This window comes from Candidatus Eremiobacterota bacterium, assembly GCA_031082125.1.
Taxonomy (GTDB): Bacteria; Vulcanimicrobiota; CADAWZ01; order CADAWZ01; family Ess09-12; genus Ess09-12.
Genome location: JAVHLM010000020.1, coordinates 57672 through 115342 on the forward strand (window position 1 = coordinate 57672; position 57671 = coordinate 115342).

Annotated in this window: 48 protein-coding genes and 1 tRNA gene (2 of these 49 cut by a window edge); 25 read left to right on the top strand and 24 right to left on the bottom strand. The window is 55.4% G+C overall.

Going from position 1 to position 57671, the window contains the following annotated elements; translation table 11 throughout:
• The 3 genes from RDV48_20250 to RDV48_20260 all read left to right on the top strand — a co-directional run.
• Nucleotides 1–2: a 2-nt sliver of a PQQ-binding-like beta-propeller repeat protein gene (locus RDV48_20250; GenBank protein MDQ7825145.1), read on the top strand. The gene continues 1426 nt to the left of window position 1, outside the view; a 2-nt sliver of its 1428-nt coding sequence is all that appears in the window; its start codon lies beyond the left edge, outside the window; the stop codon is cut by the window's left edge — 2 of its three bases fall inside, at nucleotides 1–2.
• Nucleotides 3–114: 112 nt separating this feature from the next.
• Nucleotides 115–342, top strand: coding sequence for a hypothetical protein (locus tag RDV48_20255; protein ID MDQ7825146.1), 228 nt, complete (start codon nucleotides 115–117; stop codon nucleotides 340–342).
• Nucleotides 311–868, top strand: a complete 558-nt coding sequence (locus RDV48_20260; protein ID MDQ7825147.1) for a nucleotidyl transferase AbiEii/AbiGii toxin family protein — start codon at nucleotides 311–313, stop codon at nucleotides 866–868. The genes RDV48_20255 and RDV48_20260 overlap by 32 nt, the downstream gene beginning before the upstream one ends.
• A gap of 51 nt (nucleotides 869–919) precedes the next feature.
• On the opposite strand, the gene RDV48_20265 is transcribed toward RDV48_20260, so the two are convergent.
• Nucleotides 920–1084: a hypothetical protein gene (locus RDV48_20265; protein ID MDQ7825148.1), complete on the bottom strand. Its 165-nt coding sequence runs from the start codon at nucleotides 1082–1084 to the stop codon at nucleotides 920–922.
• A gap of 82 nt (nucleotides 1085–1166) precedes the next feature.
• On the opposite strand from RDV48_20265, the gene RDV48_20270 reads away from it, so the two are divergent.
• On the top strand, nucleotides 1167–1379 hold the full coding sequence (locus RDV48_20270; GenBank protein ID MDQ7825149.1) for a hypothetical protein: 213 nt from the start codon (nucleotides 1167–1169) through the stop codon (nucleotides 1377–1379).
• Here the strand turns inward: RDV48_20270 and RDV48_20275 are convergent.
• The 5 genes from RDV48_20275 to RDV48_20295 all read right to left on the bottom strand — a co-directional run bounded on the left by RDV48_20275 (nucleotide 1341) and on the right by RDV48_20295 (nucleotide 5029).
• Nucleotides 1341–1616, bottom strand: a complete 276-nt coding sequence (locus tag RDV48_20275; protein MDQ7825150.1) for a hypothetical protein — start codon at nucleotides 1614–1616, stop codon at nucleotides 1341–1343. The genes RDV48_20270 and RDV48_20275 overlap by 39 nt on opposite strands.
• A 144-nt stretch (nucleotides 1617–1760) precedes the next feature.
• Nucleotides 1761–2138: an ankyrin repeat domain-containing protein gene (locus RDV48_20280; protein MDQ7825151.1), complete on the bottom strand. Its 378-nt coding sequence runs from the start codon at nucleotides 2136–2138 to the stop codon at nucleotides 1761–1763.
• 392 nt (nucleotides 2139–2530) lie between these two features.
• Entirely contained in the window at nucleotides 2531–3073 is a 543-nt protein-coding gene (locus tag RDV48_20285; protein ID MDQ7825152.1) for a carboxymuconolactone decarboxylase, read from the bottom strand.
• A 16-nt stretch (nucleotides 3074–3089) separates the two neighbouring features.
• Nucleotides 3090–4805, bottom strand: a complete 1716-nt coding sequence (locus RDV48_20290) for a thiamine pyrophosphate-binding protein (protein MDQ7825153.1) — start codon at nucleotides 4803–4805, stop codon at nucleotides 3090–3092.
• Nucleotides 4781–5029: a hypothetical protein gene (locus tag RDV48_20295; GenBank protein ID MDQ7825154.1), complete on the bottom strand. Its 249-nt coding sequence runs from the start codon at nucleotides 5027–5029 to the stop codon at nucleotides 4781–4783. Before RDV48_20295 ends, RDV48_20290 begins: the two co-directional genes overlap by 25 nt.
• 336 nt (nucleotides 5030–5365) lie before the next feature.
• Between RDV48_20295 and RDV48_20300 the strand changes: the two genes are divergently transcribed.
• Nucleotides 5366–7732 (top strand): HNH endonuclease signature motif containing protein, encoded by a 2367-nt coding sequence (locus RDV48_20300; GenBank protein ID MDQ7825155.1) that lies wholly within the window; start codon nucleotides 5366–5368, stop codon nucleotides 7730–7732.
• A gap of 85 nt (nucleotides 7733–7817) precedes the next feature.
• Here the strand turns inward: RDV48_20300 and RDV48_20305 are convergent, their stop codons facing one another.
• The gene (locus RDV48_20305; GenBank protein MDQ7825156.1) at nucleotides 7818–9206 is read right to left on the bottom strand and encodes a DNA-binding protein; all 1389 of its coding nucleotides are present in this window, start codon (nucleotides 9204–9206) and stop codon (nucleotides 7818–7820) included.
• A 186-nt stretch (nucleotides 9207–9392) separates the two neighbouring features.
• Between RDV48_20305 and RDV48_20310 the strand changes: the two genes are divergently transcribed.
• Complete coding sequence (locus RDV48_20310; GenBank protein MDQ7825157.1) at nucleotides 9393–9887, top strand: GNAT family N-acetyltransferase; 495 nt, start codon at nucleotides 9393–9395, stop codon at nucleotides 9885–9887.
• A gap of 79 nt (nucleotides 9888–9966) precedes the next feature.
• Nucleotides 9967–10314, top strand: coding sequence for an STAS domain-containing protein (locus RDV48_20315; GenBank protein ID MDQ7825158.1), 348 nt, complete (start codon nucleotides 9967–9969; stop codon nucleotides 10312–10314).
• Between the two features lie 103 nt (nucleotides 10315–10417).
• On the opposite strand, the gene alsS is transcribed toward RDV48_20315, so the two are convergent.
• Together alsS and RDV48_20325 are read right to left on the bottom strand one after the other, a co-directional pair.
• Entirely contained in the window at nucleotides 10418–12076 is a 1659-nt protein-coding gene (gene alsS / locus RDV48_20320; protein MDQ7825159.1) for an acetolactate synthase AlsS, read from the bottom strand.
• A 35-nt stretch (nucleotides 12077–12111) separates the two neighbouring features.
• The gene (locus tag RDV48_20325; protein ID MDQ7825160.1) at nucleotides 12112–12948 is read right to left on the bottom strand and encodes a hypothetical protein; all 837 of its coding nucleotides are present in this window, start codon (nucleotides 12946–12948) and stop codon (nucleotides 12112–12114) included.
• Nucleotides 12949–13177: 229 nt separating this feature from the next.
• On the opposite strand from RDV48_20325, the gene RDV48_20330 reads away from it, so the two are divergent.
• Nucleotides 13178–14437 (top strand): DEAD/DEAH box helicase, encoded by a 1260-nt coding sequence (locus RDV48_20330; protein MDQ7825161.1) that lies wholly within the window; start codon nucleotides 13178–13180, stop codon nucleotides 14435–14437.
• A 35-nt stretch (nucleotides 14438–14472) separates the two neighbouring features.
• On the opposite strand, the gene RDV48_20335 is transcribed toward RDV48_20330, so the two are convergent.
• Nucleotides 14473–16320, bottom strand: a complete 1848-nt coding sequence (locus RDV48_20335) for a hypothetical protein (GenBank protein ID MDQ7825162.1) — start codon at nucleotides 16318–16320, stop codon at nucleotides 14473–14475.
• Between the two features lie 126 nt (nucleotides 16321–16446).
• Between RDV48_20335 and RDV48_20340 the strand changes: the two genes are divergently transcribed.
• Genes RDV48_20340 through RDV48_20350 form a run of 3 tightly spaced genes read left to right on the top strand, consistent with a single transcriptional unit; the run spans nucleotide 16447 to nucleotide 18047 of the window.
• Entirely contained in the window at nucleotides 16447–17211 is a 765-nt protein-coding gene (locus RDV48_20340; protein ID MDQ7825163.1) for a flavodoxin family protein, read from the top strand.
• Nucleotides 17212–17262: 51 nt separating this feature from the next.
• Nucleotides 17263–17607: a hypothetical protein gene (locus tag RDV48_20345; GenBank protein ID MDQ7825164.1), complete on the top strand. Its 345-nt coding sequence runs from the start codon at nucleotides 17263–17265 to the stop codon at nucleotides 17605–17607.
• A 38-nt stretch (nucleotides 17608–17645) separates the two neighbouring features.
• Nucleotides 17646–18047, top strand: coding sequence for a hypothetical protein (locus RDV48_20350; protein MDQ7825165.1), 402 nt, complete (start codon nucleotides 17646–17648; stop codon nucleotides 18045–18047).
• A 45-nt stretch (nucleotides 18048–18092) separates the two neighbouring features.
• Here RDV48_20350 and RDV48_20355 read toward each other — a convergent pair whose 3' ends face one another.
• On the bottom strand, nucleotides 18093–18989 hold the full coding sequence (locus RDV48_20355; GenBank protein MDQ7825166.1) for a zinc ribbon domain-containing protein: 897 nt from the start codon (nucleotides 18987–18989) through the stop codon (nucleotides 18093–18095).
• Between the two features lie 22 nt (nucleotides 18990–19011).
• The gene (locus tag RDV48_20360) at nucleotides 19012–21732 is read right to left on the bottom strand and encodes a hypothetical protein (protein MDQ7825167.1); all 2721 of its coding nucleotides are present in this window, start codon (nucleotides 21730–21732) and stop codon (nucleotides 19012–19014) included.
• A gap of 129 nt (nucleotides 21733–21861) precedes the next feature.
• On the opposite strand from RDV48_20360, the gene RDV48_20365 reads away from it, so the two are divergent.
• The 3 genes from RDV48_20365 (at nucleotide 21862) to RDV48_20375 (ending at nucleotide 25400) form a co-directional block, all read left to right on the top strand.
• On the top strand, nucleotides 21862–22239 hold the full coding sequence (locus tag RDV48_20365; GenBank protein MDQ7825168.1) for a hypothetical protein: 378 nt from the start codon (nucleotides 21862–21864) through the stop codon (nucleotides 22237–22239).
• Between the two features lie 144 nt (nucleotides 22240–22383).
• Nucleotides 22384–23802 (top strand): PP2C family protein-serine/threonine phosphatase, encoded by a 1419-nt coding sequence (locus RDV48_20370; GenBank protein ID MDQ7825169.1) that lies wholly within the window; start codon nucleotides 22384–22386, stop codon nucleotides 23800–23802.
• Nucleotides 23803–24251: 449 nt separating this feature from the next.
• Entirely contained in the window at nucleotides 24252–25400 is a 1149-nt protein-coding gene (locus tag RDV48_20375; protein ID MDQ7825170.1) for a C2 family cysteine protease, read from the top strand.
• A 478-nt stretch (nucleotides 25401–25878) separates the two neighbouring features.
• Here RDV48_20375 and RDV48_20380 read toward each other — a convergent pair whose 3' ends face one another.
• Nucleotides 25879–27042 (bottom strand): hypothetical protein, encoded by a 1164-nt coding sequence (locus RDV48_20380; protein ID MDQ7825171.1) that lies wholly within the window; start codon nucleotides 27040–27042, stop codon nucleotides 25879–25881.
• 146 nt (nucleotides 27043–27188) lie between these two features.
• On the opposite strand from RDV48_20380, the gene RDV48_20385 reads away from it, so the two are divergent.
• Both RDV48_20385 and RDV48_20390 read left to right on the top strand, forming a co-directional pair.
• Nucleotides 27189–27626, top strand: coding sequence for an ankyrin repeat domain-containing protein (locus RDV48_20385; protein ID MDQ7825172.1), 438 nt, complete (start codon nucleotides 27189–27191; stop codon nucleotides 27624–27626).
• Nucleotides 27623–28063, top strand: coding sequence for a hypothetical protein (locus RDV48_20390; GenBank protein ID MDQ7825173.1), 441 nt, complete (start codon nucleotides 27623–27625; stop codon nucleotides 28061–28063). Before RDV48_20385 ends, RDV48_20390 begins: the two co-directional genes overlap by 4 nt.
• Nucleotides 28064–28329: 266 nt before the next feature.
• Here the strand turns inward: RDV48_20390 and RDV48_20395 are convergent.
• Both RDV48_20395 and RDV48_20400 read right to left on the bottom strand, forming a co-directional pair.
• Nucleotides 28330–28405, bottom strand: a tRNA-OTHER gene (locus tag RDV48_20395).
• 105 nt (nucleotides 28406–28510) lie between these two features.
• Nucleotides 28511–30646, bottom strand: a complete 2136-nt coding sequence (locus RDV48_20400; GenBank protein MDQ7825174.1) for a M14 family zinc carboxypeptidase — start codon at nucleotides 30644–30646, stop codon at nucleotides 28511–28513.
• Nucleotides 30647–30827: 181 nt separating this feature from the next.
• Here RDV48_20400 and RDV48_20405 point away from each other — a divergent pair, with 181 nt between their 5' ends.
• The 4 genes from RDV48_20405 (at nucleotide 30828) to RDV48_20420 (ending at nucleotide 34176) form a co-directional block, all read left to right on the top strand.
• The gene (locus RDV48_20405; protein ID MDQ7825175.1) at nucleotides 30828–31793 is read left to right on the top strand and encodes a formylglycine-generating enzyme family protein; all 966 of its coding nucleotides are present in this window, start codon (nucleotides 30828–30830) and stop codon (nucleotides 31791–31793) included.
• 70 nt (nucleotides 31794–31863) lie between these two features.
• Nucleotides 31864–32118 (top strand): ribbon-helix-helix protein, CopG family, encoded by a 255-nt coding sequence (locus RDV48_20410; protein MDQ7825176.1) that lies wholly within the window; start codon nucleotides 31864–31866, stop codon nucleotides 32116–32118.
• On the top strand, nucleotides 32112–32468 hold the full coding sequence (locus RDV48_20415; protein ID MDQ7825177.1) for a type II toxin-antitoxin system PemK/MazF family toxin: 357 nt from the start codon (nucleotides 32112–32114) through the stop codon (nucleotides 32466–32468). Before RDV48_20410 ends, RDV48_20415 begins: the two co-directional genes overlap by 7 nt.
• A gap of 13 nt (nucleotides 32469–32481) precedes the next feature.
• Complete coding sequence (locus tag RDV48_20420) at nucleotides 32482–34176, top strand: serine/threonine-protein kinase (GenBank protein ID MDQ7825178.1); 1695 nt, start codon at nucleotides 32482–32484, stop codon at nucleotides 34174–34176.
• Between the two features lie 178 nt (nucleotides 34177–34354).
• Here RDV48_20420 and RDV48_20425 read toward each other — a convergent pair whose 3' ends face one another.
• From RDV48_20425 to RDV48_20445, 5 genes are all read right to left on the bottom strand, one after another.
• A complete protein-coding gene (locus RDV48_20425; protein ID MDQ7825179.1) occupies nucleotides 34355–37696 on the bottom strand; it encodes a hypothetical protein in 3342 nt (1113 codons plus the stop codon).
• The gene (locus RDV48_20430; GenBank protein MDQ7825180.1) at nucleotides 37697–40129 is read right to left on the bottom strand and encodes a beta-galactosidase; all 2433 of its coding nucleotides are present in this window, start codon (nucleotides 40127–40129) and stop codon (nucleotides 37697–37699) included.
• A 35-nt stretch (nucleotides 40130–40164) separates the two neighbouring features.
• Nucleotides 40165–42249 carry an MFS transporter gene (locus RDV48_20435; GenBank protein ID MDQ7825181.1) on the bottom strand — a complete coding sequence of 695 codons (2085 nt, stop codon included), beginning with the start codon at nucleotides 42247–42249 and terminating at the stop codon, nucleotides 40165–40167.
• 348 nt (nucleotides 42250–42597) lie between these two features.
• Nucleotides 42598–42813 (bottom strand): hypothetical protein, encoded by a 216-nt coding sequence (locus RDV48_20440; protein MDQ7825182.1) that lies wholly within the window; start codon nucleotides 42811–42813, stop codon nucleotides 42598–42600.
• Between the two features lie 4 nt (nucleotides 42814–42817).
• Nucleotides 42818–43288, bottom strand: coding sequence for a nucleotidyl transferase AbiEii/AbiGii toxin family protein (locus RDV48_20445; GenBank protein ID MDQ7825183.1), 471 nt, complete (start codon nucleotides 43286–43288; stop codon nucleotides 42818–42820).
• Between the two features lie 220 nt (nucleotides 43289–43508).
• On the opposite strand from RDV48_20445, the gene RDV48_20450 reads away from it, so the two are divergent.
• From RDV48_20450 to RDV48_20460, 3 genes are all read left to right on the top strand, one after another.
• On the top strand, nucleotides 43509–44813 hold the full coding sequence (locus RDV48_20450; protein ID MDQ7825184.1) for a GAF domain-containing sensor histidine kinase: 1305 nt from the start codon (nucleotides 43509–43511) through the stop codon (nucleotides 44811–44813).
• Nucleotides 44814–44816: 3 nt separating this feature from the next.
• The gene (locus RDV48_20455; protein MDQ7825185.1) at nucleotides 44817–47363 is read left to right on the top strand and encodes a response regulator; all 2547 of its coding nucleotides are present in this window, start codon (nucleotides 44817–44819) and stop codon (nucleotides 47361–47363) included.
• Nucleotides 47364–47476: 113 nt separating this feature from the next.
• Complete coding sequence (locus RDV48_20460; protein ID MDQ7825186.1) at nucleotides 47477–49660, top strand: S8 family serine peptidase; 2184 nt, start codon at nucleotides 47477–47479, stop codon at nucleotides 49658–49660.
• 19 nt (nucleotides 49661–49679) lie between these two features.
• Here the strand turns inward: RDV48_20460 and RDV48_20465 are convergent, their stop codons facing one another.
• From RDV48_20465 to RDV48_20475, 3 genes are all read right to left on the bottom strand, one after another.
• Complete coding sequence (locus RDV48_20465; protein MDQ7825187.1) at nucleotides 49680–50387, bottom strand: hypothetical protein; 708 nt, start codon at nucleotides 50385–50387, stop codon at nucleotides 49680–49682.
• Nucleotides 50388–50490: 103 nt separating this feature from the next.
• Nucleotides 50491–52056, bottom strand: coding sequence for a protein kinase (locus RDV48_20470; GenBank protein ID MDQ7825188.1), 1566 nt, complete (start codon nucleotides 52054–52056; stop codon nucleotides 50491–50493).
• Between the two features lie 314 nt (nucleotides 52057–52370).
• Nucleotides 52371–53219 carry a PilZ domain-containing protein gene (locus RDV48_20475; GenBank protein MDQ7825189.1) on the bottom strand — a complete coding sequence of 283 codons (849 nt, stop codon included), beginning with the start codon at nucleotides 53217–53219 and terminating at the stop codon, nucleotides 52371–52373.
• Between the two features lie 421 nt (nucleotides 53220–53640).
• Between RDV48_20475 and RDV48_20480 the strand changes: the two genes are divergently transcribed.
• Both RDV48_20480 and RDV48_20485 read left to right on the top strand, forming a co-directional pair.
• Nucleotides 53641–55323 (top strand): hypothetical protein, encoded by a 1683-nt coding sequence (locus RDV48_20480; GenBank protein ID MDQ7825190.1) that lies wholly within the window; start codon nucleotides 53641–53643, stop codon nucleotides 55321–55323.
• Entirely contained in the window at nucleotides 55301–55705 is a 405-nt protein-coding gene (locus RDV48_20485; protein ID MDQ7825191.1) for a prepilin-type N-terminal cleavage/methylation domain-containing protein, read from the top strand. The genes RDV48_20480 and RDV48_20485 overlap by 23 nt, the downstream gene beginning before the upstream one ends.
• A 109-nt stretch (nucleotides 55706–55814) precedes the next feature.
• On the opposite strand, the gene RDV48_20490 is transcribed toward RDV48_20485, so the two are convergent.
• Nucleotides 55815–57671 carry the 3' portion of an ankyrin repeat domain-containing protein gene (locus tag RDV48_20490; GenBank protein ID MDQ7825192.1) on the bottom strand. The gene runs 141 nt beyond the window's last position, so the window shows 1857 of its 1998 coding nt (coding positions 142–1998); its start codon lies off the right edge, out of view; its stop codon occupies nucleotides 55815–55817.

Here is a 57671-nt window from a genome sequence, read left to right on the forward strand (position 1 = left end):
GATTCACATGCATGGGCTCTCCTGTTTTTTTGATTGACTCCGAGGGCATCTTCCTGATATACTCACCTGAGAGGGCCCGATCAGAGGTCCTTTTCCAGGCTGCAGGGGGTATCCATGGGAGACCGGGAAAAAATCGAAGGCAATTTCCAGGAATGGAGCGAGCTTATGGACCTGGGCTTTGAAATGGCCCTCGCAGGCATGGGCCGCCATGGAACTGCTCACGATCCCCTGGATGGCTATAAAAGACGCTGGGCGCGCTGGCAGGAGGATCATCTCAAGGCCGGCATAAGCTACCTGGAGGTAATAACAGGTGCAGCGGGGAATAAGCACGATTCTGACTGACAGCCTGAAGGCAGCTCTCGAGGTGCTGAACGGAAACAGGATACCCTATGCCCTTATGGGAGGGATGGCGCTCCAGGTATGGGGCCGCCCCAGAAGCACCAGGGACATCGATATTTCCGTGGGACTCGACGACCTCACTCCAGAAGAGTTTATCTCCCTTGTCGGCAGGTCGGGCTTTTCCTTCAGAGATTCAAGGACGCTTGGAGAGTCCATGCTGATCCGTTTCGAGCGGCGGGACGGACCGACGGGAATAGACGTTGAGATTGATTTCTTCACTGCCGGCACCGAGTACCAGAGAAGGGCCATAGAGCGTGCCATTGCCATAGAACTGAGGGGAATGCCGATTAAAGTTGTCGCCCCGGAGGACCTTATCATCCAGAAGCTTGCGGCAGGAAGAGTAATTGATGAGTATGATGCCCGGGAGCTGGCAAAGGATCAGTCGGGAACCCTTGACTGGGCTTATTTGAATGACTGCGGCGCCCTGCTGGGGATTGAGGACAAGATTTCTGCCCTTTGCCCAGCCTGAGGACTGGGGATACCAGGAGGATTTCTCCCTGATCCCGGTTATCCTGCAGCTCTAGCCTGCGAATGCTTCCGTAACAGCCCTCGCTATCAAAAGTCCCATGGTTGCCAGGCATCCCGCGGCAGAGGCCATGACAGAGAGCGCGCTCGATGCACTGATGCAGGGATCAAGGGTGCCTGCTGTCGTCTGCTGAAGCGCCCCCTCCCGCGTTCTTTGCATAGTATCTGCCAAAAAAAAGGGAAAAGTCATGGCGGCGACTAAATATCAGCCGCCGAATAAATCGAATGCAAGGATAACTACCATGAAGCTGACAAAAGCGACAGAAGGTCATTTCAATACCCATACCAAAGAATTCCACAAGGAAGAGCCCAAGGAGAGCTGCAATTTCCCCTATATCGAAGATGAGGTCATCCTGAGCTGGAAAGAGGCGAAAGAGCTGGGCGGCGATCCATGCGGCCACTGCTTCCCCGATGAATCAAAGAAGAATGACACCGGGAAGAAGAAAGCGAAATAGCAGCACGAGGTGGTACCGATCTGGGAAACGCGATGCATCGGGCTGGGTTATCACGGGGTCACCTATGGTCAGATCGCGGCTCTCAAGCAGCATCGGGGCGAACTTCGGCACCGCGGCGCCAATTTTAAAGACCGCTCCCGGCACAAGCCATTCCTGAATCTGCTTTTTTGGGGGCAGCACGCTGTTGAGCATGCGGATCTGAGAGTTGTAGCAATTGTTTCGGACCGTATCGTACATATCCTCACCATGGTCATTGAAAGATTCATGGAGGGCGTTCTTTACAAGCTGCTCTTTCTATTTCTGCGTCATGTTCAGGCGGTAGCGGACGATCTTATGGCCCTCGCCAATGCACCGTTTCTGCATCGAGTCATTCCATGTGCCCTATTCTTTCGCTCCCTTTGACTTGAGGTACTCCGCCAGCTCCGTCTTCCCGCTTTCAAGCGCGATCTTGAGGGGCGTCTTCCCGTCGGCAGTCTTTACGTTGAGATCCGCGCCCCGCTCGACGAGAAGCTTGACGACGGGGGTGTGACCCTGGACTGCCGCGATATGGAGGAGGGTCCTGCCGTCTTCTCCCGGTTTATTGAGAAGCTGCGGCTTTTTATCAAGGGCGCTCGTGACTTTTGCCACGTCGCCGGAGGCAGCGCCCTCGGCAAGGCTCTTTCTCTCTACTTCTATGATAAAGATATTATCGTAAATCCATACCATCATGATAATAAGCAGGATGGCAATAACCGAGGCGGCGATATGCTTTTTCTTCATCGAGGGTTCCTCCTGTAAGCTGCTGAGAATCTTCTTATACCTGATTTATCATTCCTGCCCCTTTATCCTGCCGTGAAAGCATGGCTTTTCAATGAGCGCTGGGAGAAATAATTCCCTCGCAGAATTTCACCTGAGTTATGGGAGGTGGGGGGTATGACCTCCATGTGTCACTGTATCCTGGTATATTGGGGGAAGAAACTGGCTGGCACAAGCGTGAATTAAGACTTAAGAGGCCAGGGGCCATTCTCCTCTTCAGCAAACGTTTGATTCTGTCCCTACGGGTGTAGCGGAACACAGACAGAATCTGTTTGCCGGGAGAATGCCCCTGGCCTCACGATGCAGTGTAAAGCCCGGCAGCAAAATCCGGAGGTGGCCCTGGCTTCTCACACGATTTACCGGGGCATCTCGACATCAAATCCCTGGTTTATTGCTGAGAACATCTGGTAAAAGCCCGAGAGCACCACAAGCTCGACAAATCCCAGGATGCCGCAGCTTCTGATTGCCCGCCCCTGTACTTCATCGGGTATGCTCTTCCAGGCGAGTGTCTCCTTGAGCACCTGGGACGCCGTCTGATAGGGCTCAGGAAGATGCGGGGAGGCAGCGGCGAGGCCCTCTTTCTTCAGCAAATCGGTGACCTCCCGGGGGACACCGGCAGCCAGGGCATGCTCTACATGGTCTGTCCACTCAAAATCCGCCCCCGTTTCCTTTGCCACAGCAAGCACTGCAAACTGGTACACTTCCCGGGACAGGTGTCCTTCAAACTTCAGATAATACCCAAGCTCCTCAACCTTCTGACAAAGCACGGGGTGGTTCATCAGGGCGGCATAGGGCCCCCCGAAGGGAGCGCCCCTCTCTTTTCTCCGGGTGACCATGGCCTCATAAATCGACCTGTCATGGCCATCAAGATTATCAGGGCTGAAAGGCAGTCTTGCCATAAGATAATCCTCCCTGCTATTCGTGATAGGACCAGGCCGCAGAAGCCGCAGACCAGTCTTTTACCGGCGTCTCACAGCGCTTGTCCGCTTTCACATCGATAACGGTCGGTCCCTTGCTCTGCATGGCCCTTTCAAAAGCCGCCGGAAGCTCATCGGGGAGGGAAACTGTGATGCCCTGAGCGCCCAGGCTTCTTGAGAATCCAGCCCAGTCAATGTCTGGCAGGGTGGTGAGCTCATCGGGAACGGGTCCTTTCTGATGAACCCGCAGCCAGACATTGCCCAGCGCGGCGTTGTTGATCACCAGATAGACTATCGGCAGTTGATAACGGGCTGCTGTCGCTATCTCAATACCATGCATATGCATGCAGCCGTCTCCTGTAATGACGGCAACCTTCCTGCCTGGCTGTGCGCACTGAACACCGACAGCGGCGGGGATTGCCCAGCCCATGGGCCCCAGGTTGGTTGCGGAAATATAGGTCAGCGGCTGATAGGAGCGCCAGTAGTGCCCCGCAAAAGCACGATGGGCGCCGGAGTCGATGAGGACAATCCCGTCACGGGGGAGCGCTTTTCTCAACTCGCTGATGGCGCGGGCCGGGTGAATTGGAACTGAACCGCTTTCACAGTTTTCGGGATCCTGGAAGCGTGGCTGCGCCTTGATGCCGGCAAGCCATGTTTCTCTTTTTCCCCGCGACAGCTCAAGCGATTCGCCGATCTGACCGGTCCGGCTTTCCAGCCAGTGAAGGTATGTTCCGACATCGCCTAAAACAGTGCTTCCCGTCAGATGGGTACCCATGGCAAAGGTGCTGAGATTGACGCAGATTGATCTTTCAGGGGACAGCTTCAGTGACCATTTCATGGAGTCACGCTCATTGAGACCCGATCCGAGCACTATAAGCAGATCGGGTGGAGTATCAAGAAGAGCCATCCTGGAATGGTGCGTTCCTGCATAGCCGAATACCCCGAGAGACAAGGGGTGATCCTCGGGAAAGACCCCCTTGGCACGAAGGGTGGTGGCAACGGGAACAGACCATTTTTCGGCAAACTTTATCAGAGCCGGGGAGCTTCCGGAGTGCTCCACCCCGGCACCGGCAAGAATGGCAATTCTCACTGGTCCATCCCCTTTTCCCTTGAAATGGCTGAGTGTCTCTTCCGCGGCATCCAATGACAGCACACCGGCATGTTCAAGCTCCCTGTTCAGCGGCTGATAGGCTGCCGTGACATCGGCCGTCTGGCTGTCCTGAGGGAGCGAGAGATGCACAGGCCCTGCGGGCTCGGTGCGCATATGGATTATTGCGTGGCGCATCAGGTGCGGCAGGTTTCTGGGATTATCGACAGAGCTCGAGTAACGGGTGACCGGCTTCAAAATGGCGACGTCATCGAGTGTCTGGCTGCTCGCATCCTGGAACATGCCAAGGCCTTCAATTTCTGTGGCGGCTTCCCCACTGATCAATAAAAGCGGAGATCCATCTGTCTGTGCCGTGGTTACGGCAGTGACGGTATTTGCCGCGCCGGGGCCTCCGATGCAGAGAGCGGCTCCGAATTTACCGCTGGCGCGCGCATAACCATCTGCCATGTAGGTAGCGCCGCCTTCCTGGGCGGCCACAATCGGCCTGAGCGCCGCCTGCCGGCCAAGAGCGCCCAGGAAGGGATCTACCAGCCCTCCCGGCACCATGAACAGATGATCAATTCCCTCGCTGACAAGGCAATTCAGCACAAAATCGGCACCTTGCATAAAATCCTCCTCTTTCCCGCCCGGAGCAGACAGGATGCCTCTGACAGGCAGGTCTCACAGAGCACCCTGACTCCGGCGGGAAGCCCTCCCTCATAATCGGCGATGGATTTCGTGACAAGTATTTCCCCAGGGCCCGCCCCGAAGAGAGAGGCAAGCGCCTCCACCATTTCGACCCTGGTGAAGATCCTGTCAAAAAAAGATCCTGCCAGAACATAGTCTGCCATATTTTCTCACCAAGGAACAAAGATCCTTCAGAGCCCTGATTGACCTCCCGCGGGGATGCATGCAAGCAAGAAGGGCCACCAGATATGGGCCGGGCAGAAATATTTTTTTTTCAGCCGAGAAAACGCTGTCGGGCTTACTGCTCGTTCCGGATGGCCGCAGCAGGGCAAAACATGCCAGTGGTGATGACTTAAGAGCCTTCAGGGTCATTTTTGACCTTTTTGTCCCTTTTCAGCCCGCCAGAGGCTCTCTGGTAACAGCCTCAAAACCTCTTCATTACTGGCTTTTTGAGGGATGCTCTCTTTGCTTTTTTTCACCTGATATGTTACAATGAATATATGGATACATTTGAGCTCTCCACCACTCACTCAATTTTTCTTCCTGATGAAGAGGAGCTTCTTCACCTCGGTAATTCTATTTCTTCGAAGGACTGCGAGGATCTTCTTCTGCTTCCCGAGCCTTATGAGCTCCCCGCCGAGGCCCGCGACAGGGCGGAGCGCCTTGTGAAGATAAGCAGGGATGGCCTTCTCCCCGAGGCCGAGAAGCTCACGGATAATCTCACCCTGGGACCTGCCCTCATCGACAGGGATGAGCGGGCCTCCCTGATAGACTTCACCCTCTGCAAGGCCATCCGCGGCCGCCTCGCCCTTGACCTGGTCCTTGGCGGCCTTCTTGTGAATCTCAAGATGAAAGGAGTTGATCATTTAGGCTACCGCTCCATAGCAACCTTTGCTGCGGAGCACCTCTCGATGTCAGGGCGCACTGCGTCGGAGCTGATGCACAATTATATGCTTCTCGAGAGTCTTCCCCTCACCAGGGAGGCTTACCTTCAGGGCAAGGTGGCCAAGAGCGCCCTGAGGCACCTTTCGAGGGTCATCACCCCCGAGAGCGAGGCGTCGTGGATAAAGGAGACGGCGCATCTTTCAATGAGCGCCCTGGAGCGTAAGGTGGGGGAGGTGTGCGCGGGAAAGGATCCCGCGGCTCAGGCTTTTCCGGCAGAGGACGCCCAGGCACCAGACGGCGGCGAAAATGAAGGAGTGATGATGTATTTCCGCGTGTCGCCCACCCTTGCCCTCACCTGGGACTTCGCCCTCTCCCTCTTCCGTGATAAGGAGCACTATGACGGTCCTGTCGCAGGCTTCGTCGAGGCCATCCTCGCCAACTGGGCGGCCTCTGGAAAATTCGCCTGTGGTCCTGCAGCCCTTGATGAGAAGGGAAGCCTCCCGGTATTTTACAAGAGTCGTGAGGCAGGGAAGGATTCTCGTCCCGGCACAGAGTCCGTCACGGGCCCGGCACAGGCAGAGGCTTTTCCTGGAGATACAGGGAGCACCGCCCCGGAGGCAGAGATCTCGCCGTGGGAGATGCCGTGGGATATATTCTTTCCTTCGTGGCTTGAGGAGACCCGGCGGGGCGGGAAGCCCGGCAGCGGTTCTGTCAGGGCCGTCGCGGAGAGGCTCATCAGGGCCGCTTCGATGCGCCAGAGACTTGAAGTCGCTATCGGGATGCTGCTGCGGGCGATGCACTCCAGGCAGCTTTTCACCAACTTTGGCTTTGAATCAATCGAGGAGTATGCGCAAACACGGTGCGGCCTCTCAAGGACCCAGGCCCGCCAGTTCATCACGGTCGCCAATGGCTTCCGCCGCCATTCGCTCACCGAGAAGGCCTTTAAAAACGGCACCATCACCAGGGAGCAGGCAAGGCTCATCCTTCCCCTGGTAAACGGGAAAAATGAAGAAGCCTGGATAGAATATGCCGCGTCTGTCCCCACAGCGGACCTCCGGGAAGAAGCAGAGCGCATCGCCAGGATCATCGAGTACGACAGCTTCGCGGCGGTGAACTATACCCTCCTCCCGGGCTTCCGCTATATCAGTGATGAGCGCTCTCATGAGCTTCCCTTCGAGGTAAGGGACGCCATCAGGACCGGGTCGTGGTACGGCGGCCCCTCGCAGCCCCCGGTGTGGCCCCTCTCCGAGGATGACGAAGAGCTCATGGAAGCCCGCGACAGGCGCTTTGACGAGCCCTGGAAGCATTTCAGCGATGTTGATGAGATGCTTGCCGCCGAAGCGACAATAAAAGTTGAAAAAAATTCCGCGCTGTGTGCAAGTCTGAAAGAGGCCCGGGATATCTGCACCATCCCTTCAGGCGCCAATCCCGAGGAGACATTTCTCGTGGATATCATCCAGGGAGGCAGTCCGTCGCCTTCAGGGAGGGGCACCATGACCATCAGGTTTTCTCTCCCGGAAGAGCTCTTCGAGATCTGGAGCACCGCCGCCCGGGCTTTTCTGCATCTCACCGCACAGGCAGAGGCTGCCGGGGTGGAAGATACCGCGATCCCCCCCGTTGAAACATTCCTTGCCGCCCTGCTGGCAGACTATCTCGCCACTGAAGGGCATTTCCAAAAGGCTGCCCATCACCACAGGATCCTCAAGCGAGACCGGTTCCGCTGCCAGTCCCCCGGCTGCCGCTGCCGCAGAAACTTGCACGTTCACCACCTCATCAGGCGCTCCCAGGGCGGCACCGACGACCCCTGGAACCTTATCACCCTCTGCGAGGCCTGCCACCTCCACCTGATCCATGGCCTCAGGACTCTCACCATCAGGGGAAGAGCCCCCTTCGAGCTCACCGTCACCTTCGGAGCATCCTCTGAGAGCGAGCCCTTCCTGGTCTATGACAAGGGCGTGAAGACTTCCAGAAAGCACCTGTAAGCAACCCAATTGCCTCCGAAAATGCTCTGCCGGGAGCATATCTCTGCGGACGACTGAATTGTCATTCCGATGTTTCCGTTCAGCTCTATTTCTCAAGGAAGCGGAGCTCAGGGCAGCCGCTTCTCGTGTCCATGATCCTGGTGAACTCCACACCGTCAAGCGATCCGATTATGATCTCCGCTGTCGTGTAAACCCGGGAGCCTTCCATAAGATGGCCTCCCACGGTTCTTCCCTGGCTGTCCGAGAGGGAGATGTGAAGGTGGCTTCCGCCTGATGAGGATATGGTTCCCCCCAGGGAGACTATCTCGAATCTCCCCTCGAGCTTCGAAGGCTTCTCCATGCCGGCATACCGGATCGAAGCGGCGGTGAGGCTCCCGCAGCAGGTGGCCACGAAGCCCGAGATGATGCTCCGCTCCTTTGCAAATTTTTCGATCTCCTGGTAAAGGTCGCAGCCCGGGGCGAGCCTGAGGCCGTAAAAACGGGCAGATTTTGCTCCGGTGCGCTCACTCGCCGCTGGAATATTCTTGATGGCTGCATTTTTTGCACGCTCTTCAAGCATCTGCTCATGGGCATCGTCATTTGCTTTCCTTGCGGCCAGGAAAATGGGATCGCTCTCGCGCTCACGATGCCAGGGGCTCCCGTAGAAGTCTTTCAGGATGGTGCCGAAAAGGCTCACTGTCGCCTTGACGTCAGGATCGTCCCGGTGCTCGGGCTTGAGAGAGAAGTTGGGCTCGGCGCACTGGTAGCGCTTCACGAAGGGAATATCTGAGTCGACCATCGGGATCTTCCGTGACGAGGCTCTCCACTCCAGGAAATCCTTGATGGCGATGTCGGGGTATCCGTAGCGGATTCCGCTTGAAATGTCTTGTATATCGTCAATCTTGAGCCCCTGCTCTTGCGCCCTTTTAAAGACCTGGGCGTTCCAGCTTTTTAAAGCCTCCCATCCCGATGAGGCCTCAAAGGGGGTGTAAACGCTGAAGCCTGTGAGGCGCGAAATGCGCTCGAAGCCGTGCAGGCTCTCGATGCCCACCATCATGCAGCTGCAACCGGGAAGAGGAATGCCTTTCCCGATCCTCAGTCCCCGGGGAGCGAGCATGGTGTTGAGGGACTGGAGAACCTTGTCGTCGCCGGGACGGGGATAGGCCACGAAGAACTCGGTGAAGCCTCGCGCCCCCGCGAGAGTGAGGACTATGTTGGCCTCGACGAAATAAGAGCCGAGGCGGGGGCCAAGGCGGTTATAGATCTCCGCCACAATCTTCGAAGTCTCACGGCCCGAGAGGGGGGCCGGAGGGGAGGGAGACGAGTATGGCTGGGACTGTGACGCGGATGGTGTGGCCCGGGAAGATGACGGGGACGGCGTGGCTTGAGAAGATGACGGGGATTCTGCGGCAGTGCAGGGATAAGAGGCAAGCCGGAAGGCGGCCAGCAGAATTGCTGCAAGGACCGTACAGAAGGATGTCGTTGCTTTGCTCATCAGATTACTCCTTTTCCTGGGGGTTGCTTTTCATTCATGGGAAGGCACTCCGGTTCCAGGGGCCTGGAGGCAGTTGTCCCGGGGGATGAGCACCTGCCCTTTGCCTCACTCATTTATTATCCCCTCCTGCCTTTGCCAGAATGTTGCCATATCATTGCCGGGATGTTACCATGTGGAAGATTGGGAGTGATCGGGAAGAAGGATTTAGAGGGGAAGTGTGTAAAACTCCATGAAAGCCACCTCTACGAAATCGAGAAAATGATAGTATACAGCGATTCTCTCAAAGGCGTGACTGCTGACAGGCTTCAGGGTTTTTTTCATGGCTGGCCCACCAGGCCTTCTCCTGAAAACCACCTTGAGATTCTGAGGCACAGTGATTTCGTCGTATCTGCCGTTGACAACAAAACAGGGAATATCGTCGGCTTTATCACCGCAATTTCGGACGGCATCCTGTGCGCTTACGTGCCGCTGCTTGAAGTGCTGCCCCACTATCAGAGAAAGGGCATCGGCTCCAGGCTCGTCAAGCTCATGCTTGAGAAACTCAAGCATTTATACATGATTGACATAATATGCGACAAGAATGTCAGGCCGTTTTATCAAAAACTCGGGATGACTGAAGCAGGCGGCATGATAAAGAGAAATTACGAGAACCTGTCGGGCATTCCGCTGAAGCCGTTGTGAATTACCGCCTATAAGCCCCGAGGTGATTGCCGAGGTCCGGGAGGGGGCTGTCCCTATTTTTTTTACGGAGCGATATGTTATGGAAATCAAAGAGAGCAGAACGGGGGAAATCCTGGTCCTCGACATTACAGGGAAACTTGATGCCATCAGCTCTGAGGCCCTCAACAAAGAGCTTGCCGTGGTGATAGAGAAAGACAGGAACCTGATAATAAACTGCAAGGGCATCGATTATATAAGCAGCTCGGGAATCCGGTCGCTCCTGCTGGCCGCAAAACATCTCAAGGAGAAGGGGCACTTCGCCCTCTGCGAGCTCAGCGAGAGCGTCAAGGAAGTCTTTGAAATAGCGGGGCTCATGAAGGTGTTCCCCATATATTCACAGCTCAGCGAAGCCGTTGAGGATTTCTCCCGGCATGCCGGCTCCCGTTGAAAACCGCGCAGAATTTACCATGGTGCCGTCGTGCCTGAAGTTGCCTCGAGGGTGCAGTGTATTCCCTGGATTGGCGCCTGCGTGGCCGGTTCTCTGACAAGCCCTAATGCCCGATGTTCTGATCGGTCGCTTTGAAAAGCTCGGGGTTATCGGAATAATCGATGGGCACCTCCACAATGACCGGGCCGGTCATCTCGAGGGCCCTGGTCAGGACATCCTTGAATTCGTCACTGTGATTGATGCGGAATCCATGGGCGCCAAAGCTTTCGGCGAATTTCACGATGTCCACGTGACCGAACCGCACGGCGCTCTCACGGCCATACTTCATCATCTGCTGCTCCATCACCATATCGTAGGAGCCGTCGCACCATACGAAGTGCACGAAGCTCATTTTTTCCCGCACCGCTGTCTCCAGCTCCATGGCTGAAAAGAGGAAGCCTCCGTCACCGGAGATGGAGATCACCTTTTTCCCCGGGCGGGCAAGGCATGTCCCCATGGCCCATGGCAGCCCCACACCCAGGGTCTGCTGCCCGTTGCTGAAGAGCAGGTGGCGCGGCGCATAGGACCGGAAATATCGTGCAATCCAGATATAGTGCGAGCCTATGTCGCTTATTACCGTGACCTCGTCATCGAGGGTCTTTCTCAGATCATGGATAAAGCGCAGGGGGTGCACCAAGGTGCCGCTGCGGTGAGCGCCCGATTCAAACTTTTCATCGAGCTTCCGCTGCAGATCGTTTATGAAGGGGATATCATGAAGACTTTTGCGCCTCACAAGCAGCGGGGCCAGCGCGGAAAGATTCCCGGCGATGTCGCCGGCCAGCTCAATCTGCGGCAGATAGGCGGTGTGAATGCTCGCCCCGTAGTAATCAATATGGATGATCTTTTTCGCTCTGGCGGCGTTCCATACCTCGGGATCGTACTCGATGGGATCATAGCCGACAGTTATCACCACGTCTGCCGCGTCGAGGAGCGCATCGCCGGGCTGGTTCCTGAACAGGCCCACGCGCCCGATGAAGCAGTCTTCACGCTCACGGGAAAGGGCGCCGGCCGCCTGATAGGTGCCTATGGTGGCAAGGGGGGCCTGTCCCAGCAGCTTCCTTATTGCGAGGGCATTTTTCAGCCTGCTTGCCTCGAGCCCCAGGAAAAGCAGGGGCTTCTTCGCGTCATTGATCATCCGGGCGGCACGCTCCAGAAGGGAATCGGGAGCCTTGCCCAGCTCCAGGGAGGGAATCGGCTCATGGGGCGCCATATCGGTCTTCTCCTGCAGCACATCCTGCGGAAGGCTTATGAAAACGGCCCCGGAGCGGGGTTTGTTCGCGATGCGGAATGCGTTCTCGACAATCTCGGGGACGTTCTCCGCCATGATCACCTCCATCCCCAGCTTGGTGACGGCCTGCATCAATCTGAGATTGTCCACATTCTGGTGCGTCTCCCTGAGTTTTGTGCTCCTGGGCACGCTTCCTCCCAGTGCAATGACAGGATCGCCTTCAGTGGTCGCCGTCAACAGCCCCGTTGCCAGGTTGGAGACTCCGGGCCCTGACGTCACCACCACCACGCCGGGCTCACCGGTGATCCGGCCGTAGGCAGAAGCCATGAAGGCCGCGTTCTGCTCATGACGGCAGACGATTACTTTAATGGGAGAGTCCAGAAGGGAATCAAAAAGGAGATCAATCTTCGCTCCCGGAATGCCGAAAATATATTTCACCCCATGCCTGACAAGGCACTCTACAACCAGCTGAGACGCTGTTTTCATTTCACCCATGGGCCACCTCCCTGTGGTCAGTGTGCGGCAGATGCTTATTTATTCTCGTAGTCGTCCAGTCCGCTCACCGTATAAATATCGGCCCTGACCGAGCGGATGGCGGTCCCCCCGGTGAACAGGTGGAGCACCCTGTCGGCCTTCTCAGGTCCTGTCTCTTCGATTTTTTCCACCCTCCTCTTCAGGGTCAGTGCATGGGTATGGCTGCTCAATGCAGTGTCTGCGTCAAAGGGGTTTTTATACAGGACCACTTCGAGCTGCGCATTGATCTCACCGAAGCGCGCTTCTCGATAATCGGTGAATGCGCCGATGATAAATGCCGGCACCTCATTGGATCTTATCTCCGGGAAAGGGTAATAGTCCTCTTTATGCTCAAAAATGGCTTTCCCGTCTATGGGAGGCTTCCCGATGACCGTTCCATGCACCTCGGCAAATTCCGCCACGCCGACAAACACGGCGGGATGCCTGAGCCTCCCGTACAACGCGTCAAAAAAGTCCATAAGGGCAAGCGGAGAATCACCCGCCTGATAATTCACCCTGTGGCTGGGCTCCACTGCGTGGGGAACAAGAAACATGCCTCCGGTCACGAATTCAGGACCGCTTATTGTACGGTTATAATCAGGTGAAGAGCTGTCCGTTGAGTTCGCATAACAGATCCCGTTCACCATCAGAGCTTCACCGAGTGAATATATGTCCCTTGGCGAGGCCAGCTCAAATCCGTAGTGGTAATCAGCGGCTCTGAATTTTCTGCTGAGAAGCGCTTCGGGTATTCGCGCCGCAATGACATCAGCCACTGAGCCGATATGACCGAGCCTCGCTGCTCCGCTTCCCAATGATTCCACTGCTGAATCTGGAATATGTATCATCTTTTCCATACCTCCTCCTGATGGGTATTCCCTATGCAGGGCTCTCTCCCTCTTTCCTTGACACAACCCTCAATAGGGTGTATGATGAGAAACGTACTAGAGATGAAACATTGTCAGAGAACTTATACTCAAGAGCAAAACCCCGATTGAACTTCTCTCCTGATTTCGTTCTCACTGCCGGGTTCCTCCTCACGTACATATCAGGATTAGTAGCTTGACACTACAAAAAGAGGTAAAAATGCCATTTGAACGTTTAAGTATTATCGCCCCGCTCCGGCGGGCACTGACCAGGGAAGGCTACACCGAGCCCACGCCCATACAGGCCAAGGCCATACCGCACCTGCTGAAAGGCCGGGACCTTATGGGCATCGCCCAGACGGGCACCGGAAAGACCGCTGCGTTCGTACTGCCCATATTGCAGAGAATGTCTGAAGAGACCAAGGCTCCAGCTCCAGGATATCCGCGGGTGCTTGTGCTGGCGCCCACCAGGGAGCTTGCGGCGCAGATCGGGGAAAGCTTTGCCACTTACGGCCAGTTCCTTCGATTCAGGCATGTGGTGATATTCGGCGGCCTCAACCAGGGTCCCCAGGTAAGGGAGCTCTCACGGGGCATAGACATTCTCGTCGCCACCCCCGGCCGGCTTCTCGATCTTATGAACCAGGGATACGTGCATTTGAAGGCCGTGGAGTATTTTGTCATTGATGAGGCCGACAGAATGCTTGACATGGGCTTTATCAACGATGTGCGCAGGATCGTTTCCGCCCTGCCGGGGAAACGCCATTCACTTTTTTTCTCGGCTACCATGTCACCCCAGGTAGGTGAGCTGGCAGATACAATGCTGAAAGACCCGGTGCATGCCGAGGCGGCTCCCCAGGCAACGACAGTGGAGCTTGTGAAGCAGTCCGTGTTCTTCGTGGATCAGGCAAATAAAGAGCATCTGCTGGTGGAGCTTATTAAGCAGCATCATATGACATGCGCCCTGATCTTCACCCGCACAAAGCATCGTGCGAACAAGGTCGCGCTGATGCTCAACAAGAATAATATCCAGGCAGACGCCATCCACGGCAACAAGTCGCAGACCCAGCGGACCAGGACCCTGCAGAATTTCAAGTCCGGCATATCAAGGGTTCTGGTGGCGACGGATATTGCGGCGCGTGGCCTCGACATCGAGAGCATTTCCCACGTCATCAATTATGATATGCCCGTCGAATCCGAGAGCTATGTTCACCGCATCGGCCGCACCGCCAGGGCGGGAGCAGAGGGGAACGCGTATTCCTTCTGCGCGGCAGACGAGCGCTCTTTTCTTCATGAGATTGAGAGGCTGATACGGATGAAGATAGAGGTCGCCACGCATCGGTACCATTCAGAGCAGGCAAGGAACGCAGTCGGAGCGGCAGCAAGGCCTGCCCCGAAGCAGGCGAGGAACGCATTCGGAGCGGCAAGGCCTGTCCCGAAGCTGGCAAGAGCCACGGAGAGAAGCTTCAAGCCGCACTGGTGAAAACAGGCCTGGAGCAATGCCCCTGGCCTCAAAGCTTACCAGTTAGCCGTGAAACCATCTTCTTCTTCCAGGATTGAGAACCCGTATGGAGGTATGGTGAGCTTCCCGTAAGTAACAGGCTCTCCGCTGAAACTCTTGAGCACCACCAGAGGCTTCCCTTGATCGCTGACAAATGTGCGCTTTTCTACAAGAGGCTGGAGCACAAGGGCATCAATATTGCAATATGACTCAGAGCTTTGAGAGATGCGCCTCACGGTGAGCTCATGGCTTCCCGCCGCGAAGGCTGCCGGCTTCATCGGCACCCAGGCGAGGCATCCGGAAAGCGGGGGCTTCAGGTGCACCGCAGCATTGCCGTCAATCGAGCACCATACCCCGGCATCATCGGTTGAGCTCATTACCAGAGAGGGAATAACCAGGGTTTCATCTGCAGTGGTGAAAGGAATCACAAGGGTCCCCCTTCCCTCGATTCTCATCACGGCATTTTTCGAGGGAATCCCCCTGTCTATCGATGAGGATTCCCGCACTCTCACCGTCCCTTCCGTTCCCCTCCCCCCTTCCGCCTCCCACAGGGCGAACGACGATTTTCTCTTCTCCCTGTATGCCAGGTATTTCGCCGCTTCCCTGCATTCCCCGATGGCCATGAGCGCAAGGAGCCCTGATACGGTGGCCTCGGCTCCGGAGTTCCTGTTGAGCTTCGGCCCGTCCACCCCGTCATAGACCCTTCCCGTCGAAGCATCATAGACAGCAGATCGTGCGCTGTTGTTTCCCATGAGCCACGAGGCCATGAGCCCTGCCATCACTGCATAATGCGGCTTTCCTGTCGCATGGTGGAGCTCCACGAGGCCTCCCGTGAGGACCTCGCAGCCATAGGGCTGCGAGGGAGAAGGAAGGGGAGCCGGCCCCAGGCCGAAGATAATGCCCTCCGAGGCGAGAAGATGAATCACAAGATTATTGGCTTCACGCTCTGCAGCGGCAATCCACTCCGGGTGCCCCGCCAGTCGCCCCGAGCGGGCAAGAGCCATCATCTGCCGCGAGCCCCACGCATGCCACACCGTGGGAGAAGGAAGCCATGAGGGAAAGGAGCAGTAAAGCGGTGACGAGGGATCGTTGCCCTGGGCAGCGAGTATCCCTTCTGCAAGCTTCTCCATGAGGCTTTTTATCACCGGATCACCGTCGGCCTCATAAAGAAAAGAGAGACTGTAAAGGGCAAGCGAAGTCTGATCGGTCCCTTCACCGATAAGCCAGCGCGGGTGCTTCCAGGGTCCGTCGTTTTCAAAAGTGCCGTAACGGGCAAGGGGGCTCCTCTCCCCTTTAAGATATTCAACGGTCCTGAGGCAGTGCCTCCTGAGCTTCGCGGCATAAGATGCGTCAATGGAGCGGAAATGCCAGTACCCCTCGGCAAGGGCCCAGAAGCCCCTGATGGTCCAGAAGTCAAGGGATGCCCTGCTGGTGGGGCCTTCCCTGTTGATGGTGCCGTCAGGAAAGATGAAGTTGATAAAGAGCCCCCCGGGAGTCTGCATGGACATCACGAACTCAAGGGCTTCCCTGGCCCGCGAAAGCGAGAGGCTATCGCCTTTCTGCTTATAATGCCTGAGGTACACTATGGCAGCGCGGGCCACATCGTCAACACAGCTCACTCCCTCATCTGGATCGGTGACATGCTCATAAGGCTCCGAGGGATTCCTGCCCGGTTTTGAATAAATTACCCATACGCGGCGCCGCGTCCCATCCTTTAAAGCAACAATGGTGCTGAGACTTTCAAGATGACTCAGGTTGATCGCCGGGGGATTCCCGCTCTCAAAAGCTTCTGCCCCCGGCGGAAAGCCGGCAATCATCAGAAATAAGACTGCCGCGGCAATAAGCCTGTTTCTCACTGTGCCCATAGATTCCTCACCTTATGACCTGTTTCTCCCTCTCAGCGGTGGAAGCCTCTTTTTGAAGGATTTCGGCCATAGACAATGTAACCTCTCTCATTGCAGATGTCCGAGATTCTCCAGGAGGAAAGAGCCATGAAAATACTTGGTATCAATGGAAGCCATCGCCCGAATGGCGCTACAATGAACCTCACCAGGAAAGCGCTCGAAGGGGCACATTCCGCAGGCGCTGAAACGGAGCTGGTAATGCTCTCGGAGCTTGAGATCAGGTACTGCACAAACTGCCTGAAATGCTACAGTGACATAGAATCTGACATTGCGCCCTGCAGCATCGATGATGGCGTGGGGAAGGTTCTTGAGAAGATACGGGATGCCGACGGGATCATACTCTCTTCACCGGTTCACAACGGATTTGTCACCGGCCTCATGACGACTTTCATGGAGCGCATCGCCTGGAGGCTCTGCCGTCCCACCGGTGAGATCCTGGGGCTTCGTGGTATCCCGGCTCCCAGGCTCACTGAAAAAACCCGCGCTGTGGCAACCATAGTGAGCGCCGGCTGCATGCCGACAAAGCTGAGAAAATTCTGCGACACGGGGACTCCCTGGCTGAAGGAGCAGGGCGCGATCTGCTTTAACGGCGAATGCGTAGCCGATATGTATGCAGGGGTCGTGCTTGACAGGGAACTGGAAAAAGATGAGTGGGCAAGGATCTATTTCATAAGAAAGCTTTCTGAAAAACAGCTCCAGGAAGCCTTCGGGATTGGAGTGAAGATGGTAGATGCGATAAAGAACCACAGGATCAGGCCAGCCAATCTTTCCGGCATGGTAGGAATATTTTCCGACACGGCAGCCAGAGTGCTCAGCAAGATCATCAATCCCTACGAGATCAAAAAAAGCTAGCGAGCCGGAATCTCAATTCTCATCAAGCAAAGAAAAAGGAGACATACCACAATGAAAAGCGCATTCGTTGCCGCTGTAATAGTCCTGTTTACCCTTTTCATCCCGCCGGCTTCAGCTGAAAAGGCCGGCCAGGTTGCACGCCAGCCCGCCGGGGAGGGCCTGTACGCCCAGAGAGCACCCGGATCGGCAGAATCGAGAGGTTTTCTGGTGACTGCCAGTTTCTCAGAAGCTATCGCTGGCCCTGTCATGGATTATCTGAAAGCTAATGGTATAAAAGCCTCTGCAACAGCACTGCCGAACAAGCGCGGCTATAAAAAAATCCAGATTTCCCATATTTCAAGGACAGGGCAGAGGCCGAGGCCTATGCAGGTAAGATTGAAAAGGATCTTGCGGTAAAATTTCAGGTCGAGGAGACATCCAATGATTATCTTATCGTGGAAGGAAAAAGAATCGGTCCAATCTCAATCGGCCTTGAGGAGAAAGCTGTCATCGCGATCCTCGGGAAGCCTTCGTCGCGCAAGGGATATGAAGGCGGCACCTCCGTTCTGGTCTTTCCCAAAGAAGGGTTTCTGGTGGCGATGACTCCCATGAGAGAAAAACCTTCAATGAAAGCGACTGACATAAGCACGACCAATTCTGCATACAAGACAGGAAAAGGAATTCATGTAGGCAGCACCGCGGCGGAGGTCACCAGGGCTTATGGCACACCGAGAGTCAGCTCCTACGAGGGCAAGACCTCCTATGCGTTTCTTGACAACAACAACTATCTGGTCATTACGTTCGAATTATCGGGAGACAAGGTTTCCAAAATAATGGTGAGCTACCTGGAAATGTGATCGGATTCGGAGCCATTCTGCTCTCCTGATGAAATCATTACGCATTCAAGTCGCCTGGCCATGCGGTAGTTGCTGACATTTTGCACCGCACCCGACACAGAATTTATCGCCTTCCTTGAGGCGGGCGCCGCACTTCGCGCAGACGGGTGGAGCCGGAGCCGCAGGAGGGGGCGCCGGATGCGCGGGTGCCTCGTATTTTGTACCGCAGGTTACACAGAATTTGTGGCCTTGCTTGAGGCGGGCGCCGCACTTCGCGCAGGCAGGACGGGATGGCGCCGCAGGAGGGGGCGGCGGAGGCGCATGTGCCTCGTATTTTGTACCGCAGGTTACGCAGAATTTGTGGCCTTCCTTGAGGCGTGCGCCGCACTTCGCGCAGGCAGGCCGGGATGGAGACGGAGGCGGCGGAGGTGAAGAGGGACCTGTTTCAATAGGCTCTGCCTTAGATCCTTCAGGCAGCCAATGGAGGGGAGCGGCAGTCCAGGGAAAGCCCGCAGGCGCATCCTTAAGGCCGGCACTCTGGGACCAGGCCCTGTTCGTAATGAGAAGTGACGGATTTTCGGCGCTCTCTTCAGGATAAATCAGGAATGCTTTTTCCACCTCTCCACCCTGGGTCAATGAGCCGCTGTAAAAATTTCCTTCAGCATCGCGGTAAAAAACCATTTCATGACCTGAGGTATCCACAAGCTTCACCAGTGAGCCAGAAGGAAAGCTCATAGAAAAGGCTTTCCACGAGCCGCCCGGTTCTGTGCCCGCTTTTCCATTGATGAGCAATGACGGCACGGCAAGGGCTTTGAAAAGAACAGTGTTTTCGATCCAGCCTGACGATCCCGAAATGCTTCCCAGGGCAGAATATAATGCAGAGAGCGGTTCGCCGTCGGCAGCTGACAGGGCGATCTCTCTCCAGGGATTCATTGGCTCAGGCTCAGAAGCATTACCCACCATGGCCGCTCCTTCTTATTGTTGTTCACCATGCGACAGGATTGCCCACGGTTGGGACAGCGGTGTTATTTTCAACAAGGTATCTCACTCCCTCCCCGCTCCAATGGATGTGATGGCGATCATAATCTCCCGCGTCATTCAGCACACGGGCTTCTCTATAAACCCCTATCAACAGGCTTGCAGCAGTAGTTTCTCCTATCGCATTCGCGTTTGCGCCAAGTAAAGTAATCCACCTCAAGCAATCCATGGCTGTCATCCAACCTTTTGCAAGAGCCACGGCATAAACCGCATTGGTCAACAATGCCAATGACACATGGACTACCGAGACATAGGCGACCTCGCTTGCCATAGTGTCAAGGCCGTCAATATTCCTGTAAGCCGGTGACGACCAGTGCTGGCTCCACCAGGGATCTATGAATCGCGGCTCCCCCGTCGCCGAAGTACCTGAAAGGTACAGACCGGTAAAATGATGAGTCATGATAATCAAAAATATCACTGAATATTCCTGGAATTCTATGCCGTTCATTGAAAAGCAGGCGTCTACATCAAGCTGCCTCCATCCTGCTCCTCCAGCAGTATCAGGGCCGAAGCGCCTCGTGGCCATGAAGTTACGCAGCCTTGTTGCATAATCAGAACAGATATAATCGTTAAACAGCGAATTATTGAAAGAATGAACAATGTTCACGAAAGGCCCTCTCAGCATGGGAGGAAGAAGCGGCACCATCCCTTCAAAAGCCGGATTATCAAGGTTGATTTGAGCCCGGCGGTCATAGATATCGGCAACCAGCGCCCTTGCATTGGCGCCGACATCTATGGTGAGATCAAGTGCCTCACTGACAGAAGCCTCACTATTATACCGGTCTGCGGATAAAGGCCTGGAAATCCCGCAGATCACCCTGAATCGGGCATCATTGACATTCTGCCAGTTCATCCCTGAGTAGCGGAGCGTCCAGACCTGTGTAAGCCCCCTTTCGTCGGTAAGGTATTCCTCCGGCCCTTCTCTCGCCAGTTGTCCACTCCCCTGGCTCTCCACCCTGAGACGGACATGGACTCCCCTGAGTGCCTGCCTCATCGAAGAAGAGAGCGCAACGAACGCTGATGCCTCCGAGGTGCCGGGCCGGCGGCCCGGGTATATCCACAGTTTCAGATAATGAAAGAGCGGATGGACTTCTATGTTATTGCACACCACAAGCCTTCCCTGGCCGCCCTCACCCTCGGCGGGGCGGACTCTCGCCAGCGCATGAATGTTCAGTATGTGGCCTGCATTCACCTCCGTATAAAGCATTGGCTCCCTTGCCCTTATGCTCACTCTGCGGCATCCCTTATTCTTCCTGTCGGCATTGAATGCCTTGTCATCTGCATCTTCTTCAACCAGGTAACGGATGAACCCGATGGATGTGGTCGCCTCAAGCAGATGGGGGCCGATCCCGCGTCCATCCAGGCTGATATCGACAAACTCCGCCTCCTTGATCACCTGCTCTCTCGGCGGACGGGCATCACCCCTGACGCGCACGTAGAGTATGGCTCTTGCTTTATCCTCGCCATTCGCTATGAACTCATTCTTGTTGATCATTACTGCGTCTATCTGTCTTGACGGCATTTGTTCGGGCTCAAACATGGCGGCTATCTCCAGGACCGGCGGCAGCACCTCTATCTCAGCCTTTGCCGTGCTCGCTCCCTCCCGCGCTTCTATGGTGAGGGTGACCGGGTCGGTGAATGCGCCGACCATGGAGACAAAGCACTGTATCGTTCCCGTCCCGGTGAGCGGGGTAACCTGTATCCCCTTGCAGCCGGCGGGCAGAGTGATGGTTATGGCTGCACCAGGCGCAGGAAGCGGAGCAGTGCTGCCTGCTGCCACTTTCCAGGCAGAGGCGTCGAAGGGCGCGGGGTGCCCGGCGGAAAAATCGATTTTCTGGGTGCTGAGCTTCAGAATATAGCGGAGCACGTCGCCAGGTTTCGCTTTTTTCCCTGATTTCACTGCTGCTGCAATAATCGCGAGAGTCGCGGCAACTAAAGCGACGGTAAGCGCAAAGCCGCCGGCAGTTCCGGAATCATCGGGCGGTGGTCTGGTGTAGGGAGGATGTGCCGTCATGGGAAAGGGAGCAGTCGCAGCGGGAACAGGCGGCTCCACGACCGTCGTCCATTCAGGAGCATCAGTCGATATGCCATAGATGGCCAGGACGTCGTAACCGTATGAAGAGCGGTGATCACTCAGCGGAGTGAGATCATAAAGAGATTTCTGGTAATTTGTCGTGTCATAGTCGTTGGGAGATCTGAAGAGGTAAAGCATGAAACACACCTTATACCCGGAAGGCACATCAAGGGCGAGGGAAAATGATCCGGCTTGAGACGGGGCAGCAATGAAATATGACTTTGCCAGTCCTTTCTGCTCCAATCCAGGCAGATCAGAGGTGGGGCCCCAGGGACTGTCCTTATTGATGCAAGCGAGATACACTTCAAGATATTCCGCTAATTCGGAAGAAGCATTGGCATCACTGACCCGTCCTGAGAAAGTGACCCTCTCCCCCTTTGTCTTGTATTTAATCTCGTAATCGCGGATATATACGTTGCCGGAGCCTTCCCTGTCGGGGATTTCCCTGTCCTGCGGCGCGGAGAGCGAGAGGCCCGTGATGGAATACTCCACACTCATGCCTCCCGGCCTGTTTTCAAAAGTCTCGGAATAGACCCTGCAGGTGAGAAACGCAGCAAAAAACAAGATCAAAAACAGGGAAAATCTTTTTCTCATAGCTCTTTCTTCTCTAAGGACGGCTCCCATCTCCTTTATTATCCAAATCCGCTCCCCTCTCAAAGGATTTTCCCCTGACCTCGCGAAGTAGCCTCACCTCATCTGCGAGGTACAGAGGGAGGAGGGCCCATGACAGAACCTGTCAATTTCTGCCCCGGCTGCGGCGAAAAACGCAGGAAAGGCGCGGCTTTCTGTGCAGAATGCGGCACCTCATTCGAGGAGAGGGCTTCTGCTGAAGCGGCGGTCACGCAGGCAACAGTGCCGCAGGCAGCGGCTCCTCAGGCAGCGGCCCATCAAGGGCAGGCGCCCCTGGCAAAATCTCCGCCGCGCACCGGAGCAGGAATATGGTTCTTCATCGGCTGCCTGTCTCTTGCACTCACTCAGTTACCAAAAGCCACCGATATGGATATGATGAACGGCGGCTATGCCCTCATCGTCTTTGCAGGCTTTCTGACCTTTGTCTCATTTCTCGCCGCACTCGTCTGCCACAGCCGCAGCCGCTCTTAAAAGTCAATACATTATCAGGCTCTATTATGCAGCACGTTGTGTGCCGGGCATTTTCTTTTTCCCCTGATACGCCGAAAGGATAATTGTGCGATAAGGAGAAGTTTCCTTGACTCTCAGCGCTTTTGGAGGTTGTCAATTTCTTCCATGCTTGATAAGCAAACCGTAGAAAGACGCTTTATCAAAGAAATAAACTCTTCCATGGAAAAGGCCGGGCTTTATTCATCCATCCTGGCCTTCTCCAGTGTCATGATAATTTTTCTTTTGAATTTTCTTTACCCTTCAATGAACCTCTGGCTCCCCGGTATCTTTGTCCTGCTTGCAGGAGGCCATGCGTTGATGATATTCATGATAGCCAGAAAATGGGGATTTCAAAAGAAGACGGTATATGTGATATTCTTCCCGATGCTTCTGCTGCTCACTGCTTATTTTGTCGTGTCATACTGGTGTTTTCCCGAGGAGGCCCCGAGGTACCTTTCAGGCCCCTTTTCCTTTTCATACTTCATCCTCATCATTTTCACCGGTTTTGTGCTTGAGCCGAAGCTCTCATATTATATCGGCATCCTTTCCGCAGCCGCGTATTTTCTTGTGTACCTGCTGATGAGAGACCAGATGGTGACTTCTCTTTCAGCAGCCCCCTCGTCACTGTCCTCCTTCGCCACTCCCATGGTGTTCATATTCAAAAGTATCTTCATGATCTTCGCAGCCTATCTTGTCGGCACGATGTCCCATATCTTCAAGCGGCTGATATTTGAAGTTCTTGAAGAAGAGAGAAAGAAGAATATCGTGGCCCTGGAACTGGCAGAAACCACAGCGGCAAAAGCCAGAATTGAAAATGAGCTGAAAGTGGCTCACGACATACAGATGAGCATAATGCCGAAGAATTTCACCCCCCTGCTCGACGGCCATGGCTTCGATGTGTATGCCCTCATCAAGCCTGCCAGAGAGGTGGGAGGAGACTTTTACACCTTTTTATTTATCGATGATGATAACTTCCTGTTCACTATCGGCGATGTCGCGGGGAAAGGCATCCCGGCAGCCCTTCTGATGAGCAAAACGGTTACCCTCATCAGGACGCTGGCTCTTGAAAAACTCAGTACCGATGAGATTTTAAGGAAAGCTAACGAAGAGCTGTGCATCGATAATGACTCATGCATGTTTGTTACCGTGTTCTGCTCCATATTGAATAAAAAAACCGGTGAAATGACCTTTACCAACGGGGGACATAACATGCCGGTGATTATCCGCAAAGACGGCGGGTTGAGCCTTCTGGATGATGCCCGCTGCACCTGCCTGGGATTGGAGCAGGATGCCCGGTATGAAAAATCCACATTGATTCTGCAGCCCGATGAGTGCATCTGCCTTTATACTGATGGCGTCACCGAAGCTTTAGACAAGGACAGTGAATTGTTTTCCACGAAAAGACTCATTGAGCTCCTGGAAAAGCACAGGAGCCTTCCTGCGAAAGAGATGGCGCAGAAGATTTTCTCATCGGTTGAGACCTATTCCCATGGCGTGGACCAGTCCGACGACATTGCGGTTCAGATTCTAAGATTCTATAAGTAGATTGAGTGCCGCTCCCTGACCTGTGGCGTATTCTCCTCAGTCATGCTCATCACGTCCAGGTCGGATTCATCGGCCGCAGAAAAGGGGACAGTTGAGCATTATTTCTTGTTTCCCATGTAGGTCCTCCGGGTGGGGGCAACGCGCGTGCGTGCAGGTTCGGAGGACCATATCGTGACTTTTTTCTTTTCCCTTTCAATCTGCCTTCTCTGATATCATTATAACGCTTTCCCTTCATGCGCTCTGTACTGCGTGGCACAGAGAGAAAAAGAACGCTTTATCTCCATAGATGGTATCTGAATCTCTGACATGGGCTTTACTGCGAGTAATGCAGGGATTTCCGGAAATATTCTTGACAAAAGGACAATCCAGAAAATATAATGATATTGCAGGGAATGACAGATGGTCACCAGTTGCCGGGATAGAGACCTGGCAACAACAGGAGAAATGGAATGGATCTTTTCTCTCCTTTGTCATGTTCGGGCGCTCAACTCCTTCGCGATTTCCATGGCGAGATGCAGAACCAGCAGGGGGCGCCGGAATTGCCACGTGCTTCAACGGACTCAGCGCCTGCCGGGCAGCTCCCAAACTGCGGGTCGTCATTTCTTCATTCTTTTTACCTTACCACGCTGGCAGCCATCGACCGTATCCGTTTTCCGGGAGTTTTTCCCGATCTCACGCAACTTGCCCGGGAACAAAAGCCCCCTGAGCCACCGCTTGAAAAATCCCATGATTCTGACGATATGGAAAAGAGTTTCCAGGAACTCTACAGGCGCGATCAGGAGGAGTTCAAGAGAAAAATCGCCACACCCGGTGAACAACCTGAACTGGCCCGGGACGACAACGATCAGCCTCATCAGGCCAGATACCGAAGAATCAGGAATGCGACACCTTTTGTGCAAGGCACCTCCGACACCGGGGCTATCGCACCTGATGATGTGAAACAGGGAAAACTAGGTGACTGCTGGCTCCTTGCCTCCCTTGCCGCACTGGCCAGTGCAAGGCCTGATATCGTTGAGAAGGCGATTATCGACCACGGAGATGGTTCATATACGGTCTCCCTGCCTGGCCTGGAGCATGATATGGGGAAGGGACTGGAAGTGAAAGTCGATTCCCTCTTCCCCGGAGGGGAGGGCCCTGAAGGACGGCCGCTCTACGCCGGTGCCGGCGACAGTGAAGGTGGCAAAAACGAAATCTGGCCCATGCTCATAGAAAAAGCCTTCGCAAAAGCAAAAATCATGAATTACCAGTATATTGACGGAGATAACCCTGCCATCGCACTGACTTCCCTCACCGGCAAGGAGACCAGGACCATTAAAGTGAATGACGAAGGCGTCGATGCTTTTGAAGAGATGAAAAGAGGCATTGAAAACAGGTCCCCCATGGTTCTGGGAACGAGAAGATCGACAGGGGAACCGGAAGACGGCAGGCTCTTTCTGAATGCCGGCCTTAATGACTGCCACGCCCATGCGGTCATTGGCACCTCCATGGAGGATGGTAAAAAGATGGTTCACCTTTACGATCCCCATGGGAGGGAAATAAAAGTTGAATGGGACAGCGTAAAAAACCTGTTCCAATCCCTCGTCATCCTTTCTGAGTGATGCCTGCCGCCTGTCTCCACTCCCGCATACATTGTCGCAGCCTCCCTGTCTCTATGATGTCATACGGTATGCTCCGGATTATAGCTCACTAATGTAACCATATGGTGATCTCTTTATCAGGGCTATTTATGGATAGAATGCACACCTGCCTTACCTTCAGAAAATCATTGAAAGCGTGACGAGTATTTTATCGATGTGGTTCTCGGGCTCAGGCGCTCATTTTGAGACAATTCCCAAAGGCCCAGATGTTCAGGATTCTCTTTATTATACTCACAGAGCATTACTGACGGCATTCAGGGGGATCCGCTTCCCATACTTTTCTGATGAGCGCAGCCCAGCTCCTGCGACAGGCTCTTGAGGAAAGCAGAGGCTGCAGTGTATTTTACTCTTGGCCAGATAGCTCTGCCTCCATTAAAAACCGAAGCCCCCGGTCCCCGGGGGCCTGTTCCGTCAAAGAGCCTCGTCAAGAGGAAGCCCTCTAAAACTTCACGCCCAGTTTCACGACGGGCTTGAACTTGAAGGCCTCGTCCTGGTCGCCCTCTATCTGGGGGCCCGCCTTGAGCGACGCATTGACGGTATGACCGAACATCCTGATGGGGAACTTCTTGGAGACTCCCGCATACACCTCGTAAGAGGCGCCGAACTCTCCCGAGGCCGTCGCGTAGCCCACCTGCTCCTTGGCCTCGACTGACCAGTCATAGCTCATTCCCCAGGCCTTCGCATCCTTTCCCGAGAGTTCCTGGCGGAACGTGGCCGTGAGGGCCGTGTTGTTCTCGGCGAAATCATGAGTTGCCCCGGCTGCGGCGTCAAGGCGCAGGTGCCTTCCGCTGCCGAGATCCTTGTCCCAGCGGCGGAAGGCGAGCACATCGGCCGAGAGTGTCCTCTCTCTCTCGGTAGTCCATGAAGTCTCGCCATCCTTCGCCTGACGCTCCCCTGAAAGGGTATCCACCTCGTGAGCCCGGAAGCCCCCGCGCACTCCCTGGCTTACCGTCCAATCGCCCCTCTGCTCTGTTCTGGAGAGCTCTGTCCTGAGCAGATCGACTTTTGTCTCGAGGCCGAGGGACGCCTTTCCACCGAGCTTTCCATCTTCGAACTCGGGTTTCACCTTCGGCTTCACGCGGACCCGGTAATCCATATAGTCAACCTTGAGCTTGTACGATCCAACTTCTCTTTCATAGTTGGCGCTTTTCACCCTTCTGAGCGAATCGTCGGCGCTCTCGAAGACTCTTTTCAGCATTCCCGGCCTGGCTTCTTTCTTCCCGCTGAGGAGGGCGCTGGCATCAATTCCTATGCGGCCTTCCTCGGAAGGGGCATCACCTGCTTCCAGGGCTTTCTCATCGGCCCCGGCTGCCGGTGTGGCGGCCTTTTCTTCGGGGGCCACCCTGGGCATTATGTCCCTCTCGAGGAGGGGGAGGCCGCCGGGATTCCTGAGGGAATCGATGTGCTGAAGGGTCCTGTTGTAGAAGGAAGCAAGGTCCCTTACGCCGTTGCCTGTGATTTCGCCTTTCTGCACCGAGGGGGTTTCATTTCCCGGGAAGGCGCAGCTCTCTTTGCTGTCTGCGGTCTGGCGCCCGGCGGTATCTACGGCAACCGGCACCTGTTGAGTGACATACGCTTCGTTGCTGCTCAGTGCACTTATCATCGGGCTCTCCCCCTTAGCATATGTTATCACTATAAAATGATAACATATTTTTGTGTTGATTATAATATACCAGATTGTGACAGTAATGTCAAGACTTCAATGCAAGGTCATACTCATCAAGGTCCCGGGGACGGAAATCCAGGGGAATCACCCTTCCTGTCCATCGAAGAGACTTCAAAAACAATGAGGTATCTGTAAAAAATAGAACTTTTCAAGAGGAGAGAGGAGCCGACGCCGACATCGCTGACAGTGAAGGGAGGACCGCCCTGCTTCATGCGGTAAAGCTCCATGATATGAAGCTTGTTGAGCTTCTCCTGGAATACCGCGCCGATCCCAATATCTGCTCATCTGAAAAGGAAACGCCTCTCATCGAGGCGGTTGAAGCCGGGAATGCCGTCATGATTCTCGCGCTCCTCTCCGGAGGGGCCGAGGTGAATGGCAAGGGCCTTAATCAGTGGACGCCCCTTTTCAAGGCCGTGATGAATCACAATATGGAACTCGTGGAGCTTCTCATCTCCAGGGGAGCCTTGGTGAATGCCCGTTCCATTGAAGAGACAGCCCGCTCCATAAGGCGGCCAGGTTGAACAGCCGCCCTCTTCTTCAGTTGCTTCTGCGAAACGGTGCTGAGCGGGATGCCAAGAACCTGAAGGGTGAGACTCCCCTTGACATGGCCCGGGAGTTCAGGGCGCTCGGCACAATAGAGCTGCTTGGGGGGAGCGCCGCGGTGAAGGAAGTAAAAGGCGCTCAGTTCAAGGAAAAGATGGATGATTTTCTGTGGTGGCTCCGTATTCCCTCAGAGTTGTTCAAGACGATGGCCCGGCCCCCCTCTGATGAGCCCTGGGAAGCTTCGAGCGAGGGGAGGGTACCCCTCACCCTTGGAGAAAGGGCACAGAGACTCGATGAGGCCATTCAGTCTGAGGTGGACTGCCTCGCCCGCTATGTTGACATGGGAGCCATCAACTCCCGCGATGCCGAGATTGACGGCGGCAGGTGGCGCGATCTCTACGAAGGGTGGCGGTGATGCGAACTCTCATCTTCATCGCATCTTCACATCGAATTCACGGTTTTTTCAAATTTGTTCTGTATAATATGGTTATGACACGACAGAAAAGAAAAGAGGCGATAACAGTGATACAGAGAGTATTCAGGGGTGGAACAGCCAGAATAAGCGTCTGCTTCCGGTGTATTTCGGGCCAGGTGGCTTTTATAGTGAACATGCCTCTCTGAAGATGCTTTTCCCCCCCATCCGTGCGGGCAAGGAAAGGGAGGTTCCGGTACATGAAAAATGGGAAGGAGCGGGTTCGAACCACCATGGAGCATAGCTCGCTGGATTTACAGTCCAGTGCGATTAACCACTTCTTCCTGCCGCACTTTTTAACGAGCCTCGCCAGAAAAGCAGGATCGATCCTGAACCCGAGGCTCTCAGCTTTGCGGACATCACGCAAGGCTCTGTGGTGAGCCTGTCAGCCTATCGCCGGGGCCTTGCGTAGACCCTCACAGGATTGCCGTAAAGCCCTCCTCCCAGGTCCCCGGGGTCCGCAATTCTGATTCTCTCATGGATTCCCATTTTGCTTGAGAACAGGCCGTCTTCATCCTGAATGACCGCATGATAGCACAGGGGACCCTGGTAATTCGCATAATCGGGCCCCCAGGCTCCCCTCCTTATCTCGTAGTCTTTGCCGTCTGAGGGGGTAAACCCGTATAAAACGACCTTCTCAATCCCTTCCCGGAGGGAATAGTCCAGGGTGTCAAGGGGCTTGAACCCATGCGCTCCATAAAACTCGTCAAATCTTTCCACGAACACCTTGGGCTCGATAATCTCTTTCTCGTTTCGGACACTGTTTGCGATGCAGTTGAAGCGGGGCTTCCCATCCTTGCCGTCGGTGGCCCCCGAGAGAGCCTCGTACTTTTCCGGCGTGAGCCTGGGGAGGTCCTGCTGGTGCTCCCGGAGATACCGGTCGAATGTTTCTCTCACCTCGGGGTGTGCCCTGGTATCCAGCTTTTTTCCTGCTTCCTCGGGAGCGCCTTTATGGTCAGCAGCAGCATCGCCGGCAGGGCAGGGCCGGCTTTCATCATATCCATGTGCCTTTGGCGGGAGCATGATGTCAGGCTTTTTCCCAAGCTCTTTTGCCGCCCTCAGAAGCTCAATTGCCCCGGAGGCCATGCTGTCAGCCACTTTGAGGGCCTCGGGAACGGGGGGATTGAACTCCTTGCCGTCCTCCATGGTAAGCGCATAGATTCCCTTGCGGCGATAAAGGTAATCGTCAGTCTGGCCGTTGACGTTATACGACAGCTCCGGCCTGTAGCTTTCTCCCTGCGGCTTCCCCACGGCGCCTATCATGCGCTTCTGAAGATTCTCAAAGATTTCGCGGTCGTGAGCATCAGTGACGCTGTCGGGAATCATGACCTTCTCGCCATGGGAGTGGAAATCACAGGCGACCCTTATCTCGGGATGCTCATCGACAATGCCGGCGATATGCCTTGTCTCGGGCTCTGAAAAGGGGGCCGGCCCCGGATAGCCATCGTGCTGTGTCCATCTTCCCAGAAGCTTGTTATTGTCTGTGGGATGGGGCAGCATCCCCTTCTCCCTGATTATCTTCTGCTGCTCCGGCGAGGCGCCCTGTGGGTATGGCGTCCACTCGATATCAAAATTCCTGTTGATGTCAACGCCCTTGTCGCCGCTTCCGCTCCCGGCGAGGGGAGCCCTTGTCCTTCTCCATTCAGGATCGTCATGGATGGCGTAATTGAGGCCGTCGGGGTTTGTGACAGGGACCACATAGATATTCAATGAATCAACAAGGTCCGTCAGCTCCCTGACCTTGGGATCATCGCTCCCGGGCCTGTAGTTTGCGCAGAGCTGCTCCAAGAGCTCGACCATCGCAAGAGGATTCATCTTCTCCCTTCCATGGGGAGATGCCATGAAAAGCGCGCCGGGCTTTGAGGCTTTGTCACCTTTCCCGCTCGATATTGTGACATAGCGGAGCGGCGCGGGCCCCCGGAGCGAGGCGTTCTTCCCGTCATAGCCGGCAGTGCCGTACTCCCGCGTGGTTACCTTGACAAGGTCAGGATATTTTTCTGCAAGCTTCAACACCCTGTCGTCTATCTGCCGCGCATCCATGTAGTCATTGACAAAACCCCTGGCGAAAGCGGTCCTGGAAGATCCGGGGGCGGTGGACGTCACCCCGTAGCGCGCCGCAAAATTAATGCCCTTCTCTTCTCCCTGAGGCGCAGAGGGTGCTCTTTCCTGTAAAAGGCTCAATGTGCCATTTTTATTGGCCACCAGGCTGCTGTCCCGATGCTGATCACTCGAAGGCGCCGCCTGTGGCTCTGCCTGGAGAGAAGCCTGAGGGGGAGCTGCTTCCGCCTGGGGCCCGGGGGCCCGGGGGATCCTGAAATTATCCCTCAGTGCATCAATGTGGGCTTCTGCCAGATCAGCAGGTGCCCTGCCTTGCCCGCGCACTATATCGCCGGAGCTTTCCATGGTGTCCTGCGGTTCGGCTGAAGGGCTCTGTTCTCTTTCAGAGCTCTTTTCACCATGGGGCGCCCTTATGTTGTTCAATTCCCTGCCATAGCCGATCTGTGCACGCATGTTCATGATAAGCATGGTGGATCCCCCTCTTCAGCTATTCATATGCCACTGTTCCATACTACTATAAACCGCTCAAGGAGCACTCAAGGAATACTCAAATCCGGAGGAAGAAGGGCTCTTTGGGAAGAAGAAGCAAGGAGGATTTCCGGCAGGCCTCCTGCAGCCACAGAACCTTACAAGACCTTGGGAGCGTGTTATGGCTCAATACTGCAATGGGTACGGCAAGGAAAACAATGAAAAGTGGAAGCGCGCCGTTGTGTTTATGGCGCTTCTCCTTACCGGGCTCCTGCCTGGCTGCGCGATGCGGAAGGATTCCGCCTCCCGGCCTCAAGCGACACCTTCACCGCCGGCGATCCAGGCCGCCGTACCCACGCCTGCGGCGACTGCCTCGAAAGCGCCTGCCCCACAGGCCCTGCCGCCGCAGAAGAATAACCCGAAGGACGGCGCCGCCATGATCCTCATCGCCGCCGGCGACTTTCTGATGGGCTCCCCCGAGCACAAGGGCGATAGTATCGAGAAGCCTCAGCACAGGGTGTATCTTGACGCCTATTATATCTCCAAATACGAGGTGACCAACGGGCAGTTCAGGAGATTTATCAGCGAATCGGGCTATGACGCCGAGGGGAGCTGGAAGGACTATGCCCTCGAGGGAAGGGACACTCACCCCGTGGTGTGCGTCACCTGGAACGACGCGAAGGCTTATTGCGAATGGGCGGGAGGGTCTCTCCCGACTGAGGCGCAGTGGGAGAAGGCCGCCCGGGGTGTTGACGGGAGAGTCTGGCCGTGGGGAAACAAGTGGGACGGCACGGAATGCAACTGGGGCAAGGGGCCGAAGGTGGCAGGGAAGGCTGATATATGGAAAGGGAGGGGCACGGCGCCTGTAGGCTCATTCCCTGCCGGTGTGAGCCCCTGCGGCGTCCATGACATGGCGGGGAATGTGGCGGAGTGGTGCGGTGACTGGTTCAGCGAGAGATATTACCTTGAGAGCCCTTCAGATAACCCCGGGGGGCCGGCGAGCGGGCAGACACGCGTGATACGCTTCGGCAACTGGTTCTCCGGCTCACCCGAAGTCAACCGGTGCGCCTCCCGTGAAGGGTATCTTGCTGACCGCTGGCTCAACTTCCTCGGATTCCGCGTAGTTCTTGCCGCCACTCTGCCCTGAAGGTGCCACCTGAGGAGAGGTATTGATTTTTGTTGTACCTTGGGTTATACTATTGGTAGGAGTGATGCCCATGGCTACCATAAAAACCGCCATATCCATTGAAAAAGACCTCTTTACCCGGGTTGAAGAGCTTGCCCAGGTCATGCATGTTTCCCGAAGCAAGGTGTTCCAGGAAGCCTTGCTCGCTTATCTGGAAAAGTATGAAAACCAGCAGCTGCTCGCCGAGCTTAATCGTGCCTACGCAGACAGCACCACAACTGCAGAACAGGATTGGCTTCACAACACAAGCATACACCATACAAAAATAGTTAAAGACCAATGGTAATTGAACAAGGCGATATATACTGGATTGAGCTCCACGCCCCGACAGGCTCTGAACCGGGGTACCGCCATCCCCATGTGGTTGTTCAGAATAATCTTTTCAACCGGAGTAAGCTCAATACAGTAGTAGTCTGCGCCCTGACCTCAAATCTGCAGAGAAGGACCGCCCCGGGGAATGTTATACTCGCCAGAGGAGAGGCAAACCTTCCCAAGCACAGCGTCGTTAACATAACCCAGCTTGTTACGGTAGATAAATCGGCCTTTCGAGAAAAGATCGGAAAGCTTTCCCGGGAGAAAGTGGCGGAAATACTCAATGGAATACGCCTGCTCACCGAACCGCGGGAAGTTGACTAACCAAGGGAGAGGTATGACCATTCAAGGAAGAATACAGAATAAGAGCCTCTTTTTATCTCTTGCCGCGGCTCTCCTGTCACTTGCCCTTTTCTCCTTGTCTTCCGCCCTGGCGGCGGGAGACAAGGAAGGCCTCCAGGTGAAATCCTTCCTCTTCAGGACCGATCCTCCCGGCGCCCGTGTATACCTGGTCGGCGACGACGGCATGGAAAGGGAGATCGGTGTGAGCGGGAAGCCTTTGCCTGTCACTGCCGGAGACGAAATCTACGTCTTTGTCCTTAAGCTCCAGGGCTTCCTGGAAGAAAGGCTGGTCCTCACCAAGGGCGATATAGAGTTTCATCAGTCATATCCTCCCGAGCACAGGCCCCCTTTAAGGCTCCCTTCACCCCTGCGCAGGGTGGTGTTCCGCACCTTACCGGAAAAAAGCGAGGTCAGGCTTCTTGGGACAGCGGCTCAAGGCGACGGGGAACTCCTGGGCCTCTCGGGGATCCCTCTTGAGCTCAACCTGGCGGAATTTGCCGCCGGCAGCGAGGCCTTCTTCGCCATAAGGCGGAAAGGCTACAGGGACCTCCGGTTTTCCCTGAAGCCCCATGACTTCAAGCCTTATTCTCCGCAGGCCCTGATCTCCCATCCCCCCGAAGGGAAAGAGCCTCTCGCCCTCGAGCCCGCAACTGTCTGCGTGAAGATGGCCTTGTGGCTTTCACGCTACAGGCTGACCATAGCAGTAATTGCTCTCATCATGGTGCCTTCGGCACTCCTCATGGCGCTCAAGATCTCAAGGATGAACGCCGAAAAGCGCAAGTGGAGCGCCTGGGAGGCCCTCACGGCCGGCGTGAACAGGGAGGACCCCATGTTCAACAAGGCCCTGGGAGGCTACGTGCTTGTAGAGAAGATCGGCCAGGGAGGGATGGCGGCAGTGTACAGGGCGGTCCCTGAGGAGACGCGCTCGGAAAAGGAGGAAGTGGCTATAAAGGTGATGGAGCTCGACGAGGAGAGCGAAAAGAATTACCTCAGGAGGTACAGGCGCGAGGTGAAGATACTGAGCGAACTCAGCCATCCCAATATTCTCCGCATCCTCAATTATGGAACCCAGGGTAATCTCTTTTATCTCATTACCGAGCTCATAAGGGGAAGAACGCTGGAATCGGAAATCAAGGAGGGCGGCATTGAGCTTGAAGCCTTCAGCACTATCATCAGGCAGGTCCTTGACGCCCTGATTCATGCGCACAGAAAGGAGATACTGCACCGGGACATCAAGCCGGGGAATATCATGATTGACGGGCAGAGCCACGTGACGGTGATGGACTTCGGCCTTGCCAAGGGCCGCCACTACTCGGCGATCACCGACACGGGGCTTACCCTGGGAACGCCTGACTACATGGCTCCCGAGCAGGTGACGACAAAAATCGTGGACTCCCGCACCGATGAGTACTCCCTCGGCGTCCTTGCCTATGTCCTTCTCACGGGGGCCCTTCCCTTCTACGATGAATCGCCCTTCAAAATCATGTACCGCCACGTGACGGAGCAGCCGCCTCCGCTTCGGGCCGTCAGGCCCTCTCTCCCCGGAGCGCTTGAAGCGGTGGTGCTCAGGATGATGGAAAAGGAGCCTGACAAGCGTTACCAGGCTCTCGAAGAGGTGAAGGCAGCTTTGGAAGAGGCCCTGGCGCGCACGGCAGGAAGCCCGCCGCCGGCGGAGGGCGAAGAAAGATGACACGGGGTCTTCCCATATCATTCTCAGGCTCGGTATGCCCCCAGTTGTTTCTCATCTCAATCATGTCGCTTGCGCGCTCATATCCCAGGAATGGAGTCTGTCCCCAATAACTCCATCTGTTACAATGAGGAGCCATCCGGAAGAGCCTGGGGAGATGTGCAGACAGAAGATGGCTCCATCAGAGACTTACTTTGATCGTATTGTCCTTGTCTGTCAAAAGGCTCAGAAAGTCTTCAACCGGCAGTACCGCGCCTCCGCTGCGGTACTTGCCCGGTTCGGTGGAAAACTGCACCTGCCTGTCGTTGATAACAAGCTCTTTAGGCGTATAGCAGCCTTTCCTGACTGAGTATTCCAGTCTCACTCTCCTGCCCATGAAGCTGATTTCTGCCTTCACGCCATCGAAAGCACGGGGCATTACAGGGTCGATGATTACCTTGCCGGCCTCATGGCGTAATCCCAGCAGGCGCGATATGATCAGGGTGATGTAGATTCCCGGGCCGCTGGAGTACACACGCCATCCTCCACGCACGGAAAAGCTGCCTTTCAGCACTTCACCGTAGCGCTCATCGGCCTCGTAGCGGTTCCTGAAAGCGACGTCGGAGCTGCTGTAGTAGCAATTGGCCTGGCGTATGTCGCCGCATGGCACCACGGTGCGATAACCGACCGGGTTTGCCTGTCGCAGGGCTTTCACGAATGCGTCGGCTCTCCCGGTTACCGCCTGCGATTCGGCATAGCGGATGTGTTCGTGTATATACATGAGCCCTATTTCCCGGCCGAAATGTGTGCTGCTCTCGGCACGCTGGAAAATCTCCTGTATGCCGCCCCGGTATTTCAGCGGGCGGTCCATCAGCCGCGCCCCGTCCGGGCCTTTGAGTTTACTTTCAATGAGTTCCTGGTGCATTTCAGCCTGTTCCCGCGTAAAAAGCTCACTGAGCACACCGCGATCCATGGGGAGCAGGCTGTAACTGATACGCGTGGTCCTGTCGGTCGGATGAAGCAGAACAGCGATACTGCCGTCGTCTTCCACCAGGCCGTAGCCGGCAACCACTCCATCCTTCACAAGGCAGCGGTTGAAATCTTCCTTGATTTTTTCGCAGATGGCCTTCAGCTCCGCTGCTTTCGCATGACTGCCTGCCCATTCATATACCATCCGGTACTGGTCAAAGGCCTGGTAGTTCATCTCCACCGTCCAGCTTGAAATCAGTCGCCTGGCGAACTCTTCGCTCACGGGCTGCAGCGAGTCGTTCCAGTCGCCTCCGCCGAAAGGAACAAGTGCCGTTCCGGGTATGAAGGAGCGGCGGATCATTGTGATCAGCCTCTCCATATGCTCGCTCAGAGAGGTCTTCTCGGCGAAATCAGGCCCTTTTTCGTGGTAATAAGGAAGCACCTCATCAAGGACCGGCAGGTCGCGTGTTACCCTGATGTAGCTTGACAGTGAGAGCATGCACCAGTACCAGACATCGCCGTGGCAGTCGCCCGCCCTGATGGTGAAGTAGCTGTCAAACATCCACCACTGCGGCCAGTCGCCCGCCGGGTTCTGGTTGGCAAAAATGGTGAGCAGCACCCTGCGGGCTTCGGCATATCTTCCTGTTCCAAGAAGCAAATCGAAAGGCCCCTGCGAAACGTCACGGGTGCCCCAGGCCGCCCCGCCAAACTGCTCGAGGCCGTGGGGGGTGAGATAATGGGTGAGCGCATTGAGCCCGAACCAGGGCAGTATTTCGCTGATGGCCTGCACATCAGCTCCTTCACCGGTCAATTCAAGATGCATCAGCAGGTCCTCGAGCTGTGCCTGGGCCTTTTCAAGATCAGCGGTGAACTGCTCTTCGGGATCCTCTACTCTTCCCTCGCGGCAATGCCGGCACACCTCGCCGATAATACTGAGACTCGCATAATCGGTATCATCAATGCTGAGTGCCAGCAGTCTGTCCCTGTAATCCGCGGTGTCCGGGAAACCTGAATCGGCCCCTTCTTTCAGATTCCCTGTATGGGTGTTCACCAGCAGGCGGAATCGCGCATGCGGGAATCTGCTGCGTATCATATCCGAAGCGCCGGGTCTTACGGTGTATTCACCCGGAGCGCTCGAAGGCTCAACGGTCCACGTATTCGTGCCGTCGAAATGATGGGTGACCGTAAGGTTTACAGGAGCGCCTGCAAGTACCCGGAAGCTGAGGTTGACGCGGGGGGCATCCTTGGAGGTCCATGTGCGGACTTCGAACATGCCGCCGCCGTGCTTATAAATCCATCGGCAGAAATTAACACCCATCTCGAAAGCTGAGGGGATACCCAGCAGGTACTTCTTCCCGCCGGCTTCCACGAAAATGCGCTGCCCCGCCTCCCGGACCTGGTTGAACTGCGTGGCGCAGATGGAGAGCAGCACATTGAAATTCGTATTGCCCTGGGTGACGTGCGAGTTGAAAACCCCGAACATGAAAGCGGTGGTTGACAGGATGTCCTCGTCGGCAGCAAGGCCTGCCCGTGCCTGCATGATATGGCCATGGGGACGATCCGTCAGCAGCTCCTTGGCCTTGAGCACCACATGAGCGTTTTTCGAATGGAAAAACGACAGCAGCTGCCCGTCCACGATTTCTTCATGCCTGCGCTCAGTTCCGAAAAAACGGCTGATTTCCTCACTGTCTAAATCGTCAACAGCGAGGAAAGGCGAGGTGTTGAAAAGGTTCCTGACAGGTTCGTCACATGCAGCCTGGTCAGGAGGCTCAGCCGCAGGTTCAAATTCCGCGAAAAGCGCCGGCAGCCGCTCAAGGTCGTCGGCGGATGTGGCTCGAGGATGATCGGGAAGGTAAGTGCCGGCAAAAACGCTTTGATGTTCTTCGCCCGGATTCAGGGTAAAGGGCTTTTCCTGCAGGGCCACCACTGATGACTCGCCGGCATATTCACCTGCAAGCTCGGGCATCAGCAGGCCTTCAGGAATGCCTGTCAGGCGGAAGCTTCTCCCGTAGAACTGCATTCCGTCAGTGCTTCCGGCAAGGGCGCCATTTGCACATCCAATTAAAAGCCAGGGATGGCCCGCAGCCTCCCTCATATTCTGCCGGCAGCAGACAACCGCACCGAACCTGGCATCAGTAAGGACCCGCCGTTCAATATACTGGCTAACATAATATTCATTCACCAGACTGTCGGTGCTCCCCTTGAGGCCGACATCCTGCTGGTACACGACGTCATATTCAGCAGCCACCGCTCCATTGTTTTTCAGATCGACCGTCCATCGCCAGCTGGGGCTGGCAGCTGAGAGCTGCAGGCTCACCGAGTATTCAAGTCCTTCCCAGCTGCCGGCAGCCGTATAGGCGGCGCCGTTCAAGGCAAACCGGCCTTTGCCTGCCGGGCCCGTAAGCGCCGTGTAGTCAATGCCATGTCCCCGCCTGCGCAGGTAAAGGTTTGCGCCTGAAGGCGAATAGGGTGAAGCGGACCGCAGGCTGATCCTGACAGGGCCGGCTTCGATACGGCGCACCGATCCGTTTCCGAGGAACTCGATGGAAAGTCCTTTGACGCTGCTGTTATTCATTCAGCTCAGCTCCAAGCTCAGAATCATTTCTTTCTTATGCAGGTGCGAATACCTGATGACAACCCTATGACCGGGAAACGACATTTCAGGCGGCCGGCCGTCGAGGGTTGCAGTCTTTACCCTGCCTGCCTGAGGGCCTTCCAGTACCAGTTCACCTTCCAGGTCGCGGTCGCCGAACAGGGTCATGACAATCTGGTTATCATCGGCATCTATGCTCAGCAAATCTGAAGTGCAGTGCAGCAGGCTGATTCCTTCGGCAAGGCTCAGGCACAGAGGCGAGAGCACCGCATACAGTGGCGGCCAGGGCATTTCCTTCTGTGAATAAGGAAGGCTTATGATTTCACCATTTCCGGGATGGGTATAGGTAACCTTGCCCGTGTGCTCCTCGTTGTAGTAGTTCGCGGCAAAAAGCAGGGCTGATTTATCAGGCGTGAAGCGCTCGCGGACAGTCACGTGGTAGGTGCTGGATGCTGCCTGTTGAAGCCTTGCCCCCGACTGCCCCAGGAGCTTCTCATAGACCGGCTTATGCCCTTCGGTATCGAAACCGAGCCACGTGCCGAGGTGGATAAAGCTCCCTTTCCCCAGATTTCCGGCCAGCCCGCACACTGAGCCATTCAGCGTCCTGGCAACGATCTCAGCTCCGTTCAAGGATTCACCGGAGTAGGTCAGTATAGGGCTGGCACATCTCACATCGAGGTGCTCGTACACATCAATCAGAGGGGAGTCCATCACTACAGCGCCGTCTGGATGAGCTCCGAAGGCTTCGCGGATCAGCGTGCAGGGCTTTTGCGACAGTTCCCGGTCGGGCAGGCAGGGAAATATCACCAGCTGCCCGCCTGCCGAGGTGTAGTCAAGCAGTTTCTGCTGCTCAGGCGCATTCATCTCGTCGGTACAGAACGCCCACACCTGCCTGTAACGGCTCATGGCGGCACCAGCAGCCTGGCCCAGGTCAAGCATGTCGTACTCAATGTTCAGCACCTGCAATATCCTGAGCAGCCCGTCAAAAAATGCCGGCCGCCTGATTGACCACGCATTGAACATCAGGCCGGAAGCAGCCGGAACCGGACGCCCAAGCTCCGAGGCATAATAGGGTGAATAGAAGAGCACGGCGATTTCAGCCTTGCGGCTGGCTTCAACGATGAGCGGCTCCAGAGTTTTTATCATGCGGTTCATGCGCCTGACCAGCGGGAAGGCGCTCGTTCGCCCGGCTTCAGGCGTCAGCGGGGTGAACCAGTAGAAAGTCCCGCCTGAGTGACCTTTGTGGCGCACGTTGCGTCCCTGCGAGAACATGTAGTAATTCCAGCCTTTGAGGCCGTTGGCAATGCTCGCTTTGTAAAAGAGCTCCATCTCGCGGGGACTGGTCTCCACATGGTGCTCGCGCGAGCCGCACTGGAACTCGGCCGCGAAAAGGGGCTTCCCGGCCTGCTTGGCAGAAACGATGTCGTTGATGATACGGTCGTCATGAAAGTTGCGATGGCTCTGGAATTCGGGAATATGGTCGATGCCGAAGAGTATTTCGCTCCCGGTGCTGAACAAATCGTCATACATCGTGATGTTCACCGGGAAATCATACCCGCTGCCGAAAATCCAGCCCGGCAGGTTGTGATACACAGGCACCGTTACCCCGCGCTCTCTGGCCATGGTGCAGAGGAGCCGGAGGTAATCGCCGTAACAGGTTCGCCAGAAACAATGCCACTCGTAGTCGCAGGCTTTTTCGCCCCGGGATTGATACGGTACCATGCCATCCTGCGGCAGCTCAACGGAGTCAAAATCAGCGAAAGCAGTCCCCCACAGCCCGTTCATCTCATTGACGGCACTGAACCTGCGCTTCAGGTAGGCAATAAAACGCTCCTGCACCGCATTGCCATAATCGGCCTGGTGGGCAAGCCATGAGAAAACACCAATCTCGTTGCAGACCTGCATCATGATGATGGGACCACCGGCAGAGTCCTGGCTGCGGCTTATGAGTGGCATGATGCGATCATACCAACGCCCGACTTTTTCCAGATATTCTTTGTTGAACAGGCTCACTCCATCGCCGGCAACGATGGTTCCACCGCGGGTGCGCATTTTTACCCGGGGACCGTAGCGGTCAAGAAACCAGTCGGGCAGGCCGGCGCCTCTGAACTCGGCAAGGATAAAGGGTCCGGGCTTTACGATGCAGGTGAGTCCATGTGCTTTGCAGCGCTCAATCCATCCAAGGAGGTCACGCTCGGGTGTGACGTCGCCGCTGAAATCGAAAACGCCTTCTTCCGGTTCGTGCCACGCCCAGGGTACATAGCTGCTTACGGTACGGAGGCCGGCATCCGCGGCAGCATCGAGATGCCGGTCCCACAGCTCGCGCCTGATCCTGAAATAATGGACTTCGCCCGAGAGCAGAAAGGTTCTGGTGCCGTCAAGATAAAAGCTTGAGTTGCGGACAGCAAATGACATCTCTCAGCGAATCAGCCTTTCAATAATTGATGAGGTCACGCCATGCCTCCCGCCTGCCCGGAATTCTGCTGCTTCAGAATATCCTTGATTTCGAGCGAACGCTTTTCAGTGAGCGTGTACCTCAGTATGAAGAAGATGGACAGCAGGCTCATGATGAACGGCAGGCCGATTTCCACCACGCGCATCATCAGCAGGGTGTAGGGAGTCTGTTTTTTGATCGGCATGATATCCCTGTCGAGCCTGTCGAGAGCCTGTTCAAGCGCCGAAAGCTCTGAAGAAGGTGACAGATGGCGGACCTGTTCCTGCACGCTCTTCATTCTCGCAAGTATGTCAACATAATGCTCCCTGTTCTCCCCGCTGTTTATCCAGCGTGGCTTCGCCGATTTGGATTCAAGGTGCGAGATCAGCTCAAAGGAGTTGAGCCCGGCTTTCTCGAGCTTGGTGCGGAAGGTTATCGCGGCGGTCTCGAGCGCCAGGCTTTTCAATAAAGGCTCCGGCGTCTGGCCTGTGACCGTGTTGAGCTCATCGCCTGCCTTCTTCAGGTCAATAATGGTTGCATTGGTCACTTCGAGTGCCCGTGCGAGAGCTTTCTTACGGTCTGCTTTGTAATCAGGCAGGCTCTCATTGCCCTCCGCTCCGGCCTTATCCAGTTCCTTTTTCAGGTAAGTGGCGTAAATCCTCGATTCGTCGAGCGCGTCGGCACACTGTTTTCTGGCCGTGGAAAGCAGGCCTGCCGATGTGCCGCCGAATCCCTTCTGGCCGCTCCAGGCCTGCACGCTGCTGCGCAGCTCCCTTATGGTGCCCTGCAGGCTGTCGACCTTGGTGACCTGGGCTTCGTCGAACATAATGAACACGATCAGCGCGCCGGCCACAAAACTTGCCAGGGCGGTTCCCATCTTGATAAACCACCAGAAAATGGCGTAATAGTTTCCTTCGGAGCGCTTGCCGGTGTTCAGCTCATCTTCGTCGCATATATCGCCGACCATCGACGAGCCCAGTGTGAAGAAGAACAGCATGCCGGCCGACAGCAGCATGGTGGGAATGACGATAAGGTAAGGATAATGAGGATTATAGCATACAATCTTTGACAATTGTGCAAGTGCCATGAGCGCCATTGAGATGATGAGCGTGTTGCGTTTGCCGAGTCTTGGGCTTATCCAGTTAAGGGGGAACACCGCCAGCACGCCTGTAATGGCCCATACCGTCCCGTTGATCCCCAGCAGGGTGGCCCCGGCCACTTTATCGCCTCCAAAGATATAAAATATGGGGATGTATGATCCCAGGAGCTGAACGAAATTGAAACCCATGGCCAGTGTAAACACAGTGAGGGTGAGCATTACGAAGTTGCGGTTTGACACCACCATCCCCATGTCCTTCCAGAAATGGGTCTTCTCCTGTTTCGATGCCTTCTGGAAGCCGGGCTCCCGCAGCGCATAGAACCACCAGAACGACAATGGTATGATGAGGCCGGCAATCATGAGGGAGACGTAACGCATGCCGTCGGCTTCGTTGCCTCCCGGTCCCTTGAAAATCTCCATGCTCGCGATGGCAAAGAGCCATGGGGTGCTCATGGCAAAAAGGTTGCCCACGAAACTCTTGGCGCTGAAAAGCCTTGTCCGCGCATGGTAGTCGGTAGTGAGCTCCATGCCCAGGGCGCCGTGCGGAATCTCGAAAATATTCACCGCGGTAAAGAACAGCAGCAGCGTGAAGAGGATGTATACGAGCTGGAAGGTATGGTAGCTCGATTCAGTCGGGAACCACGATTGCACCAGCTCTCCTTTTGGGATCCACCACATGATCACGAAGGTGACGGCTACCATAATGCCGCCGAACAGCAGGTAAGGCCTGCGCCTCCCGAGGCGGCTGCGGGTATTGTCGCTGAGGTGCCCGATTATCGGGTCTGAGACGGCATCCCACAGACGGGGAATGATGAGGATGAAGCCAAGCCAGAAGGCGCTGAGTCCCAGGCTGATGTTGCCCATGAGGCCGACAAGTATGCCGGCGATATTAAACAGGGCAATCGGAATAATCCCCCCGGCGCCATAGGCGGCAAGCTGTGAAAACGGTATGTATTCCCCGGTTTCCTGGGCCGCCTTATCAGTGTTTTTTTCGTCTTTCATCTTTTTTCTTTCACGTTCATTGCGGTCTGTTGATGTGGGCGTATCAACAGTAAATTCCTAATTTGGCCGGAATATCCTTCACCGCCCTCGTGACCTTCGAGATCACTCGCAATCACTTCCAAATAGATGGGAAGCCCAGGTTTCTTCTTTCTAATCCACCACTTTCACCTCAACCCATGGGTATGGACGACTCATAGAGACAGACTATGCCAGAGCGGCGCCATAGCCGTCACCACCTGCATCCGATGGGCATGGCATGAGCCAAAGGAAGCTCTCGATAAGGCCCTCCCGCGCCCGGCGGAGTGCGGGGAAAGATGATCCGGGCCGCGCAGTGATAAAGGCAATGAGTCACTCTGCTGTTCTGCGGAGTGCCCGGGATTTTCTCTCGTCCTCTGCCTCTTCAATGGAATGATATTTCTTCACGCCTCTCACAGGAGAAGGGAGGGGGGACAGGCGCGCGAGTGACCAGGCTGCCTGGATGCGACGCACAAGGGAGGGATCATCCGGCTCCAGCCACATCGCCCTCTGGGCTTCTTCGTGACTCTTGAAGCGCCATATCGTCATATCCTCACTCCTCCTCGATATGAAACTTCTCACGGAGAAGCTCCGCATCGACGCGGTCCTGGCTTCGAATCGTCCCGCGTTTCATTCGGTACAGTGTCAGGGGAGTGGCTACCCGGACTCTCACCCCTTCAAGGCTCCGCTCCTCTGCCACAATATCATCAAAGCCCAGCGCTTCTCCGAGCCTGGAGAGGATATCGATGACATAGTCACAGGAAGGCGGGCCATATCGAACCACAGGATATTCTCCGGCCAGATCCTGCTCGGTGATGCCTTCTATTTCCGGATCATCGAAGACGCTTCGCAGCGCCTCTTTGAGCCGCCGGACATTGACAGGGTCGGGCCGGATGAAAAGGTCAATATCGCCGGTGGCGCGGACAATTCCCTGGAGGGCCATGGCGACTGCTCCCACGAGAACATATTCCACATCATGTTTCTGGAGAGCGGCGGCGATTTTCAGGAACTCCTGGATCTCCATATCATTCTGCCTCCTGAGTGAAGGAAAGGAAACTGGATCCCGGCGCCCCGTCCTTCGCAGATAGTATACAAGAAATTTCGGGAAAAGTCTAGAAATTTCACGGAGAAGGACAGCGAAAAGGTCTCTGCAATGCCTCCAACGATAGATGATCTTCTCAAGCTCTGCCCCCAATTCATGCCCATGAGAGGAGTGGTGAAGGCACAGAGAGAAAGCTCAATTCATGGCCGGGCAGAAAAATCCCACTGATCCAGGAAGCACCGGTGACGACCGTCACTTCGAGCTTGTCATTCAGGCGAGCGAGATCCTCACCTCTTCACCCGATATCAAAGAGATACTTGACCGCCTCATGGACCAGGTGCTCACCGTCATCAACGCCCAGGCCGGCTACGTGCTCATGAGGAGAGACGACGGCGGCGACTGGCAGTTTTATGCTGCCCGCTCCCGTGAAAAAGGAGAGATCCCCCCGGAAAAAATAATGATCAGCAGGAGCGTCGTCAACCAGGCGGTCTTGTCGGGAGAGCCCGTCATCACCACCGATGCCCTCCATGACCAGAGGTTCGAGGGAAAGACAAGCATAGGCCTTTATGGGCTCAAGTCGGTGCTCTGCGTCCCCCTTGTAATCCAGGGAGAAGCCCGGGGCGTCATCTATGCCGACAACCCTGTTGAAACCGCCGTATTCGGGCCCAGGGACACCGCGCTCCTCCTGTCCATAGCGCGCCAGGCGGCAATCGCCATGGAAAACGCCGGGCTTTACGAAAAAATGAAGACCATCCATGAGGAAAGCATGGAAAAGGCCAGGAGGGAACTGCAGGAGACCCAGGCCCGGCTCTTCCAGGCTTCGAAAATGGCCGCCGTGGGCGAGCTTGCCGCAGGCGTGGCCCATGAAATCAACAATCCCCTCGGGGCCATCGAAGTCACCATATCGGCGATGCAGAGCCATGGCGGTGATGAGAAGCTCATGGGCCGCCTTGACAATGTAATGCGGGCCATCCTTCGCTGCAAGTCCATAATCAGCAAGCTCCTCGCCTTCTCCCGCCCCTCCGGCGGCCCCGTCACGAGGACAGGCATTGCCGACCTTATCGGGAACACCCTCCCGCTCTTCGACCTGGCCCTTCAGAAGGAACGCATCAAGATCCGCCTGGATATTGAGCAAGGCCTCTTCGTGCGAGCCGACGGGGGAGAGCTTGCCCAGGCCATCACCAATATAATTCTCAATGCCCGTGACGCCATGGCCTCCCTTGAGACGGGAGCGCGCCGTGAAATAGCCATCTGCGCTTACTCACGGGGGGAAATGGTCTCTTTGGAGATTGGCGACACAGGGACGGGCATGAGCGAAGAGGTGATGGAGCGCGCCTTTGAGCCCTTTTTCACCACGAAGAAACCAGGGGAGGGAACGGGCCTCGGCCTTGCCCTGGCCTTCCAGATAGTAAAGAAGCATGGCGGATCCATAGAGCTTGCCTCAAGGGCCGGTGAGGGGACCAGGGTCAAGATGGACTTTCCTGCAGACGAAGAACACGTGAGGTGACCTGTGGCCGAGAGGATCCTGATTGTTGACGACGATGAGTTCATGCGCACAAGCCTCAAAACGGAGCTTGAAGAGGAGGGCTTTGACGTGGCCCTCGCGGTGAACGGGACACAGGCCGTCACCCTTGCAAGGGAAGGCCATTTTGACCTCATACTCTGCGACGTGCGGATGCCCGATATAGACGGGATAGAGACCATTACGGCCATCAGGGAGGCCAATCCCTCGGCGCGGGTAATCTTTATCACGGCTTATGCAAGCGCCGACACCCCTGTTTCCGCCTTGAGGCTCAGGGTCGATGATTACCTGATGAAGCCCTTCTCTTTCAGCGAGCTTCTCAGCAGCATCAAGGCGGCCCTTGTGCGCCTGCGGCAGAAGGAGAGCTTTATCGACGGCGTGGCGCGGTACTGCGGAAGCTTCATGAAGATAATAAGGGGCGTCCTCTTCGAGAGCAAGATATCCCACCTCCAGGGCCATGCCGAGCATGTAGCCCGCTTTTCTCTCAGGATAGGCCGCCACCTCGGCCTCTCACCCCTCAGGATGCAGAATCTTTACCTTGCGGCCCTCCTTCACGACATAGGCTACGTGGAGCTCCACCCCTCGCTCATGGAGAAAAGGGAGTTCGAGGAGCGCGACAGGGAGCTTGTCAAGAATCACCCTGTCTTTGCCCGCGAGCTTCTCGCCCCCTTCAGGGAGCTCAGGGAAGTGGCCACCATAATTTACTGCCACCATGAGCGCTGGGACGGAAAGGGCTATCCCCAGGGACTCAGCGGAGAGCAGATCCCCGTCGAGTCGAGGATCATCGCCATCGCCGAAGCCTATGACAGCCTCACCAGCGCCAGGCCCCACAGGGAAAAGCTTGATATGGCAGGGGCAGTCAGCCACATTGAAAGGGAGAGCGGGAAGGCCTTTGACGGCACGATTGTCGAAACGGCAAAAAAAATACTGGCCTCCACTGAGAAAGATGACATCGAGGTGCTTCCTGTGGCGAACGAAAAGCACGACGGCCGCATCTCAGCCCTGCTCACCCTGGCTGAGCTTTACCTGGAGGCAGGCGATTACGGGACTGCCCGGGAGGCTTTCAGCAATGCGAAGGAGCTCATCAATGAAGGCGCTTCTGAAGAGCTCTACGCAAGGGCTGAGATGGGTATGAGCGATCTGCTTTCACGGCAGGGCAGGCACGAAGAAGCGCTCGCCATGGCACTGGATCTTCTTGATTACACGGCGCAAAGATCCCTCCAGCTCCTCCAAGCCCTTGCAATTATCAGGGCCTCGGCCCTCAGGATGGAGCTGGGCCGCTATGACGAGGTGGAAAAAGACCTGCTCCTCGCCCTGAAAGTCCTCACCCTCTGGGAATCGGCCCCTGGAAAGTGCCAGGCGGAGCTTCTCCTCACGGCCCTCTACGCGCTGGGCGGCGAAAGGGATTCCAGGAAATTCGAGGAGCATCTTTGCCTTTTTGTTGCCTCGCCTTCAGCCGGTCAGTGCTTCAAGGCTTTCACCCGTTATGAAGCCCTCATCCATGCGATATTGAAGCGCTCCATGGAAAAGGACGCATATCTTGTGGAGATCACAGCCCTTCTTGCCAAGGCGCCGGGAGCGGCGATGAAAGTGCTTGAGAGCCTTTCAGAGGACCGCGACTTTCTGGTGAGAGAGAGGGCCGGAATGATCCTTGGGAAGCTTTCGGCACATCAGCCTGCCGGGCTCCCTGCAGGGAAAGAATCACCTCAGAAGCCTGCGGATACCGGAGAGAAGGCCTCTGCGGCCTCTCCCCGGGCACCGGCGGGCCACCTCCTGAAAGTATTTCTTTTCGGAGCCTTCAGGGTCTCGGCAGGCGCCGCCTTCATTGAGAGCGGGGTCTGGATCACCCAGAAGACCAGGAGCCTTTTCGCCTTTCTTGCCTCGAGGCTCGGCGAGGAAGTCCACGAGGAGAAGCTCATCGATCTTTTCTGGCTCGAGGGAGGCAAGGACCCCCGCCATTCTCTTCACAACAGCGTCTCTACCATAAGGAAGCTTGTCACCGCCCATCTCGGCGGGCAGGGACGGTCTGTCATCATCCACAGGCAGTCCACCTATTGCCTTAACGCCAGGCTTGTCGATTTCGTGGACTATATAAGCTTCAACGACAGCTATCACCGGGGGATGGCCCTTCTCAAGGAAGGCTGCCATGAGGAAGCCATCGCCGCGCTTCAGAAAGCCGAGGGCCTTTATACCGGCGACTTCCTGGAGAGTTCCTATGACGAATGGAGCGACGAGGTGAGGCTGATGGCGCGGAACAGGCACATAGAGCTTCTCTTCACCCTGGGGAAATACTTTGCCGATAAGCAGAAATACGAGGTAGGCATCGGGTATTTCAGAAAGATCCTCACTGTTGACAATATCTGCGAGGACGCTTACTGGGGCATCATGGTCTCCTCCATCGGCCTCAAGAACGAGAACGAGGCGATCCGCTCCTACCAGCAATGCGCGAAAGTGCTGAAGAGAGAGATGGACCTGCCCCCCCCCTCGAAGCTCACCGAGCTTTACCTCTCCCTTATCGACAGGAAGCCCTCCTGAGGCTCACGCCATCAGAAGCTCCGTCCCGCTCCATGAGAAATCTCCAGGACTTGAGCATTCCTTGAGCGCTCCTTGAGCGGTTCCTGTTATACTATGAAGCAGGGAAAATTCCCGTGCCCGATAGATTGAAAGGGGGCTACGGCATGCTTATCAGGAACATGCTCGCACATATCGGCTATGGCAGGGAGCTGGAGAAGAAAAGCCCGCCTGCGGTGGAAAAGGACGCTGAAAGAGAAAAGAGCCTTAGAGCGGAGCCTCAGGACACACTGGAGACGTCAGCGGAGCTTGAACGCGGCCAGGGCGGAGGCGTGCCTTCGGCTGATTCAGTGAAAGCCTATATGACTGCGTTGAAAGCCGCTTACTGCATGAAGGAAGCCGCGGCGCAGCGGACGGAAATGGCTGCCCCTCAGGGCAGGCCCCTTTCCAATGAAGAGAAGAAAGTCATAGCGATGACGGAGTCGAAGGAAAGTGATTCCGAAGAGCTCAAGGCGCTCAAGAGGGACTACAGGGCTGCTTATCTTGATGCAGGCAAAGAGCTCGGCTCCGCACAGGAAGATGCAAAACAGGGAAACTGCGTGAGGGAAGACGGGTCGCGGCAGGAGGTCACCCGGCTTGAGAACGGCACTACCCAGGTGAAGATTACCGCAAAGGACGGGAGCGAGAAGATGGTGCAGTTCAACCCTGAATTTCCCGGGAGCGTGCTCATCACCAGAAAAGAGCCTCCCCATAGTGATGAATCGGGAAACAAGGTGCCTGGAAAGGAATCCCAGGTCCTGCGGAGGGGATCGATACTCACCACGGGCCCCGGTCAACATGGCTCCGTAACGGGGAAAGGTGACACTGTGGTTTACAGGCCTGATGCCATTGGGAATCCCGAGAGGATCGAGTACCTCAATAATGAGGGAACCAGAAATCCCTTCGCCATGCGATATTCCCATGTGGAGGGCAGAGACGGCAGGTTTGTGAAGGAAGAGCTCTGCCAGGAGAAAATGCCTGAAGAGGAGAAGAAAAAGAGCCTGCTGGAGGCAGAGAAGGGCGACGAGATCCCCCATATCCGCAGGAATATACACCAGAACGGCGACTACCGCGACCCGTCGGGAAGAAGGCTCGACGGCACGGGCCAGACTGTCGCAGTGCTTGAGGCAGACTGTGATGATTTCTCAGGGCGTCTCGGCTCCCATGCGCAGATGGTCATGGACACCATGAACTCGGAAGGGACAGGCGTCGCTCCCGGTGCAAAGGGGGCAGCCTTTGAGCACAGGTCTGACGATAATTCGTCACTGCTGCCGGGATTCAGCTCGTCGCGCAGGCCTCCCGAAACCATGGCGATCCCCGACAATAAAGAAGCCTTGACCAAAGAGCTGGATAAGGCCATGCGCTTTGATAAACGCATCGTCCCCGACCTGGAGAGAATCCTTGATGCGCAGAAAAAAGGCGCCGGGATAAGTGTCCTTGACATGTCATTTGGAGAAGGACCCAACAGGTTAATGGACCAGGTGCTGAGCCTTCTCAACGTGAGCGATCCTTCCAATAATGAGCGCTATGCCCGCCCGGAGCTCAGAAAAGCCATCCTCGGCGAAAGCGCCAATAATCTTCCCACCAGGGAAGCTCTTGAAAAAGACCCCGCAGGCGTCTACCGGAAAGAAAGGCTTGCCGAAGAGATGACAAAGGTGGCCGCCTTTGTCAGGGGGCGCATGGAAGGGCCCGGGAGCGGCTTCCAGCAGGCTCTCGGTGAATACCGCAAGGCCGTATCACGACTTGCTGAAGCCGGTGTCACCATAGTGGCGTCGGCAGGCAATGATCAGCAGAAAGCTCCCAAAGGCTCTTCCTGTATCGAGGAGGGCCTGCCCCCGTGGGATTCAGTATGTCCCGGCGCTTCCCTGAGCTATTTCGGCTGGAGCCCCGACGTGATAACCGTTGCCGCCACAGACAGCCGGGCCACGGCGGGCAAATATGGCGATGACACGGTTTCGGATTTTTCCTCACATGGTGAGGGCCAGGGCGGCTGGAATCCTACCGTCGCGGCACCGGGAGTAAACGTGAAAACGAATATCAAGGGAGAAACCACCGAGGGGACTTCTTTCTCCGCTCCCTATGTGGCGGGTATCGTGGCCCTCATGAAACAGGCCGATCCCGCTCTTTCAAACGCCGAGGTGATAGATATTCTGAAAAAGACGGCAATAGATATCGCTCCAGGAATATCCGCCGACGGCGCAGGCGAGGTGGATCCTGAAGCGGCGGTAAGAGAAGCCCTCAGAAGAGCGGGGAGGCTGCCGCAGGCGGCAGGAGGCCGGTAAAAAACCTGGATGAGAATGCTCATTGTCTCATGAATGCCTGGTAATCATCATTGAACCCTTCCTTGTTTGAATAGGTATATCGGGTTCTGTTTCTCAAGTTGTCGCATGTGAGAGTATAATTTGCCGCGGCGGCATCTCTTTCATAGGCAAGGTCGGGAACGGGGATCTTCCTGCTCCTGTAAAAAGCCTTGTCATCCCTGGTGAGATGGGGAGCATAGTCGGGCAGCCTGTCCAGATACCCCGGCAGAAGCTCCGTGAGAGCCCCGGGATAGCTTCCTTTGTTATCGGCCGCGTATTTTTCCATTGCATCACCGATTTTTTTGAGGTCCGTTTGAAAGGGAGCGCTGCAGAATTGCGCTTGAATGCTGAATGGATGGGGGATGGAAGAAGGAAACTGCCAGATTAAGGCAGCAAGAAGAGCTGCAAGGAGCACGAGACCTGTCCCCCTGAGGGCGACTTTTCCCCGGATGAGCCCCAGGCCCTCATGACGGTTTAAAACCCTTACGGTCACTATGAAGAGCATGAGCAGAAGCGTCGAAGTGAGCCCGAACCCGCCTTCTCCCACGATGTATGAATCTTCCGGCATCGGCGCCTGGAAAATACCCAGGAACCCCGCGAGGCCGAGATCGATGGCGAAGAGCATCTTCTGATAGATCAGGAGGTAATCCAGAGCCATGAGCAGGAGTATCAATCCTGTGAAGACATAGTGCTTGACGGGTAATACCATTACCCCGGGAATTCTTCAGCCATAGGCAAGCCCATGGAGGGAGAAGTAGAATGCGCCTATGAAAAGGAAGATCTGCAGCAGCTTTTTCATATATCCTCCTTGCCTATGACCTTGAAAGCTTGACGGGAGAAAGCTTCTGGTGCAGTGCGGCAAAATAATTCCTTATGAGGTCCCGGATAGATATCTTTATCTGCAGAATCTGCAGGAGAGATCGAGAGAGTGCCGTCACAAGAGCAATTATGGCAGCCCACTTGAGAAAGAGCACAGGCTCCGTGGGCCCGGTGAAATACGCAGGTGTTGCCAGCTTCAAATATATCGCTGCACCGACAAAGACTGCCTGCCAGGCGTCAGGGTGCTGCGCCGGTCCCTGGAGAAGCTCTCTGGCCTCCAGAAGCTCCCGCTTTACCTCTTCCGTGGTACGGTACCTGGAGGAGGGATTTTTCTCAAGGCATTTCATCAGGATACGCTCGAGCTTCCGTGGCACCTGCCTGTTGAGTGTCCGCAGGGGAGGAAATTTGAAATAGAACTGCTGGGGGTCTTCCAGGGTGAGGAGGTAATAGAGGGTCGCTCCCCAGGCATAAATATCGGAGCGCTCATCGGTCTGCCCTGTGCCGTACTGCTCGGGGGGGGAAAATCCCGGCGTGCCGTAAATAAAGGTGTCTTTCTCCTTTGAGGGGTCCACGTGGCGGGCGATGCCGAAATCGATGAGCTTCAGTTTTCCTTTTTCGGAGACAAGCACGTTGTCGGGCTTCAGATCCCTGTAAATGAGGGGCGCCTGTTCCCTGGTATGCAGGTATGAAAGGATCTCCAGAAGTCCTTCCCCCAGATCGATTACCCGGCCCGCCTCCAGGGGTCTGCCCTCTTCCCGCACGAGGTCGGAAAGCGTCTTCCCTGAAACATATTCCATCACTATATGAGGCCGCCCTCCCTCGGTGAAAAAGTCAACAGCCTTGGGGATGGAGGGATGATTCAGTGCCAGGAGAAAAGACTTTTCACGCTCGAAGAGTGCCTCTGATTCATGCTTTTCCGCAAGGCCAAATCCTGCGAGGTCAATTTCCTTGACCACCCAGTGCACTGTCTCGCGGGGAAAGCTCATATCCCTCACCCGGAACGCGGTGCCGGCGGCTCCCTGTCCCACCACTGCCTCTATCATATAGCGGTTGTTGAGGATCTCTCCCGCCCTGGCGGTGGCGGGATCTTTATGAGCCGCCTTTTCGACAGTGCCTGCACAGGCACCCTGCAGGAAGCACTTCCGATCCAGGTAGAGAAGGATGCACAGGATACTGTGTGCCAGCAGTAAAAGGGGATTGAAGGAGCTTCGTGAAAAACCGTTAATCAGCACTCCCAGAATGAAAAGCACTATCAAAGAAACGAACGCGAATTGAACAATGCTGCGGTCTTCTTTCCTTGCCTTCATGGCGGTGTCAAATGAAAAGTACGCGATCAGTGAGAAAACCGGGATGATGAATAAAAAAATCCCGAGCCCGGCGATTCCGGCAGAATAGGGGCCAGGTGAGAACCATGTCTGGACAATGAAAATCACGGCGTACAGCATATACAGAGAAATGGTGATTCCATAAGTGAAGAACATCATGAAAGCAAAGAGGTAGAGAGGACTGATTTTAGGCAGCACTTTTGGTCTTGCCGGCGGGTTGAATCTTCTTTCCATGGCTTTCTCCTCTGTAAAAGTGTTTCTGTACCCTACTATGCCCAGAAATATTTTTTTCAGACACTTTTATGCTTTTTCACCAGGGAATGCTCATGGCTTCCGCCCATCAGGAGGTTGACCGAAAAGGCATCTGATGGTATGATCTGCCTGGATAAAGGCCAGGATTCCAATCCATTGCCAGTGCATCAAAGAGGAAATAGTCTGTCCCCATTGTATGATTGGGGTCCGGGGGGTCCCGGTGATTGACGAGTCCGGGCCGCCGGAGCGGGAGAACTGACAAGTGCCCCCTTCAGAAGAGAGCGCAGCCATAAATCCTAGAAATCAATCGTAAAGTCTTCCAGGACAGGGGTGACTCGGGGAGCAGCCTTGGCTCCGGGAGCAGTTTTGACCTGGAGGAACCGGTTCATGAACTCTAAAAGACGAAGCCTGTTCTGCTCGGAAAGCTCCGTGAATCCGAACCATCCCTTGTCGCGGCCCGTGGGAAGATCCCCCCGGAACTCATAGGTCACCTTTTCTTCCAGAGGGGGCCTGCCGGCCTCAAGGTCACACCGCAGGATCAATGCCTCGCCGGAGGGAAGAAGGTAATCCGTGGTAATCTCCATCCCCTCAAGACTTATTGTCAGCAGGAAGGCATAAAAGCTCTCCCATCTGCCATCTTTCTTGCACTGGAAACTGAGCTGCCTGTTCGGGTGGATTATCTTCTGAGAGGTGTCTATGGAGTATTTCGTCATGAACTGCTCAATATTCTCCCGGGTCAGCTTCTCCTGCACAATGACCCGCAGTCCCACCGCGTTCATATAACCGAGGACCTTCTTCTGCCATATCACTTCGGAGGTGAGCTCAACAGGCTCAGGAATGAAAAGCTTCATCAAAAAGGGCCTGTCATCAGGCAAATCAATGTCAGTGATGACTTTCAGCCCCTGATTGCTTATATCTATCACATAAATATAGCCTTTTATCACCCTGTCCGCGTGGATCTCCGCTAAAAAGGTCTTATTGAGAATAATCTTTTTCCTGTCTTCTTTTCTCCGCTCCGTGTAGTCCCAGTCTTCCTTCTCCGTCAGCTCATCCAGGCTTTTCTCAACTTCCCTGATGCTCCTGGAGAATTCTTCCGCCTGCATGCCGGCAGCATCCTGACCATCTTCGAAATTCATTGTACTCATGGCTGCATCTCTCCCACTGGTTATACTCCAGAGCATATCTGACTGGAATTGAATTCTCTCTCATCTATTCACTATTCCTCCATAGCGTTTTTTTTGCGCATGATGTGCCGATGATGCACTGATTTCTGCCGGTCAGCTCGTCTGCGAGCTTTCCCGCTCTGCCTGCCGGGCTTGCGATCACCGGGGGAATTGCCGCCCGAACAAGGAAAAGCTTTTCATGCCATGAAGCATGAGCTCCATGGGCTCTCATGGATATTCAAGGGGAGAAAGCCTGGTCCCTCTCTGCGGCCGGTTCTGGCGCCTGGTTTGCCTGCCTTGCTCAATGCTCACAGATTGTTGTATAATTATATCTGACCCATCATTGCACAGGTCTGTGCCCGGAAGCCTCAAAAAGACAGATTATCAACGAGAGGAGCGGACCATGAGACACCGGCAGAATGGCTCAGGCATTGCACTCCCCATGGCACTCTTCATCGTGATGGTGCTTTTTGCCCTCATTACCATGACGGTGGTGCTGGTCAATCAGAACATTCAGTTCACGCGGTATTCTCACCTGAAGACGAGAGCGCAGTATATTGCACAGGCAGCAGTCAACCAGGCCCTCAAGGCAATGTCCGACAACTCCTCATGGGAGCCGTCGCATACCGGCGAGGCCAGTGCCTACAGCGAAGACACCGCTTCCGACGAGCGCCTGAAAGCCTGGATCATTCCTCACCCGACAAAACCCGATCTCCTCTATGTGCATGGCCAGGGAATCATAAACCCCGGAAGCTCCCATGCAGTCATTCAGAACTATGAGACAGTGGTCAGAAAGGCTGCAAGCAACAGCGGCATCGTATATGCCTGCAGCAATCTTAACGGCGCCGACATGATCTATTACAGGCAGCAGGGAGGGGACTGGAAGACGCTCCCGCCTGCACCAAAGATGTACTATAACGAGAACTTCACCCTGCAGCAGACCACCCCTTCAGGCCTGGGAGATTTTGCCGACAATATGAAATGTCTCTGCGGGGACAGCCAGGGCAACCTCTATGCCCTCTCCGACCGGTCCGGAGGTACCGCAATCTATAAATACAGCCTGAGCAGCAATAAATGGACTGCCGTCAAACCACCCAGCCAATACCAATACAACCTCTTCGGCATTGTGACGCAGTCCAGCGCCCCTGTCAAATCACTCTCCGATCTTGCCACCGATGGAAAAGACACCCTCTATGCCGTTCATCACAGCCTGCTGGGAACAGATACCCTGTATCGCTGCGACCTGACGACAGGCAAATGGGAAGTGCTCCCTCCGACAAGGAAGGCCTATTACCAGAATGACGGCCAGCTCACTATTGAAGATATCATCGGGGGAGACCTGAAGGATATCACGGCCGATAAATCGGGCAATCTCTATGGCCGGTATTCGGCACTTACCCTTGAGGCAGGCTTTGAAGTCGGTGTCTCCAACACCGTATATAAATACAGTGCACAGGACAGGAAGTGGCATGTCCTCCCGTCGGTTCCCGTAAGCTATTACACCATCGCAAACGGCGCAGTCTCTCTCTTTACCGACCCTTCGCAGAAAACGGGCAGGATAAAAAGCCTGGCAGTGAGCAGGGACGGCACTCTCTATGGAAGATATGCGCGGGAAGGCGTGGACACGCTCTACCGCTTCACCTCATCGGGCGATACCGAACAGGGCGGCGTGCTGAATGGCCTGTGGAGCACCTTGCCCCCGCCCTCCAAGGTGCTCTATGATTTTCTGAACACACCGCCGACCTATTACTCCGATGGAACTGAAGAGGAGCCCCCGAATCCCGATTTCGATAAAACAGCCATCGATGTGAACGGCACACTTTACATGCGGTATCATAAGAAAGGAGAGACCGATACGATATACTCATACCAGGAAGGCAAGGAATCGGCGTTCGAAGAGCTTCCTGCCATCCCGGTGAGCCGGTACGAGTGGGACAGCACCTCGGATCCCCCTCAGTGTAAAGCCGTCTCTAAAAATGACAGCGCGGGGAATCCCTGCACCGAGAACAATATCGACGATCTTGCCGCCGGGGGAAGCACCGCTGAGGGAGGAGGCTACACCTATGTGGTCGTCTCTCATTACTAGGAGAAGACAAAGGGCATTCACGCTTGCAGAGATTATGGTGTCCCTTCTCTTTCTCTCCATTGCGCTCCTCGGCCTGGTGAGCTCGCAGATCTATTCCCTCAGGGCATCAGGCGGAAACAGGGGGCGCCACTACGCGAGCCTTCTGGCCGGGCGCATCATGAACGAGAAGAAAGAGGTCGCGAAGACGGACTTTTCAAAAGCGCTGCAGCAGGATACAACGCCCGTCGCAGGCGAGGAAGGCTATTCGTACAGGGTGATCGAAGAATTGAAATCATCGGATTTCAAGAAGATCACCGTCACTGTTTACTGGCGGGAAGACAGCCTGGTCTGCGAGTACTCGCTCTGGACCTATTTCTATAAAGGCACCGATATCTCATCGTAAGGGCGCTCATATCCAAAGCATCACACAAGCCCTCAACACAGGTGCCTCTCTCTTTCCCCGCCCTGAAGTGACGGTCTTGCTGAGGGATTTTCAAGGCACGACAATGAGCTTATTTTTTTCCTCCCGCCTTTCTCAGGTAATCGGCAGCCTCTTTTTTTCCCCCGCCTTCTGCGACCGCGAGGGGAGTTTCCCCCGCATTATCACGGGCATTTACCTCGGCCTTGCGGGCAATAAGCACCTTTATGACCTCCAGAGAACCGCAGGAGGATGCTGAATGGAGGGGAGTCCAGCCATCATGTGCCTTTTGATTTACCTTCGCGCCCTTCTCGATGAGCACATCCGCAATTTTGCCCCAGTCTTTCCATCCTGCCACGTGAAGCGCCGTCGCTCCTCTATGGTCCTGGGCCTGAGGATCGGCGCCTTTTTCAAGAAGAAGCTTCACCACGTCAATATGGCCGCACCATGTGGCCTGCATCAGTGCCGTTGATTTCTTGCGGGACTCCCGCGCGTCAATCCGGGCTCCGTGGGAGAGAAGATATGAGACTCCTTCAGGGTTGTTCATCACAGAGGCAACTACAATGGGCGGAGCACCATTCCTATTTGCCTTGTCTACCTCAGCGCCCTTTGATATCAGGAGATCTGCAATATCCCAGTGCCTGTTTCTTATTGCCATGCATAGAGCATCACTGCCGCCTTTATTCTCCGCAGAGATATCGGCTCCCCTCGTGATAAGAAGCGCAGCTACCTCCTCACGCCCCTGGTCGGATGCGCCCATAAGCGCGGTATCGCCGTCTGCAGTTTCCTTGTTGATATCGGCTCCGGAGGAAATGAGCGCCTCGACAATGTCTTTATACCCGTAATAAGAAGCAATATACAGGGGAAAAATACCCTGCCCGGTGATTGTTGCATTGACATTGGCTCTGTGCTGCAGCAGAAGTTTGGTCATTTCAAGGTTGTTTCTGTGCACTGCGCAGTGAAGCGGCAGATTTCCATTTTTGTCTTTCGTATTCACCAGGGAAGCATTCGAGGCGAGGATTTGCCTGACTTCCTGCACGTCTCCTTTCACTACCGCGGAGAAAAAATCGGGAGGAGGCGACTGCGGGTTGAAGGACGCGAATAACCTGCTCAGCACATACATAATAAAAATAACGCCGATCACTTTTTTGACGTTTTTCATGGATGGTGAATATGGCGTGACGGGCACCGCCGGCGAAGGAGAGGCCGGTGAAGACGACACGGTGAGAGCATCTGGAGGCTCATTGAGGCTTCTCAATGCGTTTCTCAACTCTTCCATGCTCTGAGGCCTTTTCGCGGGATCGAGCTCAAGGCATTGGCAAAGTATATTTTCAAGCGCCGGCGAGACATTTTTATTGATTGATCTCACAGGGGGTATCTTGAAGGCGAAATGTGCGAGGTCCTCACCTGTGAGGAGATGATATACCGTAGCTCCCAGGGCATAGATATCGCTTCTTGGACTTGATTGAGCGGTGCCGTATTGCTCAGGGGCAGAAAAGCCGGGTGTCCCGAGCAGGGCGGTGTCTTTTTCCTTCTGAGGATTAAAGAACCGTGCAATTCCAAAATCAACGAGAATCACTCTTCCCCTGGGGGTCACCATGATGTTGTCAGGCTTCAGATCCCTGAAGATAATGGGTTTTGGGTCCTGGCAGTGGAGGTATTCCAGAATATTGCATATCTTTAAAGCTATGCTTACCGCTGCTTCTTCATCGAGGGGCGTCTCCTTGCTCAATGCTGCCAGAGTCTTTCCCTCAATGTGCTCCATGACAATATAGTGGCATGGTCCCATGGAGAACGAGTCTATGACCTTGGGTATGCCGGTATGGTTTAATGCCCGGAGAATCCGGGCTTCCCGCTCAAAGCGCTCAACGGCTTCAGTGCGCTCTCCGCTCTCAAGGCTTCCTTCCCGCACTTCTTTGAGCGCCCACTGAGTGGAGTGTGCCGTGATGTC

What these genes read in the sequence shown, in the direction of transcription:
- RDV48_20255 (MDQ7825146.1), top strand. Translation starts at nt 115, where the DNA reads ATGGGAGACCGGGAAAAAATCGAAGGCAATTTCCAGGAATGGAGCGAG.
- RDV48_20265 (MDQ7825148.1), bottom strand. Translation starts at nt 1,084, where the DNA reads ATGCAAAGAACGCGGGAGGGGGCGCTTCAGCAGACGACAGCAGGCACC.
- RDV48_20270 (MDQ7825149.1), top strand. Translation starts at nt 1,167, where the DNA reads ATGAAGCTGACAAAAGCGACAGAAGGTCATTTCAATACCCATACCAAA.
- RDV48_20275 (MDQ7825150.1), bottom strand. Translation starts at nt 1,616, where the DNA reads ATGTACGATACGGTCCGAAACAATTGCTACAACTCTCAGATCCGCATG.
- RDV48_20280 (MDQ7825151.1), bottom strand. Translation starts at nt 2,138, where the DNA reads ATGAAGAAAAAGCATATCGCCGCCTCGGTTATTGCCATCCTGCTTATT.
- RDV48_20285 (MDQ7825152.1), bottom strand. Translation starts at nt 3,073, where the DNA reads ATGGCAAGACTGCCTTTCAGCCCTGATAATCTTGATGGCCATGACAGG.
- RDV48_20290 (MDQ7825153.1), bottom strand. Translation starts at nt 4,805, where the DNA reads ATGCAAGGTGCCGATTTTGTGCTGAATTGCCTTGTCAGCGAGGGAATT.
- RDV48_20295 (MDQ7825154.1), bottom strand. Translation starts at nt 5,029, where the DNA reads ATGGCAGACTATGTTCTGGCAGGATCTTTTTTTGACAGGATCTTCACC.
- RDV48_20300 (MDQ7825155.1), top strand. Translation starts at nt 5,366, where the DNA reads ATGGATACATTTGAGCTCTCCACCACTCACTCAATTTTTCTTCCTGAT.
- RDV48_20305 (MDQ7825156.1), bottom strand. Translation starts at nt 9,206, where the DNA reads ATGAGCAAAGCAACGACATCCTTCTGTACGGTCCTTGCAGCAATTCTG.
- RDV48_20315 (MDQ7825158.1), top strand. Translation starts at nt 9,967, where the DNA reads ATGGAAATCAAAGAGAGCAGAACGGGGGAAATCCTGGTCCTCGACATT.
- alsS (MDQ7825159.1), bottom strand. Translation starts at nt 12,076, where the DNA reads ATGGGTGAAATGAAAACAGCGTCTCAGCTGGTTGTAGAGTGCCTTGTC.
- RDV48_20325 (MDQ7825160.1), bottom strand. Translation starts at nt 12,948, where the DNA reads ATGGAAAAGATGATACATATTCCAGATTCAGCAGTGGAATCATTGGGA.
- RDV48_20330 (MDQ7825161.1), top strand. Translation starts at nt 13,178, where the DNA reads ATGCCATTTGAACGTTTAAGTATTATCGCCCCGCTCCGGCGGGCACTG.
- RDV48_20335 (MDQ7825162.1), bottom strand. Translation starts at nt 16,320, where the DNA reads ATGGGCACAGTGAGAAACAGGCTTATTGCCGCGGCAGTCTTATTTCTG.
- RDV48_20340 (MDQ7825163.1), top strand. Translation starts at nt 16,447, where the DNA reads ATGAAAATACTTGGTATCAATGGAAGCCATCGCCCGAATGGCGCTACA.
- RDV48_20345 (MDQ7825164.1), top strand. Translation starts at nt 17,263, where the DNA reads ATGAAAAGCGCATTCGTTGCCGCTGTAATAGTCCTGTTTACCCTTTTC.
- RDV48_20355 (MDQ7825166.1), bottom strand. Translation starts at nt 18,989, where the DNA reads ATGGTGGGTAATGCTTCTGAGCCTGAGCCAATGAATCCCTGGAGAGAG.
- RDV48_20360 (MDQ7825167.1), bottom strand. Translation starts at nt 21,732, where the DNA reads ATGAGAAAAAGATTTTCCCTGTTTTTGATCTTGTTTTTTGCTGCGTTT.
- RDV48_20365 (MDQ7825168.1), top strand. Translation starts at nt 21,862, where the DNA reads ATGACAGAACCTGTCAATTTCTGCCCCGGCTGCGGCGAAAAACGCAGG.
- RDV48_20370 (MDQ7825169.1), top strand. Translation starts at nt 22,384, where the DNA reads ATGCTTGATAAGCAAACCGTAGAAAGACGCTTTATCAAAGAAATAAAC.
- RDV48_20375 (MDQ7825170.1), top strand. Translation starts at nt 24,252, where the DNA reads ATGGATCTTTTCTCTCCTTTGTCATGTTCGGGCGCTCAACTCCTTCGC.
- RDV48_20380 (MDQ7825171.1), bottom strand. Translation starts at nt 27,042, where the DNA reads ATGATAAGTGCACTGAGCAGCAACGAAGCGTATGTCACTCAACAGGTG.
- RDV48_20400 (MDQ7825174.1), bottom strand. Translation starts at nt 30,646, where the DNA reads ATGCTTATCATGAACATGCGTGCACAGATCGGCTATGGCAGGGAATTG.
- RDV48_20405 (MDQ7825175.1), top strand. Translation starts at nt 30,828, where the DNA reads ATGGCTCAATACTGCAATGGGTACGGCAAGGAAAACAATGAAAAGTGG.
- RDV48_20410 (MDQ7825176.1), top strand. Translation starts at nt 31,864, where the DNA reads ATGGCTACCATAAAAACCGCCATATCCATTGAAAAAGACCTCTTTACC.
- RDV48_20415 (MDQ7825177.1), top strand. Translation starts at nt 32,112, where the DNA reads ATGGTAATTGAACAAGGCGATATATACTGGATTGAGCTCCACGCCCCG.
- RDV48_20420 (MDQ7825178.1), top strand. Translation starts at nt 32,482, where the DNA reads ATGACCATTCAAGGAAGAATACAGAATAAGAGCCTCTTTTTATCTCTT.
- RDV48_20425 (MDQ7825179.1), bottom strand. Translation starts at nt 37,696, where the DNA reads ATGAATAACAGCAGCGTCAAAGGACTTTCCATCGAGTTCCTCGGAAAC.
- RDV48_20430 (MDQ7825180.1), bottom strand. Translation starts at nt 40,129, where the DNA reads ATGTCATTTGCTGTCCGCAACTCAAGCTTTTATCTTGACGGCACCAGA.
- RDV48_20435 (MDQ7825181.1), bottom strand. Translation starts at nt 42,249, where the DNA reads ATGAAAGACGAAAAAAACACTGATAAGGCGGCCCAGGAAACCGGGGAA.
- RDV48_20440 (MDQ7825182.1), bottom strand. Translation starts at nt 42,813, where the DNA reads ATGACGATATGGCGCTTCAAGAGTCACGAAGAAGCCCAGAGGGCGATG.
- RDV48_20445 (MDQ7825183.1), bottom strand. Translation starts at nt 43,288, where the DNA reads ATGGAGATCCAGGAGTTCCTGAAAATCGCCGCCGCTCTCCAGAAACAT.
- RDV48_20450 (MDQ7825184.1), top strand. Translation starts at nt 43,509, where the DNA reads ATGGCCGGGCAGAAAAATCCCACTGATCCAGGAAGCACCGGTGACGAC.
- RDV48_20465 (MDQ7825187.1), bottom strand. Translation starts at nt 50,387, where the DNA reads ATGGTATTACCCGTCAAGCACTATGTCTTCACAGGATTGATACTCCTG.
- RDV48_20470 (MDQ7825188.1), bottom strand. Translation starts at nt 52,056, where the DNA reads ATGGAAAGAAGATTCAACCCGCCGGCAAGACCAAAAGTGCTGCCTAAA.
- RDV48_20475 (MDQ7825189.1), bottom strand. Translation starts at nt 53,219, where the DNA reads ATGAGTACAATGAATTTCGAAGATGGTCAGGATGCTGCCGGCATGCAG.
- RDV48_20480 (MDQ7825190.1), top strand. Translation starts at nt 53,641, where the DNA reads ATGAGACACCGGCAGAATGGCTCAGGCATTGCACTCCCCATGGCACTC.
- RDV48_20485 (MDQ7825191.1), top strand. Translation starts at nt 55,301, where the DNA reads ATGTGGTCGTCTCTCATTACTAGGAGAAGACAAAGGGCATTCACGCTT.